At 66.9% G+C, this 53,175-nt stretch carries 64 protein-coding genes, 4 tRNA genes and 1 pseudogene (2 of these 69 cut by a window edge); 37 read left to right on the top strand and 32 right to left on the bottom strand.

The window, feature by feature from the left end:
- Positions 1-576, top strand: partial view of a trimeric intracellular cation channel family protein gene (locus G6N57_RS04410; protein ID WP_077740658.1) — the 3' portion only. 51 nt of this gene lie to the left of the window's left edge; the window shows 576 of its 627 coding nt (coding positions 52-627); the start codon falls outside the window, past its left edge; the stop codon is at positions 574-576.
- Here the strand turns inward: G6N57_RS04410 and pdxR (G6N57_RS04405) are convergent.
- Positions 573-1,991 carry a MocR-like pyridoxine biosynthesis transcription factor PdxR gene (gene pdxR / locus G6N57_RS04405; protein ID WP_097926425.1) on the bottom strand — a complete coding sequence of 473 codons (1,419 nt, stop codon included), beginning with the start codon at positions 1,989-1,991 and terminating at the stop codon, positions 573-575. The two genes, G6N57_RS04410 and pdxR (G6N57_RS04405), sit on opposite strands and share 4 nt — an antisense overlap.
- 49 nt (positions 1,992-2,040) lie before the next feature.
- Here pdxR (G6N57_RS04405) and G6N57_RS04400 point away from each other — a divergent pair, with 49 nt between their 5' ends.
- Both G6N57_RS04400 and G6N57_RS04395 read left to right on the top strand, forming a co-directional pair.
- Complete coding sequence (locus tag G6N57_RS04400) at positions 2,041-2,511, top strand: carboxymuconolactone decarboxylase family protein (protein ID WP_077744007.1); 471 nt, start codon at positions 2,041-2,043, stop codon at positions 2,509-2,511.
- Between the two features lie 18 nt (positions 2,512-2,529).
- Positions 2,530-3,309, top strand: coding sequence for a phosphotransferase family protein (locus G6N57_RS04395; protein WP_097926426.1), 780 nt, complete (start codon positions 2,530-2,532; stop codon positions 3,307-3,309).
- Here G6N57_RS04395 and G6N57_RS04390 read toward each other — a convergent pair.
- The gene (locus G6N57_RS04390; RefSeq protein ID WP_234815845.1) at positions 3,267-3,518 is read right to left on the bottom strand and encodes a TFIIB-type zinc ribbon-containing protein; all 252 of its coding nucleotides are present in this window, start codon (positions 3,516-3,518) and stop codon (positions 3,267-3,269) included. The genes G6N57_RS04395 and G6N57_RS04390 overlap by 43 nt on opposite strands.
- Positions 3,519-4,243: 725 nt before the next feature.
- On the opposite strand from G6N57_RS04390, the gene G6N57_RS04385 reads away from it, so the two are divergent.
- The gene (locus G6N57_RS04385; protein ID WP_077740655.1) at positions 4,244-4,891 is read left to right on the top strand and encodes a porin MspA; all 648 of its coding nucleotides are present in this window, start codon (positions 4,244-4,246) and stop codon (positions 4,889-4,891) included.
- A 100-nt stretch (positions 4,892-4,991) separates the two neighbouring features.
- Positions 4,992-5,411: a pyridoxamine 5'-phosphate oxidase family protein gene (locus G6N57_RS04380; protein WP_077740654.1), complete on the top strand. Its 420-nt coding sequence runs from the start codon at positions 4,992-4,994 to the stop codon at positions 5,409-5,411.
- A 4-nt stretch (positions 5,412-5,415) separates the two neighbouring features.
- On the opposite strand, the gene wzm is transcribed toward G6N57_RS04380, so the two are convergent.
- The 5 genes from wzm to G6N57_RS04355 are packed head-to-tail and all read right to left on the bottom strand — an operon-like array spanning position 5,416 to position 10,474.
- Positions 5,416-6,246: a galactan export ABC transporter permease subunit Wzm/RfbD gene (gene wzm, locus G6N57_RS04375; protein ID WP_077740653.1), complete on the bottom strand. Its 831-nt coding sequence runs from the start codon at positions 6,244-6,246 to the stop codon at positions 5,416-5,418.
- Positions 6,243-7,175 carry a galactofuranosyltransferase GlfT1 gene (gene glfT1 / locus G6N57_RS04370; RefSeq protein ID WP_077740652.1) on the bottom strand — a complete coding sequence of 311 codons (933 nt, stop codon included), beginning with the start codon at positions 7,173-7,175 and terminating at the stop codon, positions 6,243-6,245. The genes wzm and glfT1 overlap by 4 nt, the downstream gene beginning before the upstream one ends.
- Positions 7,165-7,962 (bottom strand): galactan export ABC transporter ATP-binding subunit Wzt/RfbE, encoded by a 798-nt coding sequence (gene wzt, locus G6N57_RS04365; RefSeq protein ID WP_077740651.1) that lies wholly within the window; start codon positions 7,960-7,962, stop codon positions 7,165-7,167. Before wzt ends, glfT1 begins: the two co-directional genes overlap by 11 nt.
- Before the next feature lie 6 nt (positions 7,963-7,968).
- The gene (locus G6N57_RS04360; RefSeq protein ID WP_077740650.1) at positions 7,969-8,484 is read right to left on the bottom strand and encodes a bacterial proteasome activator family protein; all 516 of its coding nucleotides are present in this window, start codon (positions 8,482-8,484) and stop codon (positions 7,969-7,971) included.
- Positions 8,485-8,515: 31 nt separating this feature from the next.
- Positions 8,516-10,474, bottom strand: coding sequence for a DUF6541 family protein (locus G6N57_RS04355; RefSeq protein ID WP_097926428.1), 1,959 nt, complete (start codon positions 10,472-10,474; stop codon positions 8,516-8,518).
- A gap of 125 nt (positions 10,475-10,599) precedes the next feature.
- Here G6N57_RS04355 and G6N57_RS04350 point away from each other — a divergent pair, with 125 nt between their 5' ends.
- On the top strand, positions 10,600-11,796 hold the full coding sequence (locus tag G6N57_RS04350; RefSeq protein WP_077740648.1) for a cysteine desulfurase-like protein: 1,197 nt from the start codon (positions 10,600-10,602) through the stop codon (positions 11,794-11,796).
- Between the two features lie 23 nt (positions 11,797-11,819).
- Here G6N57_RS04350 and G6N57_RS04345 read toward each other — a convergent pair whose 3' ends face one another.
- On the bottom strand, positions 11,820-12,797 hold the full coding sequence (locus G6N57_RS04345) for an NAD(P)H-quinone oxidoreductase (protein ID WP_077741923.1): 978 nt from the start codon (positions 12,795-12,797) through the stop codon (positions 11,820-11,822).
- A gap of 67 nt (positions 12,798-12,864) precedes the next feature.
- Between G6N57_RS04345 and G6N57_RS04340 the strand changes: the two genes are divergently transcribed.
- Complete coding sequence (locus G6N57_RS04340) at positions 12,865-13,377, top strand: MarR family winged helix-turn-helix transcriptional regulator (protein WP_036443009.1); 513 nt, start codon at positions 12,865-12,867, stop codon at positions 13,375-13,377.
- Between the two features lie 19 nt (positions 13,378-13,396).
- Positions 13,397-13,486, top strand: a tRNA-Ser gene (locus tag G6N57_RS04335).
- Positions 13,487-13,493: 7 nt separating this feature from the next.
- On the opposite strand, the pseudogene G6N57_RS04330 reads toward G6N57_RS04335, so the two are convergent.
- A pseudogene (locus G6N57_RS04330) lies at positions 13,494-13,619 on the bottom strand (DUF2200 family protein); the annotation flags it as partial.
- A gap of 97 nt (positions 13,620-13,716) precedes the next feature.
- Here G6N57_RS04330 and G6N57_RS04325 point away from each other — a divergent pair.
- Entirely contained in the window at positions 13,717-14,049 is a 333-nt protein-coding gene (locus tag G6N57_RS04325; RefSeq protein ID WP_097926383.1) for a hypothetical protein, read from the top strand.
- 105 nt (positions 14,050-14,154) lie between these two features.
- Here G6N57_RS04325 and G6N57_RS04320 read toward each other — a convergent pair whose 3' ends face one another.
- The 7 genes from G6N57_RS04320 to G6N57_RS04290 all read right to left on the bottom strand — a co-directional run bounded on the left by G6N57_RS04320 (position 14,155) and on the right by G6N57_RS04290 (position 18,980).
- Positions 14,155-14,721, bottom strand: a complete 567-nt coding sequence (locus tag G6N57_RS04320; RefSeq protein ID WP_077740646.1) for a hypothetical protein — start codon at positions 14,719-14,721, stop codon at positions 14,155-14,157.
- Positions 14,714-15,268, bottom strand: coding sequence for a hypothetical protein (locus G6N57_RS04315; RefSeq protein WP_077741922.1), 555 nt, complete (start codon positions 15,266-15,268; stop codon positions 14,714-14,716). The genes G6N57_RS04320 and G6N57_RS04315 overlap by 8 nt, the downstream gene beginning before the upstream one ends.
- A 329-nt stretch (positions 15,269-15,597) precedes the next feature.
- Entirely contained in the window at positions 15,598-15,876 is a 279-nt protein-coding gene (locus tag G6N57_RS04310; protein WP_077740645.1) for a hypothetical protein, read from the bottom strand.
- Positions 15,877-15,999: 123 nt separating this feature from the next.
- On the bottom strand, positions 16,000-16,632 hold the full coding sequence (locus G6N57_RS04305; RefSeq protein WP_077740644.1) for a hypothetical protein: 633 nt from the start codon (positions 16,630-16,632) through the stop codon (positions 16,000-16,002).
- Entirely contained in the window at positions 16,629-17,141 is a 513-nt protein-coding gene (locus G6N57_RS04300; RefSeq protein WP_077740643.1) for a UCP032817 domain-containing protein, read from the bottom strand. The genes G6N57_RS04305 and G6N57_RS04300 overlap by 4 nt, the downstream gene beginning before the upstream one ends.
- A 390-nt stretch (positions 17,142-17,531) precedes the next feature.
- Complete coding sequence (locus G6N57_RS04295; RefSeq protein WP_077740641.1) at positions 17,532-17,879, bottom strand: DUF2200 domain-containing protein; 348 nt, start codon at positions 17,877-17,879, stop codon at positions 17,532-17,534.
- 75 nt (positions 17,880-17,954) lie between these two features.
- Positions 17,955-18,980, bottom strand: a complete 1,026-nt coding sequence (locus G6N57_RS04290; RefSeq protein ID WP_077740640.1) for a bile salt hydrolase — start codon at positions 18,978-18,980, stop codon at positions 17,955-17,957.
- A 92-nt stretch (positions 18,981-19,072) separates the two neighbouring features.
- Between G6N57_RS04290 and G6N57_RS04285 the strand changes: the two genes are divergently transcribed.
- From G6N57_RS04285 to G6N57_RS04265, 5 genes are all read left to right on the top strand, one after another.
- Positions 19,073-19,756: a FadR/GntR family transcriptional regulator gene (locus G6N57_RS04285; protein WP_077740639.1), complete on the top strand. Its 684-nt coding sequence runs from the start codon at positions 19,073-19,075 to the stop codon at positions 19,754-19,756.
- Between the two features lie 154 nt (positions 19,757-19,910).
- Positions 19,911-20,549, top strand: a complete 639-nt coding sequence (locus tag G6N57_RS04280; protein WP_162563943.1) for a FadR/GntR family transcriptional regulator — start codon at positions 19,911-19,913, stop codon at positions 20,547-20,549.
- Positions 20,550-20,686: 137 nt separating this feature from the next.
- Positions 20,687-21,598, top strand: a complete 912-nt coding sequence (locus G6N57_RS04275; RefSeq protein WP_077740637.1) for an acyl-ACP desaturase — start codon at positions 20,687-20,689, stop codon at positions 21,596-21,598.
- 142 nt (positions 21,599-21,740) lie between these two features.
- Entirely contained in the window at positions 21,741-22,466 is a 726-nt protein-coding gene (locus G6N57_RS04270) for a cutinase family protein (protein ID WP_097926384.1), read from the top strand.
- Positions 22,467-22,526: 60 nt separating this feature from the next.
- Entirely contained in the window at positions 22,527-22,676 is a 150-nt protein-coding gene (locus tag G6N57_RS04265) for a hypothetical protein (RefSeq protein ID WP_162563942.1), read from the top strand.
- Between the two features lie 12 nt (positions 22,677-22,688).
- Here G6N57_RS04265 and pdxR (G6N57_RS04260) read toward each other — a convergent pair whose 3' ends face one another.
- Positions 22,689-24,086, bottom strand: coding sequence for a MocR-like pyridoxine biosynthesis transcription factor PdxR (gene pdxR, locus G6N57_RS04260; protein ID WP_077740636.1), 1,398 nt, complete (start codon positions 24,084-24,086; stop codon positions 22,689-22,691).
- A gap of 46 nt (positions 24,087-24,132) precedes the next feature.
- Here pdxR (G6N57_RS04260) and G6N57_RS04255 point away from each other — a divergent pair, with 46 nt between their 5' ends.
- A complete protein-coding gene (locus tag G6N57_RS04255) occupies positions 24,133-24,555 on the top strand; it encodes a hypothetical protein (RefSeq protein WP_077740635.1) in 423 nt (140 codons plus the stop codon).
- Positions 24,556-25,464 carry an NAD-dependent epimerase/dehydratase family protein gene (locus G6N57_RS04250; RefSeq protein ID WP_077740634.1) on the top strand — a complete coding sequence of 303 codons (909 nt, stop codon included), beginning with the start codon at positions 24,556-24,558 and terminating at the stop codon, positions 25,462-25,464.
- On the opposite strand, the gene G6N57_RS04245 is transcribed toward G6N57_RS04250, so the two are convergent.
- Positions 25,451-26,266, bottom strand: a complete 816-nt coding sequence (locus G6N57_RS04245) for a crotonase/enoyl-CoA hydratase family protein (RefSeq protein ID WP_077740633.1) — start codon at positions 26,264-26,266, stop codon at positions 25,451-25,453. The genes G6N57_RS04250 and G6N57_RS04245 overlap by 14 nt on opposite strands.
- 19 nt (positions 26,267-26,285) lie before the next feature.
- On the opposite strand from G6N57_RS04245, the gene G6N57_RS04240 reads away from it, so the two are divergent.
- Positions 26,286-26,831 carry a TIGR03086 family metal-binding protein gene (locus tag G6N57_RS04240; protein ID WP_077740632.1) on the top strand — a complete coding sequence of 182 codons (546 nt, stop codon included), beginning with the start codon at positions 26,286-26,288 and terminating at the stop codon, positions 26,829-26,831.
- Here G6N57_RS04240 and G6N57_RS04235 read toward each other — a convergent pair.
- Together G6N57_RS04235 and hisC are read right to left on the bottom strand one after the other, a co-directional pair.
- The gene (locus G6N57_RS04235; protein WP_077740631.1) at positions 26,828-27,289 is read right to left on the bottom strand and encodes a DUF4334 domain-containing protein; all 462 of its coding nucleotides are present in this window, start codon (positions 27,287-27,289) and stop codon (positions 26,828-26,830) included. The genes G6N57_RS04240 and G6N57_RS04235 overlap by 4 nt on opposite strands.
- Positions 27,286-28,368 carry a histidinol-phosphate transaminase gene (gene hisC / locus G6N57_RS04230; protein ID WP_077740630.1) on the bottom strand — a complete coding sequence of 361 codons (1,083 nt, stop codon included), beginning with the start codon at positions 28,366-28,368 and terminating at the stop codon, positions 27,286-27,288. The genes G6N57_RS04235 and hisC overlap by 4 nt, the downstream gene beginning before the upstream one ends.
- 88 nt (positions 28,369-28,456) lie before the next feature.
- Here hisC and G6N57_RS04225 point away from each other — a divergent pair.
- Both G6N57_RS04225 and G6N57_RS04220 read left to right on the top strand, forming a co-directional pair.
- Positions 28,457-28,548: transfer RNA gene (locus tag G6N57_RS04225), tRNA-Ser, on the top strand.
- A gap of 37 nt (positions 28,549-28,585) precedes the next feature.
- A tRNA-Arg gene (locus tag G6N57_RS04220) sits at positions 28,586-28,658 on the top strand.
- 153 nt (positions 28,659-28,811) lie between these two features.
- On the opposite strand, the gene G6N57_RS04215 is transcribed toward G6N57_RS04220, so the two are convergent.
- Positions 28,812-29,225 carry a hypothetical protein gene (locus G6N57_RS04215; RefSeq protein WP_097926385.1) on the bottom strand — a complete coding sequence of 138 codons (414 nt, stop codon included), beginning with the start codon at positions 29,223-29,225 and terminating at the stop codon, positions 28,812-28,814.
- Between the two features lie 101 nt (positions 29,226-29,326).
- A complete protein-coding gene (locus tag G6N57_RS04210) occupies positions 29,327-29,683 on the bottom strand; it encodes a Fe-S protein (RefSeq protein ID WP_065459623.1) in 357 nt (118 codons plus the stop codon).
- 93 nt (positions 29,684-29,776) lie between these two features.
- Between G6N57_RS04210 and G6N57_RS04205 the strand changes: the two genes are divergently transcribed.
- The gene (locus tag G6N57_RS04205) at positions 29,777-30,277 is read left to right on the top strand and encodes a metallophosphoesterase family protein (protein WP_077740628.1); all 501 of its coding nucleotides are present in this window, start codon (positions 29,777-29,779) and stop codon (positions 30,275-30,277) included.
- A 13-nt stretch (positions 30,278-30,290) separates the two neighbouring features.
- Here the strand turns inward: G6N57_RS04205 and G6N57_RS04200 are convergent, their stop codons facing one another.
- The gene (locus G6N57_RS04200) at positions 30,291-30,629 is read right to left on the bottom strand and encodes a winged helix-turn-helix transcriptional regulator (RefSeq protein WP_077740627.1); all 339 of its coding nucleotides are present in this window, start codon (positions 30,627-30,629) and stop codon (positions 30,291-30,293) included.
- Between the two features lie 102 nt (positions 30,630-30,731).
- Between G6N57_RS04200 and G6N57_RS04195 the strand changes: the two genes are divergently transcribed.
- From G6N57_RS04195 to G6N57_RS04170, 6 genes are all read left to right on the top strand, one after another.
- A complete protein-coding gene (locus tag G6N57_RS04195; RefSeq protein ID WP_077740626.1) occupies positions 30,732-31,607 on the top strand; it encodes an NAD(P)-dependent oxidoreductase in 876 nt (291 codons plus the stop codon).
- A complete protein-coding gene (locus tag G6N57_RS04190) occupies positions 31,604-32,476 on the top strand; it encodes an NAD(P)-dependent oxidoreductase (protein ID WP_077740625.1) in 873 nt (290 codons plus the stop codon). The genes G6N57_RS04195 and G6N57_RS04190 overlap by 4 nt, the downstream gene beginning before the upstream one ends.
- Positions 32,477-32,494: 18 nt before the next feature.
- The gene (locus G6N57_RS04185; protein WP_077740624.1) at positions 32,495-34,372 is read left to right on the top strand and encodes an alkyl/aryl-sulfatase; all 1,878 of its coding nucleotides are present in this window, start codon (positions 32,495-32,497) and stop codon (positions 34,370-34,372) included.
- A gap of 88 nt (positions 34,373-34,460) precedes the next feature.
- Positions 34,461-35,597: a TIGR03364 family FAD-dependent oxidoreductase gene (locus G6N57_RS04180; protein ID WP_077740623.1), complete on the top strand. Its 1,137-nt coding sequence runs from the start codon at positions 34,461-34,463 to the stop codon at positions 35,595-35,597.
- A gap of 26 nt (positions 35,598-35,623) precedes the next feature.
- The gene (locus G6N57_RS04175; RefSeq protein WP_077740622.1) at positions 35,624-36,322 is read left to right on the top strand and encodes a phosphonatase-like hydrolase; all 699 of its coding nucleotides are present in this window, start codon (positions 35,624-35,626) and stop codon (positions 36,320-36,322) included.
- A 181-nt stretch (positions 36,323-36,503) separates the two neighbouring features.
- Complete coding sequence (locus G6N57_RS04170) at positions 36,504-37,838, top strand: MFS transporter (RefSeq protein ID WP_077740621.1); 1,335 nt, start codon at positions 36,504-36,506, stop codon at positions 37,836-37,838.
- 63 nt (positions 37,839-37,901) lie between these two features.
- Here the strand turns inward: G6N57_RS04170 and G6N57_RS04165 are convergent, their stop codons facing one another.
- Complete coding sequence (locus G6N57_RS04165; RefSeq protein ID WP_077741920.1) at positions 37,902-38,642, bottom strand: GntR family transcriptional regulator; 741 nt, start codon at positions 38,640-38,642, stop codon at positions 37,902-37,904.
- Positions 38,643-38,708: 66 nt separating this feature from the next.
- The gene (locus G6N57_RS04160; protein WP_077740620.1) at positions 38,709-39,464 is read right to left on the bottom strand and encodes an SDR family NAD(P)-dependent oxidoreductase; all 756 of its coding nucleotides are present in this window, start codon (positions 39,462-39,464) and stop codon (positions 38,709-38,711) included.
- A gap of 48 nt (positions 39,465-39,512) precedes the next feature.
- Here G6N57_RS04160 and G6N57_RS04155 point away from each other — a divergent pair, with 48 nt between their 5' ends.
- Positions 39,513-40,121 (top strand): histidine phosphatase family protein, encoded by a 609-nt coding sequence (locus G6N57_RS04155; RefSeq protein ID WP_077741919.1) that lies wholly within the window; start codon positions 39,513-39,515, stop codon positions 40,119-40,121.
- 3 nt (positions 40,122-40,124) lie between these two features.
- Complete coding sequence (locus tag G6N57_RS04150; protein WP_077740619.1) at positions 40,125-41,153, top strand: phosphotransferase family protein; 1,029 nt, start codon at positions 40,125-40,127, stop codon at positions 41,151-41,153.
- Between the two features lie 4 nt (positions 41,154-41,157).
- On the opposite strand, the gene G6N57_RS04145 is transcribed toward G6N57_RS04150, so the two are convergent.
- On the bottom strand, positions 41,158-41,574 hold the full coding sequence (locus tag G6N57_RS04145; RefSeq protein ID WP_077740618.1) for a LapA family protein: 417 nt from the start codon (positions 41,572-41,574) through the stop codon (positions 41,158-41,160).
- A gap of 155 nt (positions 41,575-41,729) precedes the next feature.
- Between G6N57_RS04145 and G6N57_RS04140 the strand changes: the two genes are divergently transcribed.
- From G6N57_RS04140 to G6N57_RS04120, 5 genes are read left to right on the top strand one after another with little or no spacing between them, the layout of a single operon-like run.
- Positions 41,730-42,644, top strand: a complete 915-nt coding sequence (locus G6N57_RS04140) for an ABC transporter substrate-binding protein (RefSeq protein ID WP_077741918.1) — start codon at positions 41,730-41,732, stop codon at positions 42,642-42,644.
- Between the two features lie 31 nt (positions 42,645-42,675).
- Positions 42,676-43,782, top strand: coding sequence for an ABC transporter ATP-binding protein (locus tag G6N57_RS04135; protein WP_077740617.1), 1,107 nt, complete (start codon positions 42,676-42,678; stop codon positions 43,780-43,782).
- Positions 43,783-43,785: 3 nt separating this feature from the next.
- The gene (locus G6N57_RS04130; RefSeq protein ID WP_077740616.1) at positions 43,786-44,457 is read left to right on the top strand and encodes an ABC transporter permease; all 672 of its coding nucleotides are present in this window, start codon (positions 43,786-43,788) and stop codon (positions 44,455-44,457) included.
- Complete coding sequence (locus tag G6N57_RS04125) at positions 44,454-45,236, top strand: ABC transporter permease (RefSeq protein WP_077740615.1); 783 nt, start codon at positions 44,454-44,456, stop codon at positions 45,234-45,236. The genes G6N57_RS04130 and G6N57_RS04125 overlap by 4 nt, the downstream gene beginning before the upstream one ends.
- Positions 45,233-45,820 carry a putative glycolipid-binding domain-containing protein gene (locus tag G6N57_RS04120; RefSeq protein ID WP_077740614.1) on the top strand — a complete coding sequence of 196 codons (588 nt, stop codon included), beginning with the start codon at positions 45,233-45,235 and terminating at the stop codon, positions 45,818-45,820. Before G6N57_RS04125 ends, G6N57_RS04120 begins: the two co-directional genes overlap by 4 nt.
- Here the strand turns inward: G6N57_RS04120 and G6N57_RS04115 are convergent.
- A complete protein-coding gene (locus G6N57_RS04115; protein ID WP_077740613.1) occupies positions 45,783-46,727 on the bottom strand; it encodes a prephenate dehydrogenase in 945 nt (314 codons plus the stop codon). The two genes, G6N57_RS04120 and G6N57_RS04115, sit on opposite strands and share 38 nt — an antisense overlap.
- 98 nt (positions 46,728-46,825) lie before the next feature.
- Between G6N57_RS04115 and G6N57_RS04110 the strand changes: the two genes are divergently transcribed.
- From G6N57_RS04110 to G6N57_RS04100, 3 genes are all read left to right on the top strand, one after another.
- Complete coding sequence (locus G6N57_RS04110) at positions 46,826-47,332, top strand: tRNA adenosine deaminase-associated protein (protein WP_075922393.1); 507 nt, start codon at positions 46,826-46,828, stop codon at positions 47,330-47,332.
- Complete coding sequence (locus G6N57_RS04105; protein WP_077740612.1) at positions 47,329-47,784, top strand: nucleoside deaminase; 456 nt, start codon at positions 47,329-47,331, stop codon at positions 47,782-47,784. The genes G6N57_RS04110 and G6N57_RS04105 overlap by 4 nt, the downstream gene beginning before the upstream one ends.
- Positions 47,785-47,922: 138 nt before the next feature.
- Positions 47,923-48,013 (top strand) — tRNA-Ser (locus G6N57_RS04100).
- Between the two features lie 68 nt (positions 48,014-48,081).
- On the opposite strand, the gene G6N57_RS04095 is transcribed toward G6N57_RS04100, so the two are convergent.
- The 5 genes from G6N57_RS04095 to G6N57_RS04075 all read right to left on the bottom strand — a co-directional run bounded on the left by G6N57_RS04095 (position 48,082) and on the right by G6N57_RS04075 (position 51,858).
- Entirely contained in the window at positions 48,082-48,783 is a 702-nt protein-coding gene (locus G6N57_RS04095) for a hypothetical protein (protein WP_234815834.1), read from the bottom strand.
- Positions 48,784-48,798: 15 nt separating this feature from the next.
- Complete coding sequence (locus tag G6N57_RS04090; protein ID WP_077740611.1) at positions 48,799-48,996, bottom strand: hypothetical protein; 198 nt, start codon at positions 48,994-48,996, stop codon at positions 48,799-48,801.
- Positions 48,997-49,160: 164 nt separating this feature from the next.
- The gene (locus G6N57_RS04085) at positions 49,161-49,703 is read right to left on the bottom strand and encodes a nitroreductase family deazaflavin-dependent oxidoreductase (protein ID WP_077740610.1); all 543 of its coding nucleotides are present in this window, start codon (positions 49,701-49,703) and stop codon (positions 49,161-49,163) included.
- A 9-nt stretch (positions 49,704-49,712) separates the two neighbouring features.
- Entirely contained in the window at positions 49,713-51,488 is a 1,776-nt protein-coding gene (locus G6N57_RS04080; protein ID WP_077740609.1) for a peroxidase family protein, read from the bottom strand.
- The gene (locus G6N57_RS04075) at positions 51,448-51,858 is read right to left on the bottom strand and encodes a hypothetical protein (RefSeq protein WP_077740608.1); all 411 of its coding nucleotides are present in this window, start codon (positions 51,856-51,858) and stop codon (positions 51,448-51,450) included. Before G6N57_RS04075 ends, G6N57_RS04080 begins: the two co-directional genes overlap by 41 nt.
- A 101-nt stretch (positions 51,859-51,959) precedes the next feature.
- Between G6N57_RS04075 and G6N57_RS04070 the strand changes: the two genes are divergently transcribed.
- Positions 51,960-53,175: the 5' portion of a WS/DGAT/MGAT family O-acyltransferase gene (locus G6N57_RS04070; RefSeq protein WP_077740607.1), read on the top strand. The gene runs 140 nt beyond the window's last position; the window shows 1,216 of its 1,356 coding nt (coding positions 1-1,216); the start codon lies at positions 51,960-51,962; the stop codon falls past the right edge of the window.

The following is a 53,175-nucleotide window of genomic DNA, read 5'->3' as shown; positions in this document are numbered from 1 at the left end:
GGTGCCATGGTGGCGATCCGGAAGGGCTTCGATCTGTTCGGCATCGCGGCGCTGGGGGTGTTGACCGGCGTCAGCGGCGGCGTGATCCGCGATGTCTTCCTCGGTGTCCACCCGCCCACCTCTATTCAGCAGTGGCCCAACATCACGGTTGCCTTGGCGGCGACGGCCGTGGCCACGCTCACTGCCAAGCATCTGATCCGGTTCAATCACATCGTGCTGCCGCTGGACGCGATCGGCATGGGCTTCTTCGCGACCTCCGGCGCGGCCTTCGCCGTCGACCACGGGGCCAGTTGGTTCGCGGCGGTGCTGATCGGTATGACCACGGCGATCGGCGGCGGCATCATCCGCGACGTGCTGGTCCGCGAGATCCCGATGTTGATGCGGCCCGACGATCTGTATGCCGTCCCGGCGATGATCGGTGCGACGGCCTACGCGGTCATCGACTACTTCGGCCCGCAGTGGATCGGCCTGGTGGTGGGGACGGTACTGGCGACGACGTTGCGCCTGGCCGGGCTGGCGTTCGGCTGGCGGTTGCCGACCGGGCCATCGGACCTGATCGTCGGTGACGACTCCTAGCGGAGCGTGGCCGCCAGCACCCGGCACAGCGCGTCGACCGCGGGGCCGAAGGCGTGCTCCGCGGGTCCCCCGAATCCGATGATCACCCCGTCGGGGTCCGGGGTGTCCGGCCCGGCCAGCGGGTGCCGCATGATCGACAGCCCGGACAGCGCGATGCCGGCCTCCCCGGCCCGGCGCAGCACCTCCGGTTCGGCCCCGTCGGGCAGGGTGAGCAGCATATTCACCCCAGCCGCCAATCCGCCGACGCCGATGGTGCGGTCGAACCGGGCCAGTGCGGCGACCAGCTCGTCGCGGCGCCGTCGGTAGCGGGTGCGCATCCGCCGGATGTGCCGGTCGTAGGCGCCGCTGTTGATGAAGTCGGCCAGCGTCAGCGCGGTGAGGGCGTCGACGTGGTACTGGGCCCCGCCCGCCGCCGCGATCACCGGGTCGATCAGCGCATCGGGCAGCACCATCCAGCCCACTCGCATCACCTGGGCCAGGCTCTTGCTGGCCGAGCCCAGGTAGACGACATGTTCCGGGTTCAGTGCCTGCAGGGCGCCGACGGGTTGGCGGTCGTAGCGGAACTCACCGTCGTAGTCGTCGTCGACGACGTAGCCGCCGGTGCGCTGGGCCCAGTCGATGACCGCGGTGCGCCGGGCCGGGTGCAGGGCCATGCCGAACGGGCTCTGATGCGCGGGGGTCAGGAGGACCGCGGGGGTGTCGAGCCGGTCGAGGTCGCTGATCACCGCGCCGTGGTCGTCGATGCCGATCGGAGTCGTCGGCACGCCGAGCGCCGCGAGGGTGTCGCGGAAGATGAACAGTCCATGGGCCTCGACCGCGACCGGGCGCCGGGTGCCGAGTACCCGCCCCATCAGGTCGACGCCGTCGCGCACGCCCGAACAGATCACGATCGACTCCGGGGTGGCACGCACCCCACGCACGCGGCCCAGGTATTCGGTGAGTGCTTCCCGCAGCGGCAGCGGTCCGCGCGGATCCCCCATCCGCAGGGCGGAGACCGGTGCGTTCGTGACCGCCCGACGCGCCGACGCCAACCAGGCCGACCGCGGAAACTCCGACACGTCGGGGGAACCGGGCATCAGGTTGTGCCGCGGGACGGCAGGTACGCGGCGCGGGCGCGGCGCCGGTCGCGGTGCGGCGCTGCGGGCCACCCAGGTGCCCGCGCCCTGGCGTGACGCCAGCCAGCCCTCGGCGACCAGTTCGGCGTAGGCCTCGGCCACGGTGTTGCGCGCCAATCCCAGATCGGAGGCCAGGGTGCGCGACGGCGGCAGCCGTGTGTCGGTGCTGAGCCTGCCGCCGCGAATGCCGTCCCGGAGCGCGGTGATCAGCTGTTCGCGGGCGGTGCGGCTGCCGGGCTCGATCAGCGCGCGCAAGTCCAGATGCAGGTCCCGGCTAGCTGAATTGGCCCGCGAAGTCACCGCATTATTGAACCATCTAGGCGGTATTTTCCCGGCTAGCGTTGAGGACATGACACAGACACTCGAGCCCGCCGCGACCGTCGACCGCCTCAAGATCTACAAGGTTTCGCCCGAGCTCTACGACGCGATGATGACCCTGTCGAACGCCGCCGCCAAAGACCTCGACCCGACGATCGGTGAGTTGGTCAAGATCCGCGCATCGCAGATCAACCACTGCGCGTTCTGCCTCGACATGCACACCCACGACGCCCGCAAGCAGGGCGAGACCGAGCAGCGACTCGCGCTCATCGCGGCCTGGCAGGAAGCAGGTGACCTGTTCACCGAGCGTGAGCAGGCCGCGCTGGCGCTGACCGAGGCCATCACCGAACTGGGTAACGGCCACGTGCCCGACGGCGTGTACGCGCGCGCCGCCGCCGCGTTCACCGAACGTGAGCTCGGTCAGGTGATCGCGATGGCCGTCACCATCAACGCCTGGAACCGGATCAACGTCACCGTGCGGATGCCCGCTCCGCGGCGCTGACCGCGGGACACTGGAGAGGTGCAGACCCGGTCAGGTGCGGATATCACGGTGCACGGCGCACTCGTGCACAAGCTGCACCGGCCGGGCACTGATCCGCGCGCACTGCGTGCCCGCCTGCGCGCCGGCAGTCGCGTTGATGCCCTGGTGAGCCCGGTATCCGAGCTGCCCGATGCGGTGAACGGTCGCTGTCTCACCCGGTGGCCGCTGGTGGAAACCCTTGCGGTGCAACCCGAATGCGTGCCATGGGCTGATATCGGGCGGCTGCTGGCGGCGTTGCACACCGAACCGGTCGTCGAGCGGCTGCCACCGCACGGCTGGCCGGCGAGGCTGCGGCGCGCGGTCGACCGGACCCGGTGCCGCGGCGATCGAGTGGTGTTGCGGGCCGCGGCCGGTCTGCCCGACGCCGCGTGGCGGCCCGGATCCCCGGGCCGGCCGCGCAGCCTCGTGCACGGCGACTTTCACCTGGGCCAAGTAGGACGGCGCGACGGGCGCTGGCAGCTCATCGATGTTGACGACCTCGGATTGGGCGATCCGGCTTGGGATTTGGCGCGCCCTGCCGGGTTCTGGGCGGCCGGGCTCATTCCCGACGCCGATTGGTTCCGGTTCCTCGACGCGTACCGGGCCGCCGGGGGCCCGGCCTTGCCGCAGCCGGATCCGTGGCCCGCGCTGGAACCGTTCGCCCGGGCCGCCGTCATCCAGGCCGCCGCCAACGATCCCGACGACGAACTGCTGACGGCGGCCTGCGCGCGGATGCCTCAGCTGGAGAAGAACAGCCGGCCGAAGCCTTGCTTGCGGTAGTGCTTGTTCCCGCGGTGGCCCCAGCCGGGGCCGTAGTCCGAGTAGCCCTGGGAGTAACCCGGATGTGCCTGCGGGGCAGGCGGTGGCGGCGCCTGGACGAACCGGTTCTCCATCTGGGTCAGCGCCTCCAGCTCGCCGAAATCCAGGAAGATGCCGCGGCAGGTGTCGCATTGCTCCAGGTGGATGCCGTTGCGCTCGTAGGTCTTCATGACCCCGGCGCACTTCGGACACAGCAGGGTATTGCCTACGCCGGGCGATGCAGGGGGCTTCGGGGGCTCATATGGCGGAATGCTCATATCGCCATAACGTCCAACTCCGCTGTGAAGTGCCTGTGAAATACGAGCCGGCGCAGGGGTGTTTGCCAAGGTTCAAATGTGAGGTCAGTCACAGAACGGAATATCGACGGCCAACTCCTTGAATCGATCTTCGGCCGTTCAGTTAATCCGGCCGTTCGGCACTGCGTAACGGAACGTTTACACAGCAAGCGCAAACTCGGCCCGGTTGACGAGGCGGCGCACGACGTCGCCGCTGTCGGCGGCAATCCTTCCGCTCATCGTGATTGCCCGCGCGGACGTTCATGCAACGGGCAAAACGCCAGTTCCTACCCCATGGCGGGGTTCCGCGGCGGCGGTCTCGTCCGACCTCGCCGCCCCCGCGGTCCCAGGCGCTCACAGGCAACCGACAGTAAGGGTGTGATGTAAGCCGCTGCGGATCTAGCAAACTTTGTATCGCGGTTTGTCTGCGTGGGTGACCGGAAACCGTTGCCGTTGCCGCCCGGATGCCGCCCGGTTACGTTTCCTCCTGCCAATCATGAGCAAGGCATGAGAGCCGGATGTGACGTCCCTAATCGGGCGGCCGAACGTCAATGGATCTCAAGGGTGGGGGCCCTGGTTGGTGACGCACGTATCGGATCACCGACATAGCTAGGGAGAACATGAAGGCATTCAGTCGAGTGCTGGTCGCATTGGTGACCGCAATGGCCGGGGTCCTCGCGGGCCTGTTCATAGGCACGGGCACTTCTCATGCGGGTCTGGACAACGAACTGAGCCTGGTCGATGGTCAGGACCGGACCCTGACCGTTCAGCAGTGGGACACCTTCCTCAACGGTGTGTTCCCGCTGGACCGCAACCGGCTGACCCGTGAGTGGTTCCATTCCGGTCGCGCCAAGTACACGGTGGCCGGCCCGGGCGCCGATGACTTCGAGGGCACCTTGGAGCTGGGTTATCAGATCGGCTTCCCCTGGTCGCTGGGCGTGGGGATCAACTTCTCCTACACCACCCCGAACATCCTGATCGACGACGGTGACATCACCGGCCCGCCCTTCGGCCTGAACTCGGTCATCACCCCGAACCTGTTCCCGGGTGTGTCGATCAGCGCCGACCTGGGCAACGGCCCCGGCATCCAGGAAGTGGCCACCTTCTCGGTGGACGTCAAGGGCGCGGCCGGCGGTGTGGCGGTGTCCAACGCGCACGGCACCGTGACCGGCGCGGCCGGTGGTGTGCTGCTGCGTCCGTTCGCCCGGCTGATCGCCTCGACCGGTGACAGCGTCACCACCTACGGCGAGCCCTGGAACATGAATTAAGGACATGATCGTCCGGTAATCGCTTGCCCAATCGGCGCGTCCCTCTCCTTTCCGGAGCAAGGGGCGCGCCGATTGCCATGTCGGCGGCTACGGTGGCCTCATGGCGCCGCAGAGCCCGGTTTCAGTGCTCGGGGAGGACGAGTGCTGGCAGCTGCTGTCGAGCGTGACGCTGGGTCGCCTGGTATCGACGATCGGCACCCGCCTGGAGATCTTCCCGGTGAACTTCGTCGTCCAGCGCCGCACGGTGCTGTTCCGGACCGCCGAGGGCACCAAGTTGATCAGCACCCTGCTCAACGACCGGGTGCTGTTCGAGGCCGACTATCACACGGGCGCCGGCGGATGGAGCGTGATCGTGCGCGGCGTACCGCATCTCCTTGAGGCTCCCGACGAGATCGCCGAGGCCGAGCGCGGCCAGCTGTTGTCGTGGATCGCCACCACGAAGCGCCGGTACGTGAGGATCCAGCCGAAGGAGATCTCCGGCCGCAGGTTCGTGTTCGGCGCCGTGCCCGACGACGTGTAGGCGCTCAGACCCAGTACGGCACGCGTGCGCGGTACTGGCGCATGGCCAACGCCGCGAGCGTCCAGCCGATCGCGGTGAGCACCAGCACCACTACCCAGTGCCGCACTTCCTGGTCGGCACCGAGCAGGGGCGCGCGCACGATGTCGAGGTAGTGCAGCAGCGGGTTGAGTTCGACGATCTTCGCCCACGAACCGGCACCCTGCTGCTGCAGCGTCGACTCGTTCCAGATGATCGGCGTCATGAAGAACAGCAACTGGACGATCGACGCCAGCAGCGGGCCGATGTCGCGGTACCGGGTGGCCAGGATGCCGAAACAGATCGACACCCAGACGCAGTTCAGCACGATCAGGCCCAGCGCAGGGATGACCGCGAGGTCGATCCACTTCCAGGGTTTCGGATAGATGATCGCGATGATCACGAAGATGACGATGTTGTGGCCGAACAGGATCAGCTGCCGCCAGACCAGTCGGTAGACGTGCACCGACAGCGGTGTCGGAAGTTGTTTGATCAGGCCCTCATTGGCGATGAACACCTCGGAACCCTCGAGGATCGAGGCGTTGATCAGATTCCAGATGATCAGCCCGAGGGTGACGTAGGGCAGGTGTTCTTCGAGTGGGAGCTTGAACAGCTTCGAGTACAGCAGGCCCATCGCCACTGCGGTGGTGCCGGTGGCGATGGTGATCCAGAACGGGCCGAGCACACTGCGTCGGTAGCGCTGTTTGATGTCCTGCCAGCCCAGGTGCAGCCACAGTTCCCGTTTGGCGAAACCTTCGCGTAGGTCGCGCACGGCCCGGGCCATGGTCTTGGAATCGGACGCCGCGTCGGTGAACGTCATCTGTAACTCCTCCCGTCGCTTCGCTCGCCCCGCAAGAACCTTTCCCGCCTGCCCAACCGCCGCAGGCGGATCCATTCGCGCAGACCCGCGGGGTCGCGTCGGGACACCAGAAAGTACCAGCCGAACCGCACCCACTCCTGCGGCAGCAGTTTGCGCAATCCGGGCTGGGAGAGCAGGTAGCCCCGGTTGCGGTAGGTGAAGAACCGTTTGGTTTCGTCGTCGGGATACTGCGTGTGCATCCGGCCGCCGAGGATCGGCTTGAACTCATCGGTGCCGCACGGGTGCAGATAGCTTGCGGTCAAACAGGTTCCGAACGGCAGTCCGGAGCGCACGAGCCGGCGGTGCAGTTCGACCTCGTCGCCGCGGACGAACAGACGCAGGTCCGGCACGCCGACGGCCTCGACGGTGGCGGCCCGGAACAGTGCGCCGTTGAACAACGACGCGATTCCGGGCAGCAGATCGCCCTCGCTCTCGGTGCGCAATTCGCTGACCAGCCGGCGCCACACCAGTCCGCGGCGCAGCGGGAAGGCCAGACGCTGCGGATCGTCGAGGTTGCACACCATCGGTGACACCTCGGCCAGGCTGTACTGCTCGGCGCAGGACAGCAGCGTGGACAGCACGGTGTCGTCCGCGGGGCGGCCGTCGTCGTCTGCCAGCCAGATCCAGTCGGCCCCCTGTGCCAGGGCGTGCAGCATGCCCAACGCGAAACCGCCTGCGCCACCGAGGTTTCGGCGGGATCCGAGGTAGCTCGCCGGCACCGGCTGGCCGAGCACCAACTCGCGGACCGCCTCGTCGTTGTCGTTGTCGACGACGATCAGGTGGTCGGGTCTGCGGTCCTGGGCCACCACCGCGGCAAGGGACTTGGCCAGCAGCTCACGTCGCCGGTGGGTGACGATCACCGCGATGACGGTCTGCTTGTCAGGCGTCACGCGCGGTTTCCTCCAGCACCTCGCGCACATGACGCGCGGCGTCCGGGCCCTCGTAAGCGCCCACGACCTCTTCGATGCCGCCGGTCATCTTGATGGTGCCGTGGTCGATCCACATCGCGGTCTTGCACAGCCGGGCCAGGAATTCGTTGGAATGGCTTGCGAACACCAGGATTCCGGACCGTTCCACCAGGCTCTGCAGCCGTGACTGCGCCTTCTTGAGGAACTCGGCGTCGACGGCTCCGATGCCCTCGTCGAGCAGCAGGATCTCGGGGTCGATGCTGGTGACCACACCCATCGCCAGGCGCACCCGCATGCCGGTCGAGTAGGTGCGCAGCGGCATCGACAGGTACTCGCCGAGTTCGGTGAACTCCGCGATCTCGTCGACCTTGGCCAGCATCTGCTTGCGGGTCTGTCCGAGGAACAGACCGCGGATGATGATGTTCTCGAAACCCGAGATCTCCGGGTCCATCCCGACCCCGAGGTCGAATACCGGGGCCACCCGGCCAGTGACCGTGGCCGAGCCGCGAGTCGGCTCGTAGATGCCTGAAAGTAGCCGTAGCAGTGTGGATTTGCCCGCACCGTTGTGGCCGACCAACCCGACCCGGTCACCCATTTTCAGCGACATCGTGATGTCGCGTAGTGCTTCGATGACGACGACGTTGGACTCGTTGCGTCCGATGGCGCCGCCGGCCTTACCGAGGAACGCCTTCTTCAGTGAACGCGTCTTGGCGTCGAAGATGGGGAACTCCACCCATGCTTCGCGCGTCGAGATGTACGGATCAGACAACGCGACCTACAGGTACTGACCGGTGCCGGGGTGCGACGTGCCACCGCGCTGTCCGCCAGGGACCTGCAGACCCGGCGGGAGGGCGCCCTGGCGCATCTGCTCGAGCTGTGCGCGGGCAGCCATCTGCTGGGCGAACAACGCCGTCTGGATGCCGTGGAACAGGCCTTCCAGCCAGCCGACCAACTGCGCCTGGGCGATGCGCAGTTCGGCATCGGACGGCACGCTGTCCTCGGTGAAGGGCAGCGTCAGCCGCTCGAGTTCTTCGCGCAGCTCGGGAGCCAGGCCGTCCTCGAGTTCGCGGATGCTGGTCCGGTGGATGTCGCGCAGCCGGTTGCGGCTGGCGTCGTCGAGCGGAGCCGCGCGCACCTCTTCGAGCAGTTGCTTGATCATGGTGCCGATGCGCATGACCTTCGCCGGTTGTTCGACGAGGTCTGTCAGCGACTTGCCGTCAGCTTCGGCATCGGTCTCGTCTGACGTGCTGGCCAGGATCTCGATGTTGTCGTCGTCGGGGTTGATGGTCATTTGCCTTCCCTCGAAGCAGTGCTGTCTCGTGTCATTTTTTCTTGGTGGCCGCGTTCTCACCGTGCCAGCGGTAGATGCGGGCCTCACCGTTGTCGTAGATCTTCTCCCACGACCGTGAGCTGTCTAGCGACACTAGTCCGTCCGGCATGACGAACCCTCGGACCACCGGTGTGCTGGTGAGCACGTAGCGGATGTCGAGGGCGTCGACGGCCTCGGCAACGCGGGGATCGGTATCCGCGTCGTCGGCGTAGGCCCAGAAGATGAACCGGTGGTATCCCGGGCCCTGTTGCACCGGGTAGTCGTAGTGCGTCCACAGCGGGTGCAGCCCCGATACCGCGTACATCCAGGCCGTGCCGTCGGTGTTGGCGTCACCGATCAACGTGGCGCGGGCATCGGGCAAAGTGGCCAGGTAGGCGAAGGCTTCGAGGTCCTTCGCGTCGATCATCACCGAGTCGTACTTCTGTCCGAACAGGTACTTGTGTCGGGGGAAGTAATGCCAGGCCAGGCCAACGGCGGTGGCGACCAGCGCGACGGCGGCCGTGGCGCGAATCCACACCGGGCGGGCGCCGGTCCGGCGCAGTGCGGCTGCGGCGAGCAGGACCAGTGCGCACAGGCCGATCCCGGCCATCGGCGCGTAGAGCATCGTGACGACCGCCGACAGGCGACGCGGATCGCTGTAGAACAGGTCGCTGAACTTGCCGGTGATGACGCCCAGCGGTCCACCGAACGGTGCGCCGGAATGCACGATCGAGGCGATGAGGATCAGCCAGACCGCGAGTGGCCACCAGATCTTCTTGACCAGCATGACCAGCCCGCCGATGGCGGCGAGTGCGATCAAGATGTTCTGGATCGGGAAGTCGTTGAGGTGGCGGGTGTGCTGGACGATCGCCGCGAACAGTGAGTGCTTCTTGCCGAGGTGGTTGACGAAGGCGTGGCCCACGATGATGTCGGCTTGCTGAAGGACCCCGAGGAACTGGGGGAGCAGGATCAGCAGGGTCGGCACGGCGACGGCGGCCAGCGCCAGGAAGTCGGACAGCCGGCCGCGGACCGGCCGCCACAGCGCTTCCCCCAGCCACCAGACAGCGACCAGCAGCACGGTCACGACGCCGCCGGTGAGGTGTACCGAGAAGACGCCGACGGTCGCGAGTACGGCCAGGCCGATGCGGTCGCGATGCGCCGGTACGGAGGTGATCAGCGCGAATGCCGGCACGGCGAGCCCGTACGCGACCAGGTTGGGCATTGCCGCCACATCGAATTCGACGTAGGGCACCGCGGTGAACGACGCCGCGAGCGCCGCAGCGGCCGCCGCCGCGACGGCCGTGCGCATCTCGCAGGTGTGCGGGCGGACCATCTTCCACGTCAGCACCGCCGCGCTGACCGGGAACAGCCACACCGCCGCGGTGACCGAACTCACGGTGTACGCGGTGGTCGCGGCGGCACCGGTGATCTGGCAATAGACGGCGGCCAGAGCGTGGAAGGCCGACGGGTAGTACAGCGCCTCGTGGGTTTCGACGTTGCGCAGCTCGCCCATGTGGGTCGGTGAGGCCTGGCCGGTGTCGAGGATCCACCGGATGGTGTTGGCATGCCACACCGAGTCCCAGGTGCTGGGGATCGACTGCCAGTGCGCCAGCCCGGCGACGGCCGCGGCAGCAATCAGTGCGGCGCCGAGCAGCACTCCCACCGCAACCACCACGGCGGGCCGCCGCGTCATCCCGGAGGCCTCGGCGTCGCGGTCACGGTAGCGGGTCAGCACCCGCCGTAATCCGGCCGCAATGGCGGCGACGATCGCCACAGCAAACAACGCCGCCCACGCGTTCCACGGCACGCCGATCGCTCCGAGCGGAACGATCGTCAACGCGACAGTGCCGTAGGTCAAGGCTGGACCCACTGCAACCGCCGCAGCAACGGTCAGTCCGCCCGCCCTGGCTATCAGCGCCCCGGGGATCACCAGCAACAACAGTGCGATTAGCACTCCGAACCCGAAGCCCACTGGACTAGTATGGCTGCCCAGGGTGACCCGGTCCGAGCATGGTCTCGGAAGTGCAAACGTGCTCCTCGGGCGCTCACCAAATCGTGTCGGTTTGTGATATCTGCGGACGCTCTAAGGTGGCTGGCATGGCATACGACGTCGCCCGGGTACGGGGCTTGCACCCGTCGTTGGGCGATGGGTGGGTTCACTTTGACGCCCAGCACGGCATGTTGGTGCCCGACTCGGTCGCGACGACGGTCTCCACCGCCTTCCGCGGCTCGATGCCGACCGCTGTCGGGCCGCACCCATCTGCCCGCCGCAGTGCGGCCGTCCTCACCGCTGCCCGCCAAGCTGTCGCCGACCTGGTCAACGCCGATCCGCGGGGTGTGGTGCTCGGTGCGGACCGGGCTCAGTTGCTGACCGCGTTGGCCGAGGCGTCTTCGAGCCGGGTCGGCCTCGGTTACGAGGTGGTGGTCACCCGCCTGGACGACGAGGCGAACATCGCGCCGTGGCTGCGGGCCGCGAATCGCTATGGCGCCAAGGTCAAGTGGGCCGAGGTCGACATCGAGACCGGTGAGCTGCCGACCTGGCAGTGGGAAGGGCTGATCGACAAGCCGACCCGCCTGGTGGCCATCGCATCGGCATCGTCGACGTTGGGAACCGTCACCGATCTGGGCGAGGTGACGAAGCTCACCCACGAGGTCGGCGGAATGGTCGTCGTCGATCACTCGGCGGCGGCTCCGTACCGGCTGATCGACATCAACGAGATCGACGCCGACGTGGTCGCCCTCAACGCGGTGCCGTGGGGCGGCCCGCCGATCGGCGCGCTGGTGTTCCGCGACCCGTCGACGCTCGATTCGTTGGCCTCGGTGTCGCTGGACCCGCACGCCACCGGTCCGGCCCGCCTCGAGGTGGGTATGCACCAGTACGGCCTTCTGGGCGGCGTGGTGGCCAGCATCGAGTACCTGTCGAATCTCGATGATTCGGCCAGCGGCTCGCGGCGTGAGCGGCTGGCCGTGTCGATGCGGTCGGCGAATGCGTACCTGGACCGGCTGTTCGAGTACCTGGTTGCCTCGCTGCGCTCGTTGCCGTTGGTCATGGTGATCGGGCGGCCGGAGTCGCAGATTCCGGTGCTGAGCTTCGTCGTGCGCGACATCCCGGCCGAACGGGTGGTGCAGCGGTTGGCCGACAACGGCATCCTGGCGATCTCGAATGCCAGCTCCCGCGTGCTCGACGTGATCGGCGTCAACGACATCGGTGGCGCGGTGACGGTCGGGCTGTCGCACTACTCGACGGGCGCCGAGGTCGATCAGCTCGTGCGGGCGCTGGCCTCGCTGGGCTGATCTGTGCTCCTCGCGTGCGCGGGCTAGACCGTCAGCACGATCTTTCCCGACACCTCGCCGGAAGCCAGTAACTCATGCGCCCGCTGGGCCTCCTGGATGGGCAGTTCGGCGCCGATGATCGGACGCACCCGTCCGTCGGCGATCATCGGCCAGACATTGTCGAGCACCGCCCGCACCACTTCGCCCTTGCCGCCGGGGCCGTGCACCGGCCGGGGACGCAGCGAGGTGGCGATGACACCGGCCCGTTTTCCCAGCAGTTTTGCGATGTTCAGCTCGGCCTTGATGCCGCCCTGCATGCCGATGATCACCAGCCGTCCGCCGGCGGCCAGGGCGTCGATATTGCGGTCCAGGTAGGCCGCTCCCATGATGTCGAGGATCACGTCGACGCCCGCACCGCCGGTTTCGGCCCGCACCCGCTCCACGAAGTCCTCGTCGCGGTAGTTGATGGTGATGTCGGCGCCCAATTCGCGGCACACCGCGAGCTTCTCGGCCGAGCCGGCCGTGACCGCGACGCGGGCGCCGAGCGCGTGGGCGACCTGGGTGCCGTGGGTGCCGATGCCGCTGGCGCCGCCGTGCAGCAGCACGATCTGACCGGCCGTCAAGCCGGCGGTCATCACGAGGTTCGACCACACCGTGCAGGCCACCTCGGGCAGTCCTGCGGAGTCCCGGAGAGCAACGCCATCAGGCAATGGCAACACTTGTTCGGCCGGTACGGCGACGTACTCGGCGTAGCCGCCCCCGGCGAGCAATGCGCACACCTGTTGCCCAACTGACCAGTCGGTAACATTCGCACCGACGGCTGCGACGGTCCCCGAAACCTCCAATCCGATGGTGTCGCTGGCGCCTGGCGGGGGCGGATACTTGCCCGCGGCTTGGAGCAGGTCGGCGCGATTGACGCCGGCGGCGTGGACCCGGATCAAGATTTCGTCGTTTGCTGCTTCGACATCAGCGACGTTTTCCCAGGTCAGATGGCCGTTGGTGGACGCAACAATTGCATGCATTTTTTCCACGCTACAAGCCTTCTGTTTCCCAAGCGCAGCAATACTGACGTCCCTTACGATTGCGCCCATGGCGGGGATGATTGCGGGGCGCACGGCGGGTGACATGCCGGGCCTGGACATCGCCGAGCAGAGGTCATGGCAGAACTACCTCGACTCGGCGTTGCGAATGTATGCGACCTTGAACCGGTCGCTGGTGGACGCACATCACCTGACCCTCAACGATGTGCGCCTGCTCGACATCTTGGACAAGTCGTCGACCGGGTCTGCCCGGATGGGCGATCTGGCCGAGCGGTTGATGTCTCTGCCCAGCCGGGTGACCCGGCAGATCCGGCGGCTGGAAGTGCAGAACCTGGTCACCAGGTGCGCCAGTCCCGACGATGGGCGCGGAGTGGTCGCCACGATCACCGAAGAGGGCCGGGTCGCAGTTCGTGAGGCGATGGTGACGTACGGACAGGGTGTCCGGTCACACTTTCTCGGCAGGCTCTCGCGTCCGCAGATCGCGGCGATGGGGGAGAACTGCCGCCGGATCAGTGTCGCGCTGAAGAGCGGAGCGCCGCCCGCCCACATCGGTCGGGTGTAAAGCCCGTACTCTTGTCGGCGGTGGCGTGGCAGAGCGGCCTAATGCACTCGCCTTGAAAGCGAGAGACGGCTAACACCGTCCGGGGGTTCAAATCCCTCCGCCACCGCCATCAGTGGCTAGGCGGTGCGCAGCACCTTGTTCATCGGCTTGCCGCGTGCGAGTTCGTCGACGAGCTTGTCGAGGTAGCGGATCTTCCGCATCAGCGGATCCTCGATCTCCTGGACCTTCACCCCGCATACGACGCGTCGAGACGACGGCGGTTCAGCTGGATGCGGATGGCCGCGGGGCGGATCGTTGGCTAATGCGCGCCTGGAGTTTGCTGAAGTTACGATTTACGTTATGGCATGTGTGGATGAATCGGACTGGCCCTTTGCTACGCCGGTCAACATCGCGGCCTTCACGACCCGTCAGGTCCTCGAGGATGGCCTACCGATCTTGACCGTGTTCCACGATCACCAAGGTGAATGGCAGTTCGTGTGTGAGACTCCGGACCCGGTCCGGGAGATCAAGCTCGCGTGCATGGGGTGCGTGGTCGGCGCCGACCCATCGCTGCGCGCGTTGGCGGATCTCCCGGTGGGCTGGTTGGCATTCCGGCCCTCGCCGGAGCACGAGTGGTACCGCGAGGAAATGCCTCCCGACGAGGTCGAGGACGACTCCACCCTTCACCGGTAGACGACAAACTTGATCCCCGCACTCATCGAGTCTGTGAACTGCAATATCCAGCATCAGATGTGTTCGGGAACAGGCGATTTCGCTGCGGACGAGCGATGTGCCGGATCAGTCGGTGTCGTAGTACCACCAGCGCGGCATCACCTCGGGGCCGACCCGCGGATCGCCGTCCCGATCAGGTCCCTCCATCCCGGATGGTACGTAGAGCAGCCCGTCCCAACTGTGCTCGAACTTGATCAGGACGGTGCCGGTCGAGTTCGTCTGCACGGTAGCGGGGTAGCTGCCGATCCAGCGGTGCTGGGTCTCGCCGCGTCCCGGCGGATGATCCGCCACCGCAAGCACTTCGGGACGCGCATGAGCCCACCGCACCTTCTGCAGCACGCCGGTTCCGATCAGGAACATCGACAGGGCGAGCACCGCGGCGATCGCCGCGATAGGGGTCGCCACCCGCCGACCGCGCGCAGCACAGACCCCGAAGTAGACCGCACCGGCCAGTAGCAGCGGGGGTCCGACGAAGAACGCCGGGAAGATCCAGCCCATGCGCTCGAACGGACCGCCGCACCACACCAGCGTCCAGCACAGGTAGGCCGCCGCTGCGACGAATACGACGTCGACGGCGCGGAGCAACCACGCGGTGACTGAACGGCAGTGCGGCTTCGCGGACACCTCAGCCACGTCGGACTATCCGGGGTTGCAGCACCCGGCTCCACACCTCGCGGATCGCCACTCCGAGCAATACCAGGAGGAACACGAGTAGCGGCGGAAGTTCGAGATCGCCTCCGCCGAGGAACCCCGCCCGTTCGTAGAGCGCGGTGAGGATGATCGCCGCGCCGATTACCGGAGCAAGCACAGTCCCCGCACCTATCAGCCACCGCCGCCCGAGGGCAGCTTCGACCATCGCCGCGATAACGGTGACCACCAGGGCGGCCACCGCGACGGTCGAGATGATGTTCGCGGCGTAGAACGGATCGCTCAGACCCGGCGGTGGCTGGTTGGTCAGTGGCTCGTAGGCGGTCCATCCGGAATCGGCTTGGCCCAGACCGGAACCGAAGAGGGAATCCGCGCTGTAATCCGCGTAGCGGCGCGGCATCCCGCCACCCATCGTCAAGCCCAACTCCGACATCAACCGGCCGACGACGAATACCCACCAGCTCACGTGACCGGTGACCTGGGCGATCCGCGAGGTCAGAAGACTCCCGCCGGAAAGCTCGACGCGGCTCATCCGATCACCGGCAGTCCGTTCGGCCCGATCTGCGGCGGTGGCATGAAGCACGGCGGAATCCCAGGCGCGTACGGCGGCACACAGGGTTGTGGGAAGCACGGCTGCCCGTTCCAATAAGACGGCTGGTTCGGCGGGCACACCGTCATAGGCTCAGCACCGGCCATCGGTGCGTCGGGCAGGGCGGTGGCTGCGACGAGCGCGACGGCGATGGCTGCGAAGGCGGCAAGCGAATTTGCCGTAAAGATGCGATTTGGCTCAAATATCGTCGTCGGACGCATATTGACCAACAATAGCGCGTAACTGCTAAGTGTCGCGCGCTCGGACGGCAGTCAGATCGCGTCGCCGGGAACGTTGGTGCCGACCTGGAGGCCACCCTCGTTGATCCCGCCGCCACCGTGATACTCGTTCAGGTACTCCCCGTGCCATCGCGGCCAGTCCAGGTAGACGGCGCCCGCGACCGCACGGTAGCGCCGGTACTGCCCACGTGCGGTGCGCAGCGAACGCCGAGCTTCCCGCGCAGCTCGCCAGGCCGCGTTCCTGGCCGAGGACTCTTGTGCGGAGGTCAACTCGACGGGCGGGTCCCGGAAGAGATGTCGGTTGCTGAACATGCAGTTCAGTCTAAGTCTGCGCACCTAGTGATGCATGTCGAGCGCTTTTATGTAGTTGCTGACCAGGCTTCTATCCTGCCGTTCAACGCTGTCCCGGGGTGACCCAGCCGAGCTCCGGCCCGGTCAACACCAACATCCGCCGAAGGACGAGGTGTGCTCGTCGGTCTCGATCGACTCCTCGTGCACCACGGTGGAACCGCCCCGTGGGTCGAAGTGCAATACCGAGCTGACGGGGTCGTGCCGGATCCACACCGCCACCGACAACGGATGCCTCGGGCGGAAAATGTAGGAGACGAGTTGGATTTCGCCGGGCCTACCGAGAGCGCGGACATCGGATACCGCCGCCCGTATCCGCTGATCCGACAGATCCGCAGCCGTGAACGCCGTCTCGCCCGCGTGCAGGTCGGCAATCGAGTCCATGTCCTCCACCTCGCCGTCACGCACCCAATACAGGTGCAGCTGACCGTCGTGGGCGACGGCCTCGACCGAGATCAAGTTGGACGTGACGTCCACTCGCCGCATCGGCAGGTCGCCAAGCTCTGCGCGTACCACGTCAAATTCTTGGTCCAGCCGCTGTGAGGAAAACAGCTCCTCGTCCGTGACGTCGCCCAGTGCGCGGGTGATCCGGCTGGGAACGTCGACGACGACCATGATCACCGCTGCGACGGCCACGACGACGGACACAGCGATGACTGCGACGTACTTGACCCGGTGGTTCGGGCGTGGCGCGTCGGGCTCGGGTTCCGTCGTGTTCATGGCCGAATGCTTCCACAGCCGGCGGCCAGTGCCGCGTCGATGTCCGCGACCCGGTGCGCACTGATGCCCCATGGCTCATCGAGCCCGAGGCGAGAGTCCAGATCCCACAGGACGCACCGTTCACCCGGCTCAGCGACCATGGACCAAGCGATGACGGTGCGGCGCAACTGTTCATCCACGCATTCGCCGACCGCTGGGGCGGCGGGCGGAGCACCGCCCTCGGGATGGTGGTGCAGGAACTCCCCGTAGGCGGCGTCACAGAATGCCGCATAGCGCACAGTGCACAGGATCAGGCCATGCCAGGCTTCATCGACTGCGCGCGAGGGCATTCCGATGATCTGACCGTCGCGTAGTGCTACCGCGCAGCATCGAAACCACTGCCGCAGGCCGACTTCGACGAGTTCACGCGGTTGCCAGGGGCAGGTCTTGAATACCGCCTCCGGCAACTCCAGATCGGCGATGACCTGCCCGGCGGTATGCCGGGCGCGGGCCTTCCGCAGCGTGATCATCAGCAGCCACCGCCCCCGCAACCTCCGCCACAGCTGCTTCCACCACCGCAGCCGCTGTGTCCACCGCCGCAACTCGAGTGGCCCCCATGGTGTCCGTCGCCGAGACCGAAGTCAGCGCCAGTCGCCCAGATGGCGGCTCCGCCGGCGCCGGCAACAGCCCCGAACCTGCCGCGGCGGGCAGCCCCAAGCCCACGAAGCCGCCGCCGTTTGACGGTTGCGAAGATCGCGAAGAGCGCGATGTCGAACGCGATGACCGCCACCGGAATCATCCACCACATGATCTCGTCCTCCCGTGTCGTCTGTGTCGTTACGGGACGAAGCGGACCACGCGCCGCGACGCTACCGATCCCAATTCCGGTGTTGCACCGGGCCGGTACCGTCCGCGCCGGGCTACGCGGTGCGCAGCACCTTGTTCATCGGCTTGCCGCGTGCGAGTTCGTCGACGAGCTTGTCGAGGTAGCGGATCTTCCGCATCAGCGGATCCTCGATCTCCTGGACCTTCACCCCGCATACGACGCCGGTGATCAGCGAGGCGTTCGGGTTCAGCGAGGCGGCGGCGAAGAACTCCGAAAACGTGGTCTCGTCATCGAGGTGGTCCCGCAGCGTCGTCTGATCGAAGCCGGTCAGCCAGCAGATGGCCTCGTCGAGTTCGGCCTGTGTGCGGCCCTTGCGCTGCATCTTCGCCAGGTAGTGCGGGTACACCGCGGCGACGGCGGTGCCGAAGATCCGGTGCTCCATGCGTCGAGGCTACGGCGCGGTGGCGCCCCTACCGTAACCGCTTGTCGGAGTGTCGGTTGCGCATCCTCGTCGGCGTCAGGCCTCGTGCTTCTCGGCCGCCTCCAGCGCTTCCATGATCTTCAACGAGAGGAAGGTCATGGGGCCCTTGTCGGCGAACTTGTCGGCCACGTTGCCCGCGATGCCGCCCTGTATCGCGAGCTCGCCGATCAGGTCGAGCTTGAGTTGCGGGCTGCCCTCGGAGAAGTCGAGATCGGCCAGGTCCACCCACACGATGTTGGGGCGGGTGGTGGACTCGTAGACGTAGCGCTTGTTGGTGAGGTCGAGCACCACTTGCCAAATGGTCTGCGAGGCATCGGGTTTCCCTGGGTCGGGGATGCGGAAGGGCTGCGCGGCGTTGCGGATCACCGAGAACATGCCCGCGATGGCCTCGACCTGACTGGATGGCGTGGGCAGCCGGCTGGCGTAGTAGCTGGCTCGGGCGAAGCGGTCACTGGCCAGGGTGGAGCCCGGGAGTGGCTGGGCGCCGCCGAGACCGGTGAACGACTTCACCAGCTCCAGCTGCTGATCGAAGGTCGGTGAATTGGTCATCACCCGGTAGTCCCGCGAGTGGTACACCCGAGCGTGGCCGTCGACGTACTCGATGATGGCCGAGTCGCCGGTTGCGTCGTCGAGGGCCAGGTGCAGGCCGGGCCGGGCGCCGCCGGTGGGATCGTCCATCTGCACCACCTGCACGTCGGTCTCGGCGATCCAGGCGACGGCGTCGGCGACGGTGGCGAAGTTGTCGAGGAAGTACTGCAGCCAGATGGCCTGACCGAGCTGGGTTCGCGAGGAATCGGGTTCGCCGTAGGTCGATTCGGCCAGCCACAGGATGTGCCCCGCCAGGCCCGCCTCGTTCAGTCCGTCCACAGAGGTGATGTCGAAGGCGGAGGCGATGACGCTGCCGTACTTCGAGGTCCAGGTGAGCTTGCCGGACACCGCGTCGTCACGGTCGACGCCTCGGGGTTGCTTCCACAGGTTGGTCATCAGGTCTTTGTGGAAGTCCATGTTCCGGCCGACCAGGACCGCATCTCCGGCCTCGGGCCAGATGACTCGCGTGCACATTGGAACGAGCCTAGGTGTTCGCTGGACGTGATTTCGGTGAGCGACCAAATTCGTATGACGATATGGTGTTTCCAAACTGAAAAGGAAACTGTATGAAGCAGATAGCTCGGTCATCGGTGGTGGACGCCGTTGTCGATCAGCTTCGCCAGCGCATCCACAACGGGACCTGGCCGATCGGCATGAAGATACCCACCGAGGTCAAGCTCATCGAGATGCTCGGTGTGAGCCGCCCTTCTCTGCGTGAGGCAGTGCGGTCGCTCGTTCAGCTCGGGCTGCTGGAGACCCGGCAGGGCGACGGCACCTATGTCGTGGCCAAGGATGAGGTCAAGGTGGCGCTGCAGAACGTCATGCGGGCCGCCGATTTGGACGAGGTCACCGCGGTGCGCCAGTCCCTGGATTCGCTTGCCGCGGCGCAAGCCGCGAGCCGCCGTACGGATGACGACCTGGCCGAGTTGAGGGCCGCCTTGGACGGGCGTCGCGCAGCGGTCCGGGACGGCGATGTCGATGCCTTCGTCGAACATGATGTGGCGTTCCACCTCGGGATCGCCCGGGTGTCGGGAAACAGCCTGCTGTGCAGTCTCTATCAGAGTTTCGAAGGCGTGCTGCGCGACTCGATCCGGCGGTTCAATTATCCGGTGGTCGTGGACGACCCGAGCAGCGAGATGCACGAGCGGATTCTGCTGGCGATCGAACGGGCCGATGCCGAGGCTGCGGCAACGGCCGCGCGCGGCTTGCTCGAGGCTCACAAACACGACGGAAGCGGATCTGTCGGCTGACTGCGGTGAATAAAACGACGTTGAAACACGTTCTAATACGTCGATCATGACCGGCATGCTTAGAAGGAAGACCCTGGTGAGAGGGTAAAAATTCATCAGATGATATGCTCACCACCTATTTTGGGTGAGGAGGGAAATGGAGCGGATAGCCCGGGTGTCGCTGGTCGACTCGGCCGTAGAGCGTTTGCGTAATGAGATCTGCAGCGGGACGTGGCCTATCGGCAGCAAGATCCCGTCAGAATCCGAATTGGGCGGAGTTCTCGGCGTCAGCCGGCCTTCGATTCGTGAGGCGTTGCGGTCGCTGGTTCATCTCGGTCTCATCGAGACCCGTCAGGGGGACGGGACCTATGTCATCGCTGACGACCAGACCACGGTCGCGATGAGTCAGGCGATTGCCAGGGCTCGCGATCGGGATAAGAGCGTGGTCTTCCGGTCTCTCGACATGCTCGCGGCCCGGGAAGCGGCGAGTAACCGTACGGCGGAAGATCTTTCGGCCTTACGTGGTCATCTCGACGCGCGCCGCGCCGCCAGTGCCGCCGCGGATGCCGGCTCCTTCGCCCGTCACGACGTCGCCTTCCATGTCTGCGTGGCGCGGGCCACGCACAACAGCCTGCTGGCAGCGCTGTATCAGAGCTTCGAGGACACGCTGCACAAGGCGGTCGGCCTCGCCGCGGGGGACGGCTGTGCCGGCGATCCGCGTTCCGATTCCCACGAACAGTTGTTCTGGGCGATCCAGCGCGGCGATCAGCGTTCGGCGATCAAGGCCGCGGGCGGGGCGCTCGACACGCACTGAGTCGCGGCGACCTGCGGGGCCTCGCTGATTCCACTTCTTTCACCCAGAAGTAACCTACGGTCCCGTAACCTACGCTACCGTAGGTTACGTACGGCGCGTTGAAGTCGCTGTGTCGCCAACACGTTGGGAGGATCTGAATGGACGCCCAAAGCGGAGTGCTCCACGAACTCGAACCGGTTGTCGCGAGCAATCTCGACCGGCATCTGTCGATGGCGCGGGAATGGTTCCCGCACGACTACGTCCCATGGAGCCGGGGGCGCGACTTCGCCTTCCTGGACGGGGAGGACTGGCAGCCCGAGGATTCGCCCCTGAACCACGTCGCCAAGGTGGCCATGACGGTCAACCTGCTGACCGAGGACAATCTGCCGTCCTATCACCGTGAGATCGCCACGCGGTTCTCCCGCGACGGCGCCTGGGGGACCTGGGTAGGGCAGTGGACGGCAGAAGAGGGCCGCCACAGCATCGCGTTGCGCGATTACCTCGTCGTCACGCGCGGAGTGGATCCCGTTGCGCTGGAACGTCTTCGCATGGCCCATACGGTCGCCGGGTACGACTCCGGTGACAAGACGCCGCTGCAGGCGATGGCCTATGTGTCGTTCCAGGAGCTGGCCACCCGGGTGTCTCACCGCAACACCGGGCGGGCGTCGGGTTGTCCGATCGCCGACCAGTTGCTGGCCCGGATCGCCGCGGACGAGAACCTGCACATGGTCTTCTATCGCAATCTGATGGCCGCCGCGCTGGACATCGCGCCCGACGACTCGATGAAGGCCATCCGCGACGAGGTGGTGAACTTCGCCATGCCGGGGCTCGGAATGGCCGACTTCGCGCAGAACGCCATCACCATCGCGAAGGCCGGCATCTACGATCTGCGCGTCCATCACGACGACGTGGTGCAACCGGTGCTGCGCTTCTGGCGGATCTTCGATCGGACCGACTTCGGGCCGGAGGGTGAGAAGGCTCGCGAGGAGCTTGCCCAGTTCCTCGGCGTGGTCGACGAGCGGGCCCGCTACTACGAGGAGAAGCGCGAGCGGGTCGGAGCCGCCTCGTAGCAACTCGACGACCGCGACCGGTGCCGAGAAACGTGTCGGATATCACACCCCCGGAGAGATTCGCCCCGCGTTGATCTTGGGTATCGAGGAGATGTTGGTACGAAACGTTGGCGTAGGTCGGGACGAGCGTGGGTGGTCGGGTATGAATCGGGTTGGTCGTTGGTTGGGCGCGGTGGCGTCGGCGGCATTCGTGACCGGCGGGTGTATAGCCGCCGCCGGTCAGGCCTCCGCGGACTCCTGTGCTGATGTGCAGGTGGTATTCGCCCGGGGCACGTTCGAACCGCCTGGCGTCGGCGGCGTCGGCGACGCGTTCGTCGATGCGTTGCGGGCCAGGACCGGTGGCAAGTCGGTCGATGTCTACGCGGTGAATTACCCAGCGTCGCTTGACTTTGCGACCGCGGCCGACGGCGTGGCCGATGCGAGCAACAAAGTCCGCGCCACTGTGGCGGCCTGTCCCGACACCAAGATCGTGCTGGGCGGTTTCTCGCAGGGTGCGGCGGTGGCCGCCTACCTGACCGAGGACACGGTGCCGCAGGGGTTCGTGTTGCCGCCGAGCATCAGCGGCCCGCTTCCGGCGGAGGTGGCTGATCACGTCGCCGCGGTGGCGTTGTTCGGTAAGCCGTCGAGCGGCTTCCTGCAGATGATCTACACCGGCGCACCGCCGATCACGGTCGGCTCCCGGTACGCCGCCAAGACCGATGATCTGTGCATCCCGGAGGATCCGGTGTGTTCCCCCACCGGCGGTGACAACAATGCGCACAATCTGTACGCGATCAACGGGTTGACGGATCAGGCCGCGGATTACGTGGCGGGCAAGCTTGGCGTCAAGCGGGCGGACCAGAGCGTCGACCAGGCCGCCGGGCGGTAGGAACCCTCACACCGGCGCACGCTACTGTTCGAGCACGTTTTCTCGGACAGGGGAGGGTCAGTGACCGAACAAGAGCAGCCGTTGACGTTTGGGCAGAAGGCCAAGCTGTACCTTCAGGCCGCAGGCGCGTTCGCGCGCAATCCCAAGGCGCTGGTCGCTCTTGTGAAGTACCAGCTGGCGCAGCGGAAGTCGGCCAAAGAAGCCGGCTGACGAGGCTTTTCGTCAGGCCGCAGCCAATTCGCGTGCGATCTGACCGAGCAGCTCCACGCCGGTGGCGATCTGGGATTCGGTGACGTTGGCGTAGCCCAGGATCAGTCCGGGTGGCGCGGTCGCGGTGTCGGCGTAACAGGGCCCCAGGGGTTCGAGTCGGATACGTGACTCTGCGGCGCGCCGGGTGAGCTCCGCGAGGGGGAAGCCGGCCGGGAACCGCACGGTCAGGTGTACTCCCGCGGCCGCACCGAGAACCTCGGCCTGCGGCAGGTGGCGCGCGAGCGCGGCCAGCAGGGCTTCCCGTCGGGCCGGATACCGGCGACGCATCTGACGGAGGTGGCGGTCGTAGCCGCCGGAGGTCAGGAACTGGCTGAACGCGATTTGATCCATCACCGAACTACCGGTGTCGGCAAGGCTTTTGGCCGTTCTGATCCGCTCGATCAGATGGCCGGGCACCACCATCCAGCCGATGCGCAGTCCGGGCGCCAGGGTCTTGCTGGTGGAGCCGAGGTAGATCACCCGATCGGGTGCGACGCCCTGCAATGCGCCCACCGGGGCCCGGTCGTAGCGGTACTCGGCGTCGTAGTCGTCCTCGATGATCAACCGTCCGGGTTGTGCCCATTCCAGCAGCTCGGTGCGCCGGGCCGCCGAGAGCACCACCCCGGTCGGCGATTGGTGCGCCGGGGTGGTCAGCGCCGTGGTCGCCCCGCTGGCGGCCAGCGCGCCGACGTCGATGCCGCTGCCGTCCACCGGGATGGGCAGTGGATCGATACCGTTGTGCCGCAGCACCATCCGGTGTAGCCAGAATCCGGGATCCTCTGTCGCCATGGGGCCGTCCAGGCATCGGGCCAGCAGTGCGATGGCTTGCGTTGCACCCGAGCACAACACCACGAGCCGTGGGTCGGCGACCACGCCCCGGGTGCGCTGCAGGTAGTCGGCCACCGCGGTGCGCGCGGCAGGCAGCCCGTGCGGAGCCACGTAACCGAGCGCGCTGGACTCGATCTCGGCCAGGCCTTGCCGCATGGCCCGCAGCCAGGCCTGACGCGGGAAACTGGTGAGGTCGGGTGAGCCCGGTGCGAAGTCGATGTCGAAGCGCGGGCGGGCCCGGTCGGACCGGACACGGTCCGCGGGCGTGACGTCGACGGCCGCCACCCGGGTGCAGCCGCCCTGGTTGCTGTGCAGGAAACCCTCGGCGGTGAGCTGACCGTAGGCCTCGACCACGAGCCGGCGCGACACCCCGAGGTCGGCCGACAAGACGCGGCTCGACGGCATGCGGGTACCGGGAGTGAGGCGGCCGGACCGGATGCCGTCGCGGAGTCCGTCGGCGAGCTGACGATGCAAGGGCTGCTTGCTGCCCCGGTCGAGTTCGACCAGCAGTTCCGGGGCCGAACTGGTACCCGAAGTTGCCATGAAATTGGAGCCTACTCGGAGACCACTGCGGCGTTAGCGTGATGGCATGGCCAACGCTGCGGGCCCGGTGACGCAAACCCGGCGCTACCCCGAAGTGGTCCTCGCCGTGTTCGGTGTCTACTCGGTGAGCCTCGGGCTGTTCATGCTGCTGGCACCCGGCACGTTCTTCGACACGCTCGGCGCGTTCGGTGTGCGCAACGATCACTACATTCTCGACAACGCGTCGTTCGAGCTGCCGCTCGGACTGATGATGCTGGCGGCCCTCAAATGGCCGCGGTGGCGGGTACCCGCGCTGGCCTTCGCCACCGGGCACTGGGCCCTGCATTCGGTGAGCCACCTGATCGACACGAACCACGCCTCAGGCAGCTGGGTCGGTTGGCTGGAAGCGGTGGGTCTGGTGGTGACGACGGTGCTGTTGGCAATCGCCTTGCGTGCCAGCATGTCCGACGACAAGACAGGAGAACCCTAGATGCGTGTCCTGGTGGCCGGTGCGACGAGTGTCCCGGGAATCCCGTTGCTGCGTGAGCTCAATGCGCGCGGCCACGAGGTCATCGGGGTGACCCGTTCCTCGGGCAAGACGGCCCAGATCTCTGCCGCCGGCGCCAAGCCGGTGGTGGCCGACGTGCTCGACGCGGGCCAGATCGACTCTGCGATGGCTGAATTCGCGCCTGAGGCGGTGGTGAGCCTGCTGACCACGTTGCCCAAGCTGGGGCCCAAGCGGATGAAGGATTTCGAGCCGGCCAGAGAACTGTGGAGCCGGGGTGCGGGCAACCTGGTGGCCGCCGCCCAACGGGCCGGGGTGCGCCGCGTCGTCGCCGAGTCGGTGATCTTCGCCTACGGTTACGGCTCGACCGGCCCCCGACTGATCGACGAGTCCGACCCGTACCCCGGGCCACCGCCCCGTGGCGGCGAACCGATGCTGGCCGCGCTGCGGGGGATGGAACGTGATGTGCTGAGCTCCGGTGAGCACCGCGGCACCGAGGGAATCGTGTTGCGGTACGGCGTCTTCTACGGCGGCGGCGTCACCCACGACGACTTGTTCCGCAGGCTGGCCAAGTGGTGGGCAATGCCGGCGTTGACCGGGACGGGCATCCTGTCGTGGGTACACATCGACGATGTCGCCCGGGCCACGGCCGACGCGCTGGAGAAGGGGCGCGGCGGGCAGATCTACAACATCGTCGACGATCGTCCGCAGTCTTTCGGCGACTACGTCCGGGAACTGAACGCGAACCTGAACCGGCCGCGCCCCTGGCCGATTTCGCATCGGCTGGTCGGATTGGTCGCGCCGTATCCGGCCACCGCGTTCGGCACGGCCTGGCTTCCGCTGTCGAACGCGAAGGCCAAGGCCGAGCTCGGCTGGACGCCTATTCCCCGGTGAACTGCGGCGGGCGCTTCTGGAACATCGCGGTGACGGCCTCGGCCAGATCTTTCGACGGCAGGAAGGCGGAGTTCCAGGCGGCGACGTAGCGCAGGCTCTCGGCCACCCTGGCGGTGCGCTGTTGGTCGAGGACGTCCTTCACCCCGGCGACGGTCAGCGGCGGGTTGGCGGCGATCTCAGCGGCCGTGGCGTGCGCGGCCGCCAGTGAGGCGTCGGCATCGGCGTACACGTCGTTGACCAGACCGATCTTCTCGGCGCGCGCGGCATCAATGTCCTTGCCCGTCAACACCAGCTCGCGCAGATGTCCGTCGGACAGGATCAGTGGCAGCCGGGCCAGGCTGCCTACGTCGGCGACGATGGCCAGCTTGGTCTCGCGCACCGAGAACTTGGCGTCGGTGCTGGCGTAGCGGATGTCGACCGCACTGATCAGGTCGACGCCGCCGCCGATGCACCAGCCGTGGATCGAGGCGATGGTCGGGGTGCGGCAGTCGGCGACGGCCGTGATGGCGCCCTGCATCTTGCGCAGCGTGGTGTGGAAGTCGGCGCGAGCTTTCGCGCCGGCATCCAGGCCGGGCATCGTCGCACCCATCGCCGGCAGGTCGAGGCCGTAACTGAAGTTCTTGCCCGATCCGGTCAGCACGATCGCGCGGACGTCCGGGTCGGCATCGAGCGAGCCGAACACGTCGGGCATCTCGGCCCAGAACGCCGGACCCATCGCGTTGCCCTTGCCGGGACCCAGCAGCGTCACCTGGGCGACGTGGTCCTTGATCTCGACGGAAACGGACTCGTACGTGTCAGACATGGGGTGGACACTACCGAGTATGGATGAACTCGATAGCGCCGAGGCCACGCTCGACGTGCTGCAACGCGTGCTGCACGGCGTCACCGCGGAGGATCTGTCCCGTCCAACACCTTGTCGCGAGTTCGACGTGGCGGGGTTGACGGACCACCTGCTGAACTCGATCACCGTGATCGGCTCGGCGGCCGGTGCGCAGATTCCCGAACGCGAACCCGACGGTTCGGTGGAGGATCAGGTGATCGGCGCGGCGCGGCCCGCCGTGGCGGCATGGCGACGACGCGGGGTCGACGGCACGGTGCCGTTCGGGGCAGGCGAGATGCCCGCGCCCATACCGGCTCAGATCCTGTCGCTGGAATTCCTGGTGCACGCCTGGGATTACGCCGAGGCGACGGGCCAGACGGTGGAGGTGTCGGACGACGCTCCCGAACAGATCCTGGAATGGTCCCGCGCCGTCCTCACACCTGAGGGACGGGTGCGGGCCGGTTTCGACGATCCGGTCACGGTTGCCGACGACGCGCCGGCACTCGACCGGCTGCTGGCCTTCACCGGCCGCCGGCCGCTCGGTTAGACGCGCTGCAGGTAGAAGTACAGGTAGCGGCCGTCGACCACGGCGCCCTTGCCGTTCATGATGCCCACCACGGTGTTGTCGTCGACCACCTTGAAGTGATCGTGCACGGGGCGGCCGTCGTAGACCATGGTCGCGGTCACCTCGCCGCGGAACTCCTCCAGCCACAGGCTGGCCTCGCCGTTCATGGCCTCGGTGTTGGAGAACTTGTTGCCCTGGGCGTCCAGGCACACCAGCGGCTGGGCCTCGGCGGCCGAGCGGAAGGTCTTGCCGAACCAGTTGAGCTTGTTCATGAACCCGTTGGCCTTGTGGCCGGTCTGGAATTCGCCGCCCTTCCACTCGCCGAGCATGAAGTCGATGCTCGCGGGCCGCAGCAGCGCCCAGAAGGCGTCGAGTTCGGCGTCGGGGATCTGCCCCTCGCGGCTGACGAATCCGTCGAACGTGCCACGTGCACCGTTCACTTCGTCTCTCCTGTCCGGGTCCCGGCGTCACCCGCGATCCAGCGGGTGGCGAATTCCAGGAAGGCATTGTTCTCGTGCGGGGCCCCGATGGTGACCCGCACGCCGTCCTCACCGTACGGGCGCACGATGAGCCGGTTGTCGGCGGCCCTCGCCACGAAGTCCAGCGTGCGTTCGGCCAACGGCAGCCAGACGAAGTTCGCCTGCGACGGCGGGAATTCGTATCCGGCTTCGCGCAGGGCCGCGCTGACCCGGATGCGTTCGGCGACGACGGCGTCGGTGCGGGCCAGCAGTTCGTCGGCGGCTTCCAGGCTGGCGATGGCGGCGGCCTGCGACACGCTCGTCGCGCTGAAGGGCACGTAGACCTTGCCCAGCGCGGTGATGATCTCCGGATCGGCGACGGCGTACCCGACGCGCATTCCGGCCAACCCGTAGGCCTTCGAGAAGGTGCGCAGAACAACCACATTGCGGTGCGCGCGGACCAGTCCGAAGCTGTCGGGCACCAAGCCGTCGCGGATGTACTCCACGTAGGCCTCGTCGAGCACGATCAGGATGTCGTCGGGCACCGCCGCCACGAACCGCGCCAGCGCCTCGGGCTCGACCACGGTGGAAGTCGGGTTGTTCGGGTTGCAGACGAAGATCAGCCGGGTGCGGTCGGTGATCGCGGCGAGCATGGCGTCGAGATCGTGAATCTCGTCACGCAGCGGGACTGCGACACCCGTCGCGCCTGCGGTGCGGATCTGCAGCGGATAGATCTCGAAACTGCGCCATCCGTACACGACTTCGTCGCCTGCGGCGGATGTGATTTGTATCAACTGCTGGCACAGGCTCACCGATCCGCAGCCCACGGCGATGTTCTCCGGCGCGAAGCCGACGTGCTTGGCGAGGTGTTCGCGCAGGTCAAGGTACCCGTTGTCGGGGTAGCGGTTGATATTCTCGGTGGCTTTGAGGATCGCCTCGCGCACGCTGGGAAGCGGCGGAAACACCGTTTCGTTGCTCGCGATCTTGATTGCGCCCGGGACTGTTTTGCCTGGTGCGTACGCCGGAAGGTCGGCCATTTCGGGGCGCAGACGGATGCTCACTTGGCCAGAATAGGTGAGGCTGTGTACTGTGTGCCCTCGGCGGTTTCGGGCGACAGGACGGAGTCCGGTACCCTCACAGAAGTTCAAAGGAGGCGTGCCAGAGCGGCCGAATGGGACTCACTGCTAATGAGTTGTCCCCCTTACAGGGGACCGGAGGTTCAAATCCTCTCGCCTCCGCCAAGGTTGACTTGTCAACCGCACAACTGAATAACGCTAGGCGCCCGTAGCTCAACGGATAGAGCATCTGACTACGGATCAGAAGGTTAGGGGTTCGAATCCCTTCGGGCGCACTCTGAAAAAATCGAGGCGCGGTCTGCGGACCGCGCCTCGATTTGTTTGTTCGAGGGCCTTGTTTCATCGAGATCGACACCAGGGCTGTGGTTCGCGTGAAGCTACGACCCTGGTGTCGATCTCGGCGCATCGCCCCCAGGATCGCGGCGGGCCTACTCGGAAGCGACGGCGGTCGCGATGTCGACGGCCATCTCGCGCAGCACGTCGTCGGTCACGAACTGGCGCGCGGTCTGGCGGTTCAGCCGCAACACGGAGACCAGGAGCTCGATGTGGCCGGCCACCTGGACCCGGGCCAGCTCCGGCGGGAGATGCAGCCCGTGCAGATCGGCCAGATAGCCGCGCAGCACGGTGACGCGATCGTTCATCCACGGTGACCGGCCGGCCACCGTGGATGTCGAGGTCTTCAGCTGTCCGATGTACCGGCGCCGCCGAGGCTGCTCGAACAGGCCGTGGTGGGATTGACGTGCGGACGCCGCGGGCCGCGGCCGCGTCCGCACGCTGACATCACCGTGCGGTGAAGCGCATCCGGTGAATGCCGCCGTGCGCATGACCTTGGCGGTTGCCATGGCGTGTCTGTGACCCATCGTTCCCGTACCTGCCGACAATTGTTGTTTGCCAGTTAACTTTACGGGAACGTCTCAGGTTCAGCTCAGCTTCGGGCGGGAGCTCAGTTCCACAGCACCGCGATTGCCGACGCGAGCAGGGGCAGCACGCCTGCGGCGATGAACAGGCCCATGACCGGTTGGCCGCCCGCGCGCCGCTGGCGTGCGGTGCCGATGCCGAGTACCGCGCCGAGCGCGATCAGGATGATCAGCTTGGTGCCGATCTTGGGGTAGTTCAGGACGATGCCGGCCGGCCACGGCGCGGCCAGGGCCAGACCGGTGATGAGCGACAGCGTCATGCCGTAGGTCATCACCGGGGTGATCAGGAAGCGTCGGGCCGCTGCCTCGGCGATCCAGGCGCCGACCATGACCGCGAAGCCGATGAGATGCGCATAAACAACTACGTTGCGTAGTAGATCCATGGTCGGAGTGTGAGCGGCGCTGGCCGCCTGCGGGCCCGAACCCGCCGCTGCGCTTCCGGGGCTCATCGGCATCGGTCAACTAGGCTCGGCTGGATGCGGCTGCTGCTCATCGCCGATACCCATGTACCCAAGCGCGCCAAGGATCTCCCGGCGCAGGTGTGGGACGAGGTGGACCAAGCGGATGTCGTTGTCCACGCCGGTGATTGGATCGATCCCGCCCTGCTCGACGCGCTCAGCTCGCGGGCGGCGCATCTGATCGGCTGTTGGGGCAACAACGACGGTGCCGAGCTGCGGCGGCGATTGCCCGAGCGTGCCGACGTGACGTTGGACGGCCTGCGGTTCACCGTTGTCCACGAGACGGGTGCGGCCACCGGCAGGGAGGCCCGGATGGCCCGGGATTACCCCGGGACCGATGTCCTGATCTTCGGTCACAGTCACATCCCGTGGGACACCACCGCGAAAACCGGCCTGCGCCTGCTCAATCCGGGATCGCCGACCGACCGTCGCAGGCAGCCGTACTGCACGTACATGACCGCGCAGATCGACTCGGGAGTGCTCGGCGAGGTCACGCTGCACACGGTGGACCGATCCTGACCGGACGCGAAGGCTAGCTCGCCTCGCCCTCGCAGATCAGTGTGATGTGCTTGGTGGCCCAGTTACCCAGTGGTTCAAGGGCATCCAGCAGCTCCTCGCCGGCGGGGGTCATGGAGTACTCGACCCGCGGCGGCACCTCGTGGTAGCTCTCCCGGTGCACCACGCCGTGGCGCTGGAGTTCCTTGAGGTGCTGGGTCAGCATCTTCTGGGACACCCCGGGCAGGCTGCGATGCAGTGCGTTGAACCGCTTCGGTCCTTCTTGAAGCTCCCAGAGGATGAGCGGTTTCCACTTGCCGTCCACCACGGCGAACGCCGCATCCAGCCCGCAGGTGAACTTGCCGAGTTGAGCCATCGGACATCCTTGCTGCTCAGGGTCAATAGTTTCGAAAAAGTAAGTATCGCACTAAATAGTGGGTACTTGTTCAGAGGTTAGCGTTGCTTCAACGATGATGACATGACAACGACACAGCCATCGGTCAGTTTCCTCGGTCTCGGCGCCATGGGATCACAGCTGGCTCGCACCGCCCTCGGCGCGGGCCACCCCACCCTCGTCTGGAATCGCACCGCCGCACGGGTCGCCCCGCTCGTCGAGGAGGGAGTCACCGCCCTGGCCACACCGGCCGACGCGCTCGTCGCCGCCCTCATCGTGGTCTGCTTGTTCGATCAGGCTTCGGTGCATGAGGTCCTCGACCCAGTGGCCGACCGGCTGGCCGGGCGCCGCCTGCTGAACCTGACCACGACCTCACCGGAAGGCGCACGCGAGCTGGCCCGGTGGGCCGCCGGCCACGGGGCCGAGTACCTCGACGGCGGCATCATGGCGACACCGGAGATGATCGCGACGCCGCAGTCGGCGATCCTCTACAGCGGCTCGGCCGCGGTGTTCGAGGACCACCGCACGTTCCTCGAACTCTGGGGCAGCGCTGAGTACTTCGGCGACGATGCCGGCATGGCGTCGCTCTACGACCTGGCGCTGCTGTCGGCCATGTACGTGATGTTCGCGGGTTTCGTCCACGGCGCTGCCATGGTGGGGGCGGCAGGCGTGCCGGCGAAGGAGTTCGCCGCCCGCACCGCGGCGTGGCTGCCTGCCCTCATGCCCGCGGTCGCCGAGTACGCGACCGTCATCGACGGCGGGGACTACACGGTGCCCGGCCAGCAGAGTCTGTATTTCTCCGATCTCACCGACATCGTCAACGCCAGCCGGGACCAGGGGATCAGCACCGAGGTCGTCGACATGGTGCAGCGGTTGATCCACCGGCAGATCGACGCCGGCCACGGCGACGAGGGCTTCGCCCGCATCTTCGAGAGCGTCAGGAACGGGTCGGCGGCATGACCACTACCGTGAGCGTGCTCGGCCTCGGTCCGATGGGGCAGGCCCTGGCCGGGGCCCTGGTCGCGGCGAATATCCCTACCACCGTGTGGAATCGGACGCCTGCCAAAGCCGACACGCTGCTGGCCCGTGGCGCGCTGTGGGCCGACACGCCCGCGGCGGCAGTGGCGGCCGGCGACCTCATCCTGGTGAACGTCGTCGATCAGGCGGCCGCGGACGCGGTGCTGGAAGTCGCGGGAGACGCGGTCGCGGGCCGGGTGGTCGTCGGATTGTCCTCAGATGTCCCCGATTCGGCGCAGCGAACGGAGGAACTGGTGACCGCCCGGGGCGGACGGTATCTGGACGGCGCCATCATGACACCGACCGACACCATCGGAACGGCGAGCGCCAGCATCCTTTTCGCCGGACCGCGGGAGCTCTTCGACACCCACCGACCGGTGTTCGACGCGCTTGCGTCGGTCAGCTGGGTCGGCGAGGACATCGGCCGTGCCGCAGCCTTCGACATGGCGCTGCTGGATGTGTTCTGGACCTCGGTCAGCGGATTCGTGCATGCCCTGGCAATGGCCGGCGCACATGGCATCGCGCCCACCGAGCTGCTGCCGCACGCGAACAACATCGCCGCGATCCTGCCGCCGATCTTCGGCGAGATCGCCGAACGTGTCGAAGCCGGCCGGCACACCGATCCCAGTGCGTCGGTGTCCTCGGTGGCGGCCTCGGTCCGGCATCTGATCGCGGCGTCGGAGGCAGCGGGTCTGGATGCCGGTGCCCTGGAGGCCTTCCGGGGCTATGTGGACGCGGCCGTCGACGCCGGGCACGGGGCCGACGAGATCAGCCGGATCCGTCCGATCGGCGATACCGTGCCGACACCTTGAGGTGGCAGGCTCGTCAGCATGGAGCAGAAGCCGCCCGCGGCCGTCATCGAGGCCGCCCATCGCGCACACCTGACGAGCCTGCCCTTCGGGGACACCAGAGATTTCGAGGACACCGACCGCGGCTTCATCGCCGCGCTGGAACCGTGTGTGGTGCGGGCCGCTGACGGAACCGTGGTGTGGGACAACGACGCCTATGCCTTCCTCGAGGGGGATGCGCCGACATCGGTACACCCCAGCCTGTGGCGCCAGTCGCAGCTGTGCGCCAAACAGGGGCTCTACGAGGTGGTTCCGGGCATCTATCAGGTGCGCGGGCTGGACATCTCGAACATCAGCTTCATCGAGGGCGACACCGGTGTCATCGTCATCGACCCGTTGATCTCCACCGAGGTGGCCGCGGCGGCCTTCGGCCTGTACCGCGAGCACCGCGGGGACCGGCCGGTCGTCGCGGTCATCTACACCCACAGCCACGGCGACCACTTCGGCGGAGTCCTCGGCGTCACCAACCAGGCCGACGTCGACGCAGGCAAGGTGGCGGTGCTGGCACCCGAGGGCTTCGTCGAACACGCGGTGCAGGAGAACGTCTACGCCGGCACCGCGATGACCCGTCGCGCCACCTACATGTACGGCACGCAACTCGACCGCGGCCCGCATGGGCAGGTGGGCTGTGGCCTCGGCCAGAACACGTCCACGGGTGAGGTGGCGCTGATCGTGCCGACGGTCGACATCCGCCGTACCGGCGAGACGCACACCATCGACGGCGTCGAGATCGAGTTCCAGATGGCGCCCGGCACCGAGGCGCCCGCCGAGATGCACTTCTACTTCCCCAAGTTCCGCGCGCTGTGTATGGCGGAGAACGCCACGCACAACCTGCACAACCTGTTGACCCTGCGCGGTGCGCTGGTGCGTGATCCGCACGGCTGGGCGGGGTACCTCACCGAGGCCATCGACACCTTCGCCGACCGCGCCGACGTGGTTTTCGCCTCGCATCACTGGCCGACGTGGGGACGCGAGCGGATCGTGGAATTCCTGTCACTGCAACGGGATCTGTACGCCTACCTGCATGACCAGACGTTGCGCCAGCTGAACCGGGGCTATACCGGGGTCGAGATCGCCGAGCAGTTCCAGCTGCCGCCCGCGCTGGAGAGCGCCTGGCATGCCCACGGGTACTACGGCTCGGTCAACCACAACGTCAAGGCGATCTACCAGCGCTACATGGGCTGGTTCGACGGCAACCCGGGCCGGTTGTGGCCGCACCCGCCCGAAGCTTTGGCGCCCCGCTACGTCGAGGCGATGGGCGGAGTGGACCGGGTCGTCGAGCTGGCCCGCAAGGCCTTCGACGAGGGAGATTTCCGCTGGGCGGCAACGCTTCTCGATCACGTGATGTTCACCGACGCCGATCACGCCGCGGCCCGGGCGCTCTATGCCGACACCTTCGAACAGCTCGCGTACGGGGCGGAGAACGCCACGTGGCGCAACTTCTTCCTGTCCGGTGCGACAGAACTGCGGGTGGGCAAGTTCGGTACCGCCGGTCAGCTGGCCGCTCCGACGATGCTGGCCCAGCTGAGCCCCGAGCAGATGTTCGACGTCCTCGCGATCAGCATCAACGGGCCGCGGGCCTGGGATCTCGACCTGGCCATCGACGTGACCTTCCTCGATACCGCCGTCAACTACCGGCTCACGCTGCGCAACGGAGTGCTGGTCTACCGCAAGGCCGCAGCTGACGAGGGGAGTGCGCGCGCCACCGTCAAGCTGGCGAACAAGCTGCGACTGCTGGCCTTCGCGGCGGGAGACGCGACCTCACCGGGCTTGGAGGTCACCGGTGACCCCGAGGCCCTGCCGGCCCTGCTGGCGGCATTGGACCGGCCCGATCCGAACTTCGACATCGTCACGCCGTGAGGTGAACAGAACTTTACATATATAGACACCAGGTAAAAATTCCAAACTTGTATTGACAAGTTGTGGTGATGCGGACCACAGTATCCGCATGGGAAATCACAGCTACGACGTCGTGGTGGTCGGCGCAGGCATCGTCGGCCTCGCGCACGCCTACCACGCGCAGCAGCGGGGACTGAGCGTCGCCGTTGTCGATCACGCCGACGGTGTCGTCGGTGCCTCGGTCCAGAACTTCGGCCACGCCTGCATCACCGCGCAGTCCGGTCAAGCGCTCGACTATGCCCGCAACGGCCGTCAGCACTGGCTCGACCTGTCTCGCAAGGCCGGGTTCTGGTCGGCCGAGTCCGGCACCTTCTGCGTCGCGCGTCACGACGACGAACTTGCGGTGATGGACGAGTTCGCCACCGCCCGCGGGACAGGTGAGGCGCGGTTGCTCAGCCGCGAGCAGATCCTCGAGCGGATCCCCGTGGTCGCGTCCGGGGTCACCGGCGGCATGTACCTGCCGAACGACCTACAGGTCGATCCGCGGACGGCCGCTCCGTCGATCGCGCGGTGGCTCGAATCCGAAGGCGTCGACTTCCATTGGCGTACCGCGGCTTCCGAGTTCGAGGCCGGTGTGGTGCACACCTCGCGCGGACCGCTGCGTGCGGGTACGACGTTCGTCACCGTCAACTACGACGTCGACCGGCTGTTCCCCGCGCTGGCCGAACGCGACGGCCTGCTGCGGTGCCGGCTGCACATGCTGCGTGCCCGGCTGCCGCTGGCCTTCGCCCTGCCTGCGCCCCTGTTCACCGGGTGGTCGCTGCTGAGGTACTCGGGATTCGAGGGGCTCCCGAGTACCGGCGCGGTCGCCGACCGGTTGCGGGCGGAGCATCCCGACTACGTCGCGATCGACCTGCACCAGATGTACACCCCGCAGCCCGACGGCTCACTGCTGATCGGCGACACCCACTACCGCGACATCTCCGCGCCGCCGTTCCAGTCCGAAGAGGGCTTCGCCGTCCTCCTCGAAGAGGCCCGGAAACTGTTCGGGGTCAAGGATATCGAGGTCACCGAGCGCTGGCAGGGCGTGTACACCTCCGCGCCCGACCAGGAGTTCCTGCTCGAACAGCCCGTCGAGGGCACCCATGTCGTCACCGTCACCACCGGTATCGGCATGACCACCAGCATGGGCCTGGCCCACGCCAGCGTCGGCAACGCGCTGGACCGACTCGTCGCCACCGTCTGAACGAACCAATTCGAAGGGATAAACCAATGGGCACCAAAGCAACCGATCCGATCAGCCTCGTCGTGTTCGACATGGCAGGCACCACCGTCGAGGACAGCGGGCTGGTTCAGCAGTCCTTCCTGGCCGCCGACACTCACGCCGGCCTGTCGAAGACCGACGCCGACCGCGAGGAGATGCTGCGCTACGTCTCCGACACCATGGGGCAGTCCAAGATCGTGGTGTTCCGGCACCTGGCCAAGGGCAACGAGGAGCAGGCGCAGTCGGCGAACAAGGAGTTCGAGCGCTGCTACGCCCAGCTGGTCGCCGAGGGCAACTGCAGCCCGATCCCGGGCGCGGAAGATGTCATTACATCTTTGCGTTCCAGCGGCATCAAGACCGCGCTGACCACCGGGTTCGCCCAAGAGACCCAGACGGCCATCATCGAGGCGCTCGGCTGGCAGAACCTCGCCGATGTGGTGTTGTGCCCGTCGGCGGGAGTCCGCGGCCGGCCCTACCCGGACATGCCGCTGACCGCGCTGATGCAGACCCAAACCGACTCGGTGCGTTCGATGATCGTGCTCGGTGACACCTCATCGGATGTCATCAGCGGCCTGCGCGCCGGGGCGCGGGCCTCGATCGGCGTGCTGACCGGGGCGCACAACCGGGCCCAGCTGTCCGAGGCGGGTGCCACGCACATCCTCGACAGCGTCGCCGATCTCCCCGCTCTGGTGGCAGCCCTCCGATAGTCCGCCAACCTCTACAGCCCTGCGGCGGTCGGTCGTAGGCCGCGCCTCCCGACCGCCGCACCTCTTCTGCACCCGTTCTCGCAAGAGAAACCTGCCTTTGACGTTCGGCCACACTCGCTCGGCTATCTGCCCCGGCCCGTCAGCACACCGCCTGCAGCACGCCCACCAGAGGTGCAATCTCATGACTCAAACCGCGATTCCCGTCACTCCATCGACCATTCCGCGCTACCGCCATTGGCGTATCCAGATCTTCGCCGTCACCTGGATCGCCTATGCCGGTTTCTATTTCACGCGCCAGGCCTTCTCCGTGGCCAAGCTCGGCATCCTCGAAGACCCCATCCTGAGCACTCGCCTGACCAAGAGCGTGATGGCCAACCTCGACGCCGCTTACCTCGCGGCCTATGCGGTGGGCCAGTTCGTCTGGGGCCAGGTGTCCGACCGTTTCGGTCCCCGGGTGGTGATCCTCGGCGGCCTGGCGATATCGGCGATCGCCACCGTGTTCATGGGGCTGCTGCCGGCGCTGGTGTTCCTGCTGCCGCTGATGATCGTGCAGGGCCTGGCCCAGTCCACCGGCTGGTCTCCGACGCTGAGCAACATGGCCCAGTTCTTCTCCATCGGAGAGCGGGGCCGCGTCCTCGGATTGTGGAGCACCAACTACGCATTCGGCGGTCTGGTGGCCGCACCGATCCTCGGCTGGGCCGCCTACGACGTGTTCGGCTCGTGGCGGGCCGCGTTCTTCAGCGGTGCGGCCGTCGTGGCCGCGGTGTTCGTGCTCGTGCTGCTGTTCCAGCGCAACCGGCCGCAGGACGTCGGGTTGCCGCCGATCGAGGAGTACCGGGCAGAGCAGGACGGGAAGGAGGGAGTACAGCTCGACGACTCGCCCGAGGCCGAGGCAGTCGCCGAACCCACCCCGTCGTGGCGGGAATCGCTGAAGGTGGTGCTCAGCGACCGCATGGTGAGAACCCTTGGTGCGTCGTACTTCCTGCTCAAGCCGGCCCGCTACGCGATCCTGCTGTGGGGCCCGGTGATCGTGGCCGAGCGCCTGGTGGACGGTGACAAGTTCCAGGCCGTGGCCATCCCGGTGGCATTCGGCATCGCTGGTGTCGTCGCCCCGATCCTGCTCGGACGGATCTCCGATCGGGTGTTCAGTGCGCGCCGGGTGCCCGCATGCGTGATCAGTCTCGGAATCCTGGTGGCGGTGCTGGCGCTGTTCGGACCGCTCACCGCGACGGGCAATCCGTGGATCATGGTGGCCGTGCTCGGCCTGATCGGACTGAGCGTGTATGGCGCCGACGCGATGATCTCCTGTGTCGCCGCGGTGGACTTCGGTACTTCCAAACACGCCGGCACCGCGGCCGGCTTGATCAACTGCTGTGGCTCGGTCGGTGCGATCCTCGGCGGGCTGTTGCCCGGCTACCTGAGCACGACGACGCTGTTCTACGGATTCGCCGCGGCCGCACTGATCTCCATGCTGCTGCTGATCCCGCACTGGAACCGCATGCCTGCCGCTGACTAATTCCCGCGAGCAGTCCCGCGAGCAGTCGTGAAAACCCCCTTTTTCACCCGGAAAAGGGGGTTTTCACGTCTGCTCGGCAGAGGAAAACTTGGTGCGCGCGTTGACGATGCTGAACGTGACCACGTCGGGCCGGTAGCGGTCGTCGGCGCACTCGAACACCACGCCGTGCTGATCGCGCGAGACGCGTCGCTCCCGCAGCAGCGGGCTGCCCGGTGCGATCCCGAGATTTGCGGCGTCGTCCGGTCCGGCGGCCACCGCGTCGAGCACATGCTCCATCGAGTCGAAGTACACGCCGCGGCTGGCCAGATAGTCGGTCATCGAGCCCGAGTCGGTGTCGAACTCGAACAGCAGGGAACCCACGGATTCGATGAACGTGCTGCGCTCGATCATCGCAGGCTCACCGTCGAGCAGTCGTACGCGCAGCACCTCGACCACGAAGTCGTCGGCCGTCAAACCCAGTGTCTCGATGGCGGTTTCGGATGCGCGGCGGCGGGCCACCTCGATCGTGCGGTTACCCGCGGTGCGGCCGACGCGTTCGGCCCACTGGGTGAACGGGGTGAACGTGTCCAGTGTCTGCGTGGCGTCATGACTGCGGACCACCGCGGGCTTGCCGCGCGACACCCGGATCAGGCCCTCGTTCTTCAGCGTGGCCAGGGCCTGGCGGACCGGACCGCGGGACACGTCGAACTCCGTGCACAGCGCACTCTCGGTGGGCAGCGGCTGGCCGATGGCGTAATCGCCGCGGGTGATGCGCTGACGCAGTTCGGCGGCGACGTGCTCGTGGCGCGAACGGGCCTCCGCCATCCGCATCACCTTCCGGTCAGGTTGTCATGACAAGTTTGCTACCTGGGCTACATTACCGTGCTGCGTTCAGGGCAGGCCGCCATCTACCCGCAGGATCGAGCCGGTGCTGAAGCTGGAGGCATCGGACATCAGAAACAGTGCGGCGCCGACGATCTCGGGTGGGTTGCCGGCCCGTCGCAGGGCGAGGTGGCCGAACGGGTCGCCTGCCATGTCCCAGGCCTTGCTGACATCGGTGAGGAAAGGCCCGGCCATCAGGGTGTTGACCCGCACGGTCGGGCCGAACGCCTTGGCCAGCCCTTCGGTCATGGCGTTCAGCCCGGCCTTGGCCGCGGCGTAGGGGAGCATGTACTGGTCGGGGCGCAGCGATCCGGAAGAGCTGACATTGACGATCGCGCCGCCCCCGGCGGCCACCATCCGCTCGCCGAGCACGGCCGAAAGCCGGAACGGCCCTTTGAGATTCAGGTTGAACACCGAGTCGAAGAGTTTCTCGGTGACCGAGCCGAGCGATTCGTACAGCGGCGACATACCGGCGTTGTTGACCAACACGTCCACCTTGCCGAACCGCTCGTACACCGCGTCCACCAGACCGTCGAGCTGATCCCACCGGCCCACGTGCACCTGATAGGGCAGGGCGGCGCGACCGGTGGCCGCGGTGATCTCCTCGGCCGCGGCCACACAGGAGTCCAGGTTGCGGCTGGCGATCACCACGTCGGCGCCGCAGCGCGCGGCTCCCATCGCGATCTCGTGGCCCAGTCCGCGGCTGCCGCCGGTGACCAGCACCACCCGGTCGGTGAGGTCGAACAACTCGTCGGCATATCCCATGTGATGACCCTCTCCGGCCGTCTCGCACCGCGGCCCTATGGTGGCACGGTGCAACTGCTTCTGGTCCGACATGCTTTACCGCTGCGCAGCGAGCCCGGTCAAGGGTCCGATCCCGACCTGTCCGAGGAAGGCATCGCCCAGGCGGAGCGGCTGCCTGCCGCTCTGGCCCGGTTCCCCGTCAGCCGGCTGGTCAGCAGCCCGCAGCGGCGGGCGATCCAGACCGCCGGACCGCTCGCCAAGGAGCTGGGGCTGCAGGTCGAGGTCGACGACCGGCTCGCCGAGTACGACCGCGACATGTCGCACTACGTGCCGATCGAGGAGATCGCCAAGGAGAACCCCGAGGAGCTGGCCCGGCTGGTGAGCGGTCATCTGCCCAGCAGCGTCGACGAGAACGCGTTCATGGCGCGGATCAACGCCGCGGTCGAGGACCTGGTGGCGGCCGGTGACCATGACGGCACGGTCGCGGTGTTCAGCCACGGCGGCGTGATCAACGTGCTGCTGCACAAGATCCTGGGCACCGAACGGCTGCTGTCCTTCCACGTCGACTACGCCTCGGTCACCCGGCTGCTGTCGTCGCGCTCGGGCAAGCTCGCCGTCGCCTCGGTCAACGGCACCGAGCACGTATGGGACCTGCTGCCGCGAAACGTGCGGTGGTAAACAATGACGGTGACCAATCTGGAAGGCCTCGACCTCGCCGCGCTCGACCGGCACCTGCGGTCCGAGGGCGTGCCCCGCAGCGGTGAGCTCCGTGCCGAACTGATCGCCGGTGGCCGCTCCAATCTGACCTTCCGGGTGTATGACGACGCGTCGGCGTGGGTGCTGCGCCGCCCACCGCTGCACGGTCTGACCCCGTCGGCGCACGACATGGCCCGCGAGTACAAGGTGGTGGCAGCACTGGCCGGCACCGCGGTGCCCGTCGCCCGCGCGGTGACGATGAGCAACGACGCCTCGGTGCTGGGTGCGCCGTTCCAGATGGTCGAGAACGTGGACGGACAGGTGGTCCGCAGCGCCGACGAACTTGCCGCGATGGGCGACGATCAGGTGATCAGCGACAGTGTTGATGCCCTGATCCGGGTGCTGGCCGATCTGCACGCGGTGGACTACGAAGCCGTCGGTCTGGGCGACTTCGGCAAGCCCGCCGGGTATCTGGAACGTCAGGTGCGTCGCTGGGGTTCGCAGTGGGATCTGGTCCGGCTGCCGGATGATCCCCGCGACGACGACGTCAAGCGCCTGCACCAGGCACTCGCCGATTCGGTTCCGGCGCAGAGCCGCAACTCGATCGTGCACGGCGACTACCGCATCGACAACACCATCCTCGACGCGCAGGACCCGACGAAGGTGCTCGCGGTGCTGGACTGGGAGCTCTCCACGCTGGGCGATCCGCTGAGCGACGCGGCACTGATGTGCGTGTACCGCGACCCGATGTTCAACCTGATCCTGAGCATGGAAGCGGCCTGGAGCTCACCGCAGATGCCGTCGGCCGACGATCTGGCCAACCGCTATTCGGTGCAGTCCGGCCAGGAACTCGCGCACTGGGACTTCTACATGGCGCTCGCCTACTTCAAGGCGGCCATCATTGCCGCGGGTATCGATTTCCGGGCCCGCCAGGGTTCCGAGGCGCCGGGCAGCACCAGCGTCGGCGCGGCGGTGGCCCCGGCGATCGCCTCGGGTTTGCGCGCCCTGGGCTGACGGGTCAGCTGCGTTGCGCGGCCTTGAAGTTCTTCTTTGCCGCGCGGCGCAACTGGAAGATCCGGGCCGATCCGGCGGCGACGGTCAGCAGTCCGCCCGCCACCGCGGCGCCCAGGATGGCCACGCCCGTGGGCAATGACCAGTGCCAGGCCAGGAAGGTCAGCGGGACGGGTTCGGTGTTCTGTGCGATGAAGATCAGCAGCACGATGAGCACCAGGAAGCCCAGGATCAGTGCTGACCACAGCGCCCCGGCGCGGGTGAGCTTGGGTTCGGTGGCCTTACCCGGCTTGGCGCCGGACTTGTCCGCCTTGGCGGGAGCCTTGCCGGCATCGGGGACATTGCCTGGGTCGGGCGACGGTGTCACCGGCACATTCGGCGTCGGCTCAGGCAAATCGGGCGATGCAGACGGATCGCTGGTCATACCGACATCTTTGCCCGTCGCGGCCGCAATGCAAACCACCATGAGGTAAAGCGCGGCGGCATGTCGGGTGTGCCGTTAGGGTCGTCAGAGGCTGATCGCCCAGCCGCCGTCGCCGAAAGGATGCGCCTGTGCAGCGCAAAACCCTGGCAATCGCGATGACCCTGCTCGCCCTGATCGTGCCGCTGGCGGTGGCCTGCGGAAGCTCCAATCCACTGGGCGGTGGACCCATCTCGGGTGACCTGAAATCCATCACGGTCGGGTCCGCTGACTTCCCGGAGTCCAAGATCATCGCCGAGATCTATGCCCAGGCCCTGGAGGCCAATGGCTTTCAGATTCGCAGGCAGTTCGGCATCGGCAGCCGTGAGACGTATGTGCCTGCGGTGCAGGATCACTCGATCGACCTGATCCCCGAGTACACCGGGAATCTGCTGCAGTACTTCGACGCGGAGGCGACGGCTACGACCTCTGATGAGGTGTTGATCGCCCTGTTCAAGGCCTTGCCCGGCGATCTGTCGATCCTGTATCCGTCACCGGCCGAGGACAAGGACACCCTCGCGGTCACCGCCGAGACCGCCAAGCGCTGGAACTTGAAGACGGTCGCCGATCTGGCCGCGCATTCGGCTGAGGTGAAAGTCGGTGCACCGTCGGAATTTCAGACCCGTCAGACGGGGCTGGTCGGCCTGAAGTCCCGGTACGGGCTGGACATCGCACCGGTCAATTTCGTCGCGATCAGTGACGGCGGCGGGCCGGCCACCGTGCAGGCATTGAACAGCGGCGCCGTCACGGCCGCGAACATCTTCAGCACCTCACCGGCGATCGAGCAGCACAACCTGGTGCCGCTCGAGGATCCCAAGAACGTCTTCCTCGCGGCCAATGTCGTTCCGCTGGTGGCCTCGCAGAAGATGTCGAATGACCTCAAGACGGTGCTCGACGCGGTGTCGGCCAAGCTCACCACCGAGGCGCTGATCGAGCTGAACACCGCGGTGGAGGGCAATGCCGGCGTCGACCCCGACGAGGCGGCCGAAAAGTGGATCAGGGACAACGGATTCGACAAACCGGTGGTTAAGTGATGAGCGCTCGAGCGAAGAGCAGAGGGTCCCGATGATCACCTTCGAGAACGTCACCAAGCGGTACCCGGATGGCACGGTCGCCGTCGACAACCTCAACCTGGAAGTGCCGCAGGGCACCTTGACGGTGTTCGTCGGGCCGTCGGGCTGCGGCAAGACCACCTCGATGCGAATGATCAACCGGATGATCGACCCCACCTCGGGCACCCTCGTGGTCAACGGGGAGGACATCAGCACGGTCGACCCGGTGAAGCTGCGGCTGGGCATCGGCTACGTCATCCAAAGCGCTGGGCTGATGCCGCATCTTCGGGTGGTCGACAACGTGGCGACGGTGCCCGTGTTGCGGGGTGAATCCCGGCGCAGCGCCCGCAAGGCCGCGATCGGCGTGATGGAACGGGTGGGGCTCGACCCGAAGCTGGCCGACCGGTATCCGGCGCAGCTGTCCGGCGGGCAGCAGCAGCGGGTCGGGGTGGCCCGCGCGCTGGCGGCGGATCCGCCGATCCTGTTGATGGACGAGCCGTTCAGCGCAGTGGACCCGGTGGTCCGGGAGGACCTGCAGGCCGAAATCCTGCGACTGCAAAGCGAATTGCGCAAGACCATCGTGTTCGTCACGCATGACATCGACGAGGCGGTGAAGCTCGGCGACAAGGTCGCGGTGTTCGGCCGCGGCGGGGCCCTGCTGCAATATGCCGATCCCGCCTTCGTCCTGTCGAACCCGGCCAACGAACTCGTGTCCGGATTTGTCGGTGCCGACCGGGGTTACCGCGGGCTGCAGTTCTTTCACGCCACTGGGCTGCAGTTGCACGAGATCAAACATGTCGACGAGGAGGACATCGACGCGCTGGACCTGAGCCCGGGGGAATGGCGGCTGGTCATCAAAGCCGGCTTGCCGTTCGCGTGGATCAATGCCGCGGGGGTCGAGGTGCATCGGAAGGGCAACGCGCTCTACGACAGCACCATCGGCGGTGGATCGTTCTTTCCGCCCGACGGCAATCTGCGGCAGGCGCTGGACTCCGCGCTGTCCTCGCCGAGCGGGCTCGGTGTGGCGGTCGACGCGGACGGGAAGCTGCTCGGCGGTGTGCGTGCCGACGATGTGCTCGAGGCGCTCAAGGAGCAGCGCCGCGTCCCGGAGCTGGGTTAGCCCATGCGATATCTGCTGAACCATCTCGACGACCTGTGGGTGCTGACCGTCGTGCACCTGCGGTTGTCGTTGGTGCCGATCGTGCTGGGGCTGCTGATCGCCGTCCCGCTGGGAGCGGCGGTTCAGCGCACCGCCGCGCTGCGACGGATCACGACCCTCACGGCGAGCATCATTTTCACCATCCCGTCGCTGGCCTTGTTCGTGGTGCTGCCGCTGATCATCCCGACCCGCATCCTGGATGAGGCCAATGTCATTGTGGCGCTCACGCTCTACACCACGGCACTACTGGTGCGGGCGGTGCCCGAGGCGCTCGATGCGGTGCCCGAGCAGGTGCGCGACGCGGCGACGGCGATCGGGTACCGGCCGTGGTTGCGGATGCTCAAGGTGGAACTCCCGCTGGCCATCCCGGTGCTGATCGCCGGGCTGCGGGTGGTCGCGGTCACCAACATCTCGATGGTGTCGGTGGGTTCGGTGATCGGGATCGGCGGCCTGGGCACCTGGTTCACCGAGGGTTACCAGTCGAACAAGAGCGACCAGATCATCGCCGGGATCATCGCGATCTTCGTGCTGGCCGTCGTGATCGACACGCTGATCATGTTGGTGGGCAAGGCCATCACACCCTGGACTCGCGCGTCCGGCACACCTCGGGCAACGCGCGTCAAGGCGGCCGCATGAACTTCCTGCAGCAGGCGCTGGACTTCATCTTCACCGCCGCCAACTGGGCCGGGCCGGCCGGACTGGGCGCCCGCATCGTCGAGCACCTGCAGTACACCGTGGTCGCGGTGGCGGCCTCCGCGATCGTCGCGATCCCGATCGGGCTGCTGATCGGTCATACCGGGCGCGGCACGTTCCTGGTCGTCACCGGTGTCAACGCCCTGCGGGCGCTGCCGACGCTGGGTGTGCTGCTGCTCGGGGTGCTGCTGTGGGGGCTGGGTCTGGTGCCGCCCACGGTGGCGCTGATGCTGCTGGGCATTCCGCCGCTGTTGGCGGGGACCTACGCCGGCATCGCGAACGTGGACCCGGCCATCGTGGACGCGGCCAGGTCGATGGGTATGACCGAGCGCCGGGTGCTGTTCGGTGTCGAGGTGCCCAACGCGCTGCCGCTGATCGTGGGCGGGCTGCGTACCGCGACGCTTCAGATCGTGGCGACGGCGACGGTCGCCGCTTACGCGAGCCTCGGTGGATTGGGCCGGTATCTGATCGACGGCATCAAGGTGCGGCAGTTCCACATCGCGCTGGTGGGCGCGCTCATGGTCACGGCGTTGGCCTTGATTCTCGACGCGGCACTGGCCTTCGCGGTGCGGTTGTCGGTGCCCGGTAGTGGCCGGTTGGGGCCCCGGCGACGGATGCCGCAGCCATTGCTCGACGACGAGGTGGCCCTCGAGTCGCGCCCGGCGGGGAGTTCCGGACTCGACTACGAACGCCGCGCGTCGTCGCATACGGTAGACGGGTGAGCGACGAGAAGGATCGCGCCTGGCCAGCAGTGTTGACCTGGCGGGCGCACGACGAGCCCCGGATGGAATCTGTTCGGGTTCAGCTGTCGGGCAACAGGATCAAGGCCTATGGCCGGATCGTGGCCGCTTCCACCGATTCCCACCCGGCGTTCTCGGCCTCCTATGACCTGGTCACCGACGAGACCGGCGCCACCAAGCGGTTGTCTCTCACCGTCACGCTGGCCGAGCGGGAGCGCCAGCTCTCCATCGCCCGTGACGAGGAGAACATGTGGCTGGTGCAGGATCACACCCAGACCAAGCGGTCGGATTTCGGCGGTGCGCTCGATGTCGATCTCGTGTTCAGCCCGTTCTTCAACGCCCTGCCGATCCGCCGGACGGGTCTGCATCAACGCGCGGAGTCGGTGACGCTGCCGGTGGTCTACGTGCGGTTGCCGGACCTGTCGGTGGAGACCGCGAACATCAGCTACAGCAGTCCCGGGCCCGGAGCCGCGGTGAAACTTCGCTCGCCGGTCGCCGACACCACCATCACGGTGGATCCCGACGGCTTCATCCTGGATTACCCAGGACTGGCAGAGCGGATCTGATCACCCCGCCGGCGCGGCCGGCGGCGGCCAGTTCGGCCCGCCAGTTGTCGGTGCCCACCACCGTCGTCATGATCTCGGGGCGGCTGAAGCTGTCGTAGCGCATCCGGGCGGCGTGGCCCGTCTCGACCAGATCGGCCACCGAACCCGTGTCGGCCAGGGCTTTCTTGGCGCGGGTCAGCAGCTCGATGCTCTGTTCGAGCGCGGGCAGCAGCTGGTCGGCGTTGGCCTCACACATGGCTCGCACCAGGTCCGGTGCGGTCGCCGCGACCCGGGTGCCGTCGCGGAACGACCCGGCCGCCAGGGCGAAGGCCAACGGCACCTCGCCTGCGGTGACGGCCAGTGCTTCGGCGAACAGGTGCGGCAGGTGGGAGATGGCGGCCGCGGCGGCGTCGTGCTCATCGGAGCGGGCCGGCACCACGACCGCATGGCAGTCCAGCGCCAGCTGGGTGACCAGCGACCAGACCTGCGCGTCGACGTGATCGTCCACGCTGACCACCCACGCGGCGCCGGTGAACAGTGCGGCGTCCCCGGCTGACCAGCCAGAATGGGCGGTTCCTGCCATCGGGTGGCCGCCGACGAAGTTCGGTAGCAGGTCGGCTCGTCGCACTTCGTCGAGTACTGCGCCTTTGACGCTGGTCACGTCGGTCAGCGGACACTGCGGCGCGGTCTGCCGGACATGGTCGAGCATCTGCGGCAGGGCAGGCATCGGGACCGCCAGCACGATCAACGCGTTGAGGTCGGCAGCCCGGCGCAGTGCCTCGTCGAGGTTCTCGGTGGCGTCGAACCCGTCGAACTTTGCGGCGGCCACGGCCTCCACCGACCGGTTGTACCCGAAGACCTCGCGGCCGGCTCCGGCGGCGGCCCGCATCAGCGATCCACCGATCAGGCCGAGGCCCACCACGCACACGGGTGTGTTCGTCACGCATCAAGATTGGCATACCGGCTGTGCCGCAGCCGAGGGTGATCCCTGTCGAAATTGCTGGTCGGCGACTACCGTAGGCGGGCATGGAGGCACAGCGTGCGCCGGCAGACCTGCCCGATGGCTTCGGGGTGGCCGTTGTCCGGGAGGACGGCAAGTGGCGGTGCGCCCCCATGCGGTCGTCCTCGTTGAAGAGCTTGACCGCGGCCGAGACAGAGCTTCGCGAGCTGCGCAGCGCCGGAGCGGTCTTCGGGTTGCTCGACGTGGACGACGAATTCTTCGTGATCGTGCGACCGGCTCCGGCCGGAACCCGGCTGCTGTTGTCGGACGCCACGGCCGCCCTGGACTACGACATCGCCGCCGAGGCGCTGGAGAATCTGGACGCTGACCTCGAAGAAGAGGATCTCGAGGATGCGGATCCATTCGAAGAAGGTGATCTCTCGGTGCTGTCGGACATCGGTCTGCACGAGGACGTGCTCGGCGTGATCCTGTCCGAGACCGACCTCTATGCCGATGAGCAGATCGGGCGCATCGCCCGCGAGATGGGTTTCGCCGAGGAGTTGTCGGCGGTGCTCGACCGGCTCGGTCGGTGAGTGCCTCGGACGAAGCCCTGATCCGCGCCGCCTTGGAGGCTGCCCGGACGGCCGGGCCCCGTGATGTGCCGATCGGCGCGGTGGTGTTCGCCGCCGACGGGACCGAGCTGGCCCGGGCCGCCAATGTGCGCGAGGCCACCGGGGACCCCGCCGGGCACGCCGAGATCGTGGCGATGCGCGAGGCTGCGCGGGTGCTCGACGACGGCTGGCGGCTCGAAGGCGCGACGCTGGCCGTGACCGTCGAGCCGTGCACGATGTGTGCCGGTGCGCTGGTGCTGGCCCGGGTGGCCCGGGTGGTGTTCGGGGCGTGGGAACCCAAGACCGGCGCGGTCGGCTCGCTGTGGGATGTCGTCCGTGATCGCCGGCTCAATCACCGGCCCGAGGTGGTCGGCGGCGTGCTGGCCGACGAGTGCGCGGCTCTGCTGGAGGATTTCTTCGCCGCTCAGCGCTGACTGTGCATCAGTGGCGCCGAGTGTGAACTGGTGGCGACTTTCCGGTCGCGATCTCGCCAAGGCCGCACACTCGCCGGGTCGGGTGTGAGCTCAGGCCGCGATTAGGGCTTGCGGCGCTCGCCCGGTAAGCTGCCACACGGTGGCGTGTCCGAGCGGCCTAAGGAGCACGCCTCGAAAGCGTGTGACGGGTAACCCCCGTCCGAGGGTTCAAATCCCTCCGCCACCGCCAACGCCCCCTATCTGTCTGAGCAGGTAGGGGGCATTTTTCATATTCTCGGAATTGGGTATCGGACTGGTTCACCAGCCTGTGATCTTCTCGATTCGTTCCGGTGGATCACCGTCGGGGGGTGGGGTTACCACGTAGCCCATCGCTTCTAGTGCCGCCGCCGCTGTCAAGGGGGAGTCTCGGACGGCTACGCGAGTCTGTATGCGACGCCACTTCGCTCGGCCGTCGCGCACGGTTGCGCGCCAGTTCGGTCCACCCGCAAAACCGCAGTCGGTGATCAAGAACTCGATGATGTCTTCGAGGCACGGTCGGAAACGGTCACCGCCCATCGGCAGGTGCAGCGACTCCATGCTGTGCGGAGTGTCGTGGTTGAGCTTGGACAGGATGTGCGACAAGGCTCCGCGGTGCGCGGTTATCTGCACGTGGGCGCTGGGCCTGTTATTGGACGTCCGGTCGTAGTCCCACCTGATGATTGGTGTGCGATCGACCTTCGCCTTCAGCTCAAACGACGAGTGTTCGACAGCTATCCAGCGGCTAAATGAGTCGACGCACAGTTTGTAGTCGACGCGGAGCTCGGCGAGGCACTCGCCAGGTTCACTGCGTGAGCACAGGTCCACCTTGGTGTTGACCACTGCTCGAAGGCGGGTATCTGCTGACGCGAGTTCGGCGTCGACTTGCGCGCCAGCGCCGTTCTTCAGGGCCGAGACGGCGCTCAAGACGTCATTGGAAAAGCTGGTTACTTGCTCATTGAACTCGACGTGGGACAGCGACATGGCCGCGTGTGCTCTTTACGCGCTCGTCTCCCCGAGTAAGAACGCAATGGAGGACAGCTGCTCCCAAAGGTCGTGCTCGTCGCCGACGAGGGAGTAGTGCAGCGCGCGGTTGCGAAGGTCAGTAAGCGATATGCCGCGCGCCTGAAGGAGTTCCACGATCTGATCGCGGCGCGCACGCAGTTCGTCGTCAGTCAGGGACGCAATCCTGGTCATCACTTCCCCCTGTCTGTCGGTCCCGATATCGCCGACACCGCCAGTGTTTCACCTGGCATATCGCCTGTGCTGTACATTTTCCCGCCTGTCATACGTCCTGATTGTCCAGACAGCACCGACAAGAAACAGCTAGCTTCCTTCCAGACTACTTTGACCTGCGGTTTTCAGGTCCGTCCGTCGGCTGACAACCGCAGCACCGGAATGGTCCTGATCCCGTCGGTGCGCTGCGCGTAGGTGTTCCAGCCCTTGTTCAGCCGGTCGGCGGCCAGCGAGTAGAGCCGGTCGCGGTCGGGCCCGGTGACCTCGTGTGCCACGAACCGCCCACCGTTCGGCCCGATGTGCAGTTCGCAGTCCGGATGCGCCAGCAGGTTGTGATACCAGTTCGGGTGGCGGTCCCGCCCGTAGTTGGAGGCGGTGAGCACGACGGCGTCGCGGTCGGTGAAGTAGGCCAGCGGGGTCTCGTACTGCTTGCCGCTGCGCGCGCCGGTCGAGGTCAGCATGAGTACCGGGATGCTCTGACTCAACCGCGTCCGCCCGCGCGTTGCCTTCATGACCGGACCTTCCAGCGGCGCGACCCGTCGCTGCCAGAATCTCGCGGCCCGTTCGGTGGTGAACAGCTTGCCGCCGATCAACCAGGACAGTTCGCGTTTCCACAACGGCCGCGCTTGCAGGTCGACGCGGGGAATGCCGTTGAGCGAGCCGGTCATGACCAGTGCCTATATGCGTGCCCACGGTGCGAAGGCGTTGCGCTGCCCGCGCAGTGACGGCTCCAGTTCGGGGTAGTGGCGCAGCAGCACCGAGGTCATGTCGTTGCGGTCGATCCAGTCCATGCCTTCGTGGGTGTAGACGCGCGGCGTGAAGTCCACGGTGTAGAACCGGTCGCTCTTGAGGCGGCGGGTGGCCATCAGCACGAAGATCCGGAATGCGGTGTCGCTGAAGCCGAATCCCTCGGGCAGCTGCTCGCCGAACATTCCGACCGTGGTGTCGACCTTCTCGATGTCGCCGCCGTAGATCTCGGCCATCACGGCCGCGGTCGCGGCGTCGCCGCCGCTGATCTGGTCGAAGCTGGTCACCGGATTCAGTCGCAGGGCCCGGCGGAAGTCGTTGTAGCGCGGGACTCCTCGTTCCCGCGAGCGCAGGATGTCGGTGGCGATCATGTCGAGCGTGTGCTCGTCGGTGCGCTGGAAGCTCCGCATGAAGTTCGGGCTGTTGTGCAGGGTGACGGCGCCGGGATGGGCGACGCCCAGGGAGTACAGGCATTCGGCCACGCCGACGCTCTTGAGGACACCGCGGGAGTTCGCCCCGCCGTGGATCTCGTTGAAGGTCAGGTTGCGAGGCTCGACTCCGGTTGTGAGGCTGAGGAATTCGTAGTCGTCGGGCACCAGCGGGTGCATCCGGTAGACGGTGACGAAGTCCTCGGTGATCGAGTACGGCGCGGTGTGGTGGTCGGTGGTCGAGCCAGGGATGCCGCTGAGCACGTCGCTGGAGCCCAGCCGTCCGAACAACTCCCTGACCCGTTCACCGGCCAGCCCGAACCAGTTGGCCCGCATTCCGATCTGCAGGGTCGGGTGCCCCAGGATCGCCGGGGTCCATTCGATGGTGTGGATCTTGGCGATCAGCGCGGCGTTGATCAGCCGCGCCTTGTTGAACAGCTGCTCGTCGGACCACTGCGGGTAGGCCGCCTTGAGCCGGTCGCAGATCGCGTTGTGCTCGCGCATGAAGATCGTGCCCATCAGCTCCATGCCCAGCCACCACCCGTCGGCGCCACCGGAAGCACCGATGAGGGCCGGGTCGATGTCGATGAACCCGTCGGCGTCGATACGGACCTTGCCGTCGCGGTGGCTGCGGATCGCGTTCTGGAAGTCCTGGTTGCTGCCGTAGATCTGGGAGGCGTCCCACCAGTGGGTCTCGGTGTTGACAAAGGTCGAACCGCCCGGCGCGGCGGTGGGGTCGGCGATTGTGGCGGGGACCTTGATGGTGTCGTCGGGCCATTCGGTATCCCCCTCGGGGAGGGGAATCTCGAGCATCCGGTTGGCGTCGGTGCCGTGGCTGAACCAGTCCCGGGTCTCGAACTGCAACCACGCCCCGGCGAGCACGTTGAGCGTGGTGGCCGGCCGGAATTCCCGGCGCTGCAAGAGTTTGGTGCTGATCAGTCGGGGATTGGGATCCATCAGCTGCGGCAGCGTCTCGGCGCGGCCCTCGGCGAGCGGAACGTTGCGCCCGAACCGGGTGTTGGCCATGCCCATCGAGGGCGCCGAGAGATCGTTGTACGTGCCGTTGGCCGTCCGGTTGGTCAGGTAATCGATCGGGTCAAGCGCGGGCGCCTCCGGTGGGTTGCCCTGGTAGGTGTCGTACAGGTTGTGTTCCCGCAGCGCGTCACGGATCCCGACCAGCACGGAGATACCCAGGATCGGCGGCAGTTTGTCCCAGCCGATCCGCCGGTCGACCAGCTCAGCGGTCTTGAGGAACAACCTCGTGAGAAGCGATGGCATGACGGGATCCTTTCCACGCGATGACGGCGAGAGCGGTGTTGACGGCGGAGATGACAGTGGCCGTCACGCCGTGGCGGCGCGGCAGATCGCCGCGCGCGGTGGTGACGGCGGCCGACACGGTGTCGGTGGCGTGAATCAGGACGGCGAGGTTCTCGGCCCGACGCAGTTCGCCGCCCCGCAGCACGAGCAGGTCCAGTCCGATCAGCACGGTCCTGATGCCGAACATCCGGAACGGATAGCTCGCCGAACGGTCCTGGGAGGTATCGACTCCCAGTCGGGTGAGCAGCCTTTCGGGCGCCACAAGGGCGGTCGCGCCATTGATGATCCGGATCGCCGCGAGAGCGGTGCGTGCTGCCGTCGGGCTCAGCATGCCTCGATCTTGGGTGTTCGCGCGGGCCGGTGCATGAGTAGTCGGCTACTTGTTTTGGCTTGTCTTCGTCGGGGGCTGTCACAACAGCGTTGAATGTGTCCATGGAACTGATGTCGCCGACCGATTCGATGTTTCTGATCGCCGAGACCCGCGAGCACCCATTTCATGTCGGCGGCCTGGCGCTCTATGAACCTCCGGCCGGCGCTGACCGTGACTTCGTGCGCGAGCTGTACGAGGGGATGGTGGCCCAGACCGAGTTCCAGCCCGTGTTCCGCAAGCATCCGGCCACGTTTCTGGGCGGTATCGCCAATGTCGGCTGGACCTATGACAACGACGTCGACCTCGACTATCACCTGCGCCGCTCGGGCCTGCCTTCTCCGGGCCGGGTGCGTGATCTGCTGGAGCTGACCTCGCGCCTGCACGGTGGCCTGCTCGACCGGCACCGCCCGCTGTGGGAGGCCCACCTGATCGAGGGGCTGGCCGACGGCCGGTTCGCGGTCTACACGAAGATGCACCATTCGCTGATCGACGGGGTCTCGGCGCTCAAGCTGTTGATGCGCACGCTGTCGGAAGATCCCGACGACACCGAGGTGCGGGTGCCGTGGGCGGTGCCGCGCCGGAAGCGGCAGCACCAGGGTTCGTCGTTGGTGCGGACGGTCACCGGTGCGGTCGGATCGGTCGCGGGGCTGGCGCCGTCGACGGTGCGGCTGGCTCGCTCGGCGCTGCTGGAGCAACAGCTCACGCTGCCGTTCGCCGCTCCCAAGACGATGTTCAACGTCAAGATCGGCGGTGCCCGTCGCGTCGCGGCGCAGTCCTGGCCGCTCGAGCGGTTCAAGCGGATTTCGAGGGCCGCCGGATCCACGGTCAACGACGTGGTGCTGGCGGTGTGCGCCGGAGCGTTGCGCGCCTATCTATTGGAGCAGGACGCCTTGCCGGATCGCCCGCTGATCGCGATGGTGCCGGTGAGCTTGCGGGCCGAGCACGAGGCCGACGCCGGCGGGAATCTGGTCGGTTCGGTGCTGTGCAATTTGGGCACCGATCTGGAGGACCCCACCGAGCGGCTGAAGGTTGTCGGTGAGTCGATGCGGGGCAACAAAAAGGTGTTCTCCGAGCTGCCGAGGGTTCAGGCCCTGGCGCTGTCGGCGATGATGATCGCCCCGCTCGGCCTGGCCGCCGTGCCGGGCTTCGTCGGGGCCACCTCGCCGCCGTTCAACCTGGTCATCTCCAATGTGCCGGGACCGCGACATCCGTTGTACTGGAAGGGTGCTCGGCTGGACGGCAACTATCCGCTGTCCATCGCGCTGGATGGCCAGGCCA

Source organism: Mycolicibacterium boenickei (assembly GCF_010731295.1).
Classification (GTDB): Bacteria; Actinomycetota; Actinomycetes; order Mycobacteriales; family Mycobacteriaceae; genus Mycobacterium; species Mycobacterium boenickei.
Note: the sequence above shows the minus strand (reverse complement) of the source record. Positions and strands in the feature narration are given on the sequence as shown.

What these genes read in the sequence shown, in the direction of transcription:
- G6N57_RS04400 (WP_077744007.1), top strand. Translation starts at nt 2,041, where the DNA reads ATGACACAGACACTCGAGCCCGCCGCGACCGTCGACCGCCTCAAGATC.
- G6N57_RS04390 (WP_234815845.1), bottom strand. Translation starts at nt 3,518, where the DNA reads ATGAAGACCTACGAGCGCAACGGCATCCACCTGGAGCAATGCGACACC.
- G6N57_RS04385 (WP_077740655.1), top strand. Translation starts at nt 4,244, where the DNA reads ATGAAGGCATTCAGTCGAGTGCTGGTCGCATTGGTGACCGCAATGGCC.
- G6N57_RS04380 (WP_077740654.1), top strand. Translation starts at nt 4,992, where the DNA reads ATGGCGCCGCAGAGCCCGGTTTCAGTGCTCGGGGAGGACGAGTGCTGG.
- wzm (WP_077740653.1), bottom strand. Translation starts at nt 6,246, where the DNA reads ATGACGTTCACCGACGCGGCGTCCGATTCCAAGACCATGGCCCGGGCC.
- G6N57_RS04360 (WP_077740650.1), bottom strand. Translation starts at nt 8,484, where the DNA reads ATGACCATCAACCCCGACGACGACAACATCGAGATCCTGGCCAGCACG.
- G6N57_RS04350 (WP_077740648.1), top strand. Translation starts at nt 10,600, where the DNA reads ATGGCATACGACGTCGCCCGGGTACGGGGCTTGCACCCGTCGTTGGGC.
- G6N57_RS04345 (WP_077741923.1), bottom strand. Translation starts at nt 12,797, where the DNA reads ATGCATGCAATTGTTGCGTCCACCAACGGCCATCTGACCTGGGAAAAC.
- G6N57_RS04340 (WP_036443009.1), top strand. Translation starts at nt 12,865, where the DNA reads ATGGCGGGGATGATTGCGGGGCGCACGGCGGGTGACATGCCGGGCCTG.
- G6N57_RS04325 (WP_097926383.1), top strand. Translation starts at nt 13,717, where the DNA reads ATGGCATGTGTGGATGAATCGGACTGGCCCTTTGCTACGCCGGTCAAC.
- G6N57_RS04315 (WP_077741922.1), bottom strand. Translation starts at nt 15,268, where the DNA reads ATGAGCCGCGTCGAGCTTTCCGGCGGGAGTCTTCTGACCTCGCGGATC.
- G6N57_RS04310 (WP_077740645.1), bottom strand. Translation starts at nt 15,876, where the DNA reads ATGTTCAGCAACCGACATCTCTTCCGGGACCCGCCCGTCGAGTTGACC.
- G6N57_RS04305 (WP_077740644.1), bottom strand. Translation starts at nt 16,632, where the DNA reads ATGAACACGACGGAACCCGAGCCCGACGCGCCACGCCCGAACCACCGG.
- G6N57_RS04300 (WP_077740643.1), bottom strand. Translation starts at nt 17,141, where the DNA reads ATGATCACGCTGCGGAAGGCCCGCGCCCGGCATACCGCCGGGCAGGTC.
- G6N57_RS04295 (WP_077740641.1), bottom strand. Translation starts at nt 17,879, where the DNA reads ATGGAGCACCGGATCTTCGGCACCGCCGTCGCCGCGGTGTACCCGCAC.
- G6N57_RS04290 (WP_077740640.1), bottom strand. Translation starts at nt 18,980, where the DNA reads ATGTGCACGCGAGTCATCTGGCCCGAGGCCGGAGATGCGGTCCTGGTC.
- G6N57_RS04285 (WP_077740639.1), top strand. Translation starts at nt 19,073, where the DNA reads ATGAAGCAGATAGCTCGGTCATCGGTGGTGGACGCCGTTGTCGATCAG.
- G6N57_RS04275 (WP_077740637.1), top strand. Translation starts at nt 20,687, where the DNA reads ATGGACGCCCAAAGCGGAGTGCTCCACGAACTCGAACCGGTTGTCGCG.
- G6N57_RS04270 (WP_097926384.1), top strand. Translation starts at nt 21,741, where the DNA reads ATGAATCGGGTTGGTCGTTGGTTGGGCGCGGTGGCGTCGGCGGCATTC.
- pdxR (WP_077740636.1), bottom strand. Translation starts at nt 24,086, where the DNA reads ATGGCAACTTCGGGTACCAGTTCGGCCCCGGAACTGCTGGTCGAACTC.
- G6N57_RS04255 (WP_077740635.1), top strand. Translation starts at nt 24,133, where the DNA reads ATGGCCAACGCTGCGGGCCCGGTGACGCAAACCCGGCGCTACCCCGAA.
- G6N57_RS04250 (WP_077740634.1), top strand. Translation starts at nt 24,556, where the DNA reads ATGCGTGTCCTGGTGGCCGGTGCGACGAGTGTCCCGGGAATCCCGTTG.
- G6N57_RS04245 (WP_077740633.1), bottom strand. Translation starts at nt 26,266, where the DNA reads ATGTCTGACACGTACGAGTCCGTTTCCGTCGAGATCAAGGACCACGTC.
- G6N57_RS04240 (WP_077740632.1), top strand. Translation starts at nt 26,286, where the DNA reads ATGGATGAACTCGATAGCGCCGAGGCCACGCTCGACGTGCTGCAACGC.
- G6N57_RS04215 (WP_097926385.1), bottom strand. Translation starts at nt 29,225, where the DNA reads ATGGCAACCGCCAAGGTCATGCGCACGGCGGCATTCACCGGATGCGCT.
- G6N57_RS04210 (WP_065459623.1), bottom strand. Translation starts at nt 29,683, where the DNA reads ATGGATCTACTACGCAACGTAGTTGTTTATGCGCATCTCATCGGCTTC.
- G6N57_RS04205 (WP_077740628.1), top strand. Translation starts at nt 29,777, where the DNA reads ATGCGGCTGCTGCTCATCGCCGATACCCATGTACCCAAGCGCGCCAAG.
- G6N57_RS04200 (WP_077740627.1), bottom strand. Translation starts at nt 30,629, where the DNA reads ATGGCTCAACTCGGCAAGTTCACCTGCGGGCTGGATGCGGCGTTCGCC.
- G6N57_RS04195 (WP_077740626.1), top strand. Translation starts at nt 30,732, where the DNA reads ATGACAACGACACAGCCATCGGTCAGTTTCCTCGGTCTCGGCGCCATG.
- G6N57_RS04190 (WP_077740625.1), top strand. Translation starts at nt 31,604, where the DNA reads ATGACCACTACCGTGAGCGTGCTCGGCCTCGGTCCGATGGGGCAGGCC.
- G6N57_RS04185 (WP_077740624.1), top strand. Translation starts at nt 32,495, where the DNA reads ATGGAGCAGAAGCCGCCCGCGGCCGTCATCGAGGCCGCCCATCGCGCA.
- G6N57_RS04180 (WP_077740623.1), top strand. Translation starts at nt 34,461, where the DNA reads ATGGGAAATCACAGCTACGACGTCGTGGTGGTCGGCGCAGGCATCGTC.
- G6N57_RS04175 (WP_077740622.1), top strand. Translation starts at nt 35,624, where the DNA reads ATGGGCACCAAAGCAACCGATCCGATCAGCCTCGTCGTGTTCGACATG.
- G6N57_RS04170 (WP_077740621.1), top strand. Translation starts at nt 36,504, where the DNA reads ATGACTCAAACCGCGATTCCCGTCACTCCATCGACCATTCCGCGCTAC.
- G6N57_RS04165 (WP_077741920.1), bottom strand. Translation starts at nt 38,642, where the DNA reads ATGGCGGAGGCCCGTTCGCGCCACGAGCACGTCGCCGCCGAACTGCGT.
- G6N57_RS04160 (WP_077740620.1), bottom strand. Translation starts at nt 39,464, where the DNA reads ATGGGATATGCCGACGAGTTGTTCGACCTCACCGACCGGGTGGTGCTG.
- G6N57_RS04150 (WP_077740619.1), top strand. Translation starts at nt 40,125, where the DNA reads ATGACGGTGACCAATCTGGAAGGCCTCGACCTCGCCGCGCTCGACCGG.
- G6N57_RS04145 (WP_077740618.1), bottom strand. Translation starts at nt 41,574, where the DNA reads ATGACCAGCGATCCGTCTGCATCGCCCGATTTGCCTGAGCCGACGCCG.
- G6N57_RS04140 (WP_077741918.1), top strand. Translation starts at nt 41,730, where the DNA reads ATGACCCTGCTCGCCCTGATCGTGCCGCTGGCGGTGGCCTGCGGAAGC.
- G6N57_RS04135 (WP_077740617.1), top strand. Translation starts at nt 42,676, where the DNA reads ATGATCACCTTCGAGAACGTCACCAAGCGGTACCCGGATGGCACGGTC.
- G6N57_RS04130 (WP_077740616.1), top strand. Translation starts at nt 43,786, where the DNA reads ATGCGATATCTGCTGAACCATCTCGACGACCTGTGGGTGCTGACCGTC.
- G6N57_RS04125 (WP_077740615.1), top strand. Translation starts at nt 44,454, where the DNA reads ATGAACTTCCTGCAGCAGGCGCTGGACTTCATCTTCACCGCCGCCAAC.
- G6N57_RS04110 (WP_075922393.1), top strand. Translation starts at nt 46,826, where the DNA reads ATGGAGGCACAGCGTGCGCCGGCAGACCTGCCCGATGGCTTCGGGGTG.
- G6N57_RS04095 (WP_234815834.1), bottom strand. Translation starts at nt 48,783, where the DNA reads ATGTCGCTGTCCCACGTCGAGTTCAATGAGCAAGTAACCAGCTTTTCC.
- G6N57_RS04090 (WP_077740611.1), bottom strand. Translation starts at nt 48,996, where the DNA reads ATGACCAGGATTGCGTCCCTGACTGACGACGAACTGCGTGCGCGCCGC.
- G6N57_RS04085 (WP_077740610.1), bottom strand. Translation starts at nt 49,703, where the DNA reads ATGACCGGCTCGCTCAACGGCATTCCCCGCGTCGACCTGCAAGCGCGG.
- G6N57_RS04080 (WP_077740609.1), bottom strand. Translation starts at nt 51,488, where the DNA reads ATGCCATCGCTTCTCACGAGGTTGTTCCTCAAGACCGCTGAGCTGGTC.
- G6N57_RS04075 (WP_077740608.1), bottom strand. Translation starts at nt 51,858, where the DNA reads ATGCTGAGCCCGACGGCAGCACGCACCGCTCTCGCGGCGATCCGGATC.